This is a genomic window from Blochmannia endosymbiont of Camponotus sp. C-003, assembly GCF_023585685.1.
Lineage (GTDB): Bacteria > Pseudomonadota > Gammaproteobacteria > Enterobacterales > Enterobacteriaceae > Blochmanniella.
Genome location: NZ_CP097764.1, coordinates 403,700 through 461,370 on the forward strand (window position 1 = coordinate 403,700; position 57,671 = coordinate 461,370).

Annotated in this window: 41 protein-coding genes, 2 tRNA genes and 1 pseudogene (2 of these 44 running past the window's edge); 6 read left to right on the forward strand and 38 right to left on the reverse strand. The window is 29.3% G+C overall.

The features are described 5' to 3' along the window. The 4 genes from M9397_RS01745 to rluD all read right to left on the reverse strand — a co-directional run. Positions 1-835 carry the 5' portion of a biotin--[acetyl-CoA-carboxylase] ligase gene (locus M9397_RS01745; protein WP_250226684.1) on the reverse strand. The gene continues 11 nt to the left of window position 1, outside the view, so the window shows 835 of its 846 coding nt (coding positions 1-835); the start codon lies at positions 833-835; its stop codon lies off the left edge, out of view. A gap of 147 nt (positions 836-982) precedes the next feature. Beyond that, entirely contained in the window at positions 983-2,017 is a 1,035-nt protein-coding gene (gene murB, locus M9397_RS01750) for a UDP-N-acetylmuramate dehydrogenase (protein WP_250226685.1), read from the reverse strand. 322 nt (positions 2,018-2,339) lie between these two features. Then, the gene (gene clpB, locus M9397_RS01755) at positions 2,340-4,916 is read right to left on the reverse strand and encodes an ATP-dependent chaperone ClpB (protein ID WP_250259551.1); all 2,577 of its coding nucleotides are present in this window, start codon (positions 4,914-4,916) and stop codon (positions 2,340-2,342) included. 306 nt (positions 4,917-5,222) lie between these two features. Then, entirely contained in the window at positions 5,223-6,194 is a 972-nt protein-coding gene (rluD, locus tag M9397_RS01760) for a 23S rRNA pseudouridine(1911/1915/1917) synthase RluD (protein WP_250259553.1), read from the reverse strand. A gap of 154 nt (positions 6,195-6,348) precedes the next feature. Between rluD and bamD the strand changes: the two genes are divergently transcribed. Continuing rightward, on the forward strand, positions 6,349-7,068 hold the full coding sequence (gene bamD / locus M9397_RS01765; RefSeq protein WP_250259555.1) for an outer membrane protein assembly factor BamD: 720 nt from the start codon (positions 6,349-6,351) through the stop codon (positions 7,066-7,068). Between the two features lie 230 nt (positions 7,069-7,298). Then, positions 7,299-8,141 carry a prephenate dehydratase domain-containing protein gene (locus M9397_RS01770; protein WP_250259557.1) on the forward strand — a complete coding sequence of 281 codons (843 nt, stop codon included), beginning with the start codon at positions 7,299-7,301 and terminating at the stop codon, positions 8,139-8,141. Between the two features lie 288 nt (positions 8,142-8,429). On the opposite strand, the gene tyrA is transcribed toward M9397_RS01770, so the two are convergent. The 26 genes and pseudogenes from tyrA to mrcB form a co-directional block, all read right to left on the reverse strand. Further along, the gene (gene tyrA, locus M9397_RS01775) at positions 8,430-9,560 is read right to left on the reverse strand and encodes a bifunctional chorismate mutase/prephenate dehydrogenase (protein ID WP_250259559.1); all 1,131 of its coding nucleotides are present in this window, start codon (positions 9,558-9,560) and stop codon (positions 8,430-8,432) included. Continuing rightward, positions 9,557-10,642 (reverse strand): 3-deoxy-7-phosphoheptulonate synthase, encoded by a 1,086-nt coding sequence (locus tag M9397_RS01780; RefSeq protein WP_250226690.1) that lies wholly within the window; start codon positions 10,640-10,642, stop codon positions 9,557-9,559. The genes tyrA and M9397_RS01780 overlap by 4 nt, the downstream gene beginning before the upstream one ends. A gap of 513 nt (positions 10,643-11,155) precedes the next feature. Next, positions 11,156-11,506 carry a 50S ribosomal protein L19 gene (rplS, locus tag M9397_RS01785; RefSeq protein WP_250226691.1) on the reverse strand — a complete coding sequence of 117 codons (351 nt, stop codon included), beginning with the start codon at positions 11,504-11,506 and terminating at the stop codon, positions 11,156-11,158. Between the two features lie 23 nt (positions 11,507-11,529). Beyond that, on the reverse strand, positions 11,530-12,276 hold the full coding sequence (gene trmD / locus M9397_RS01790) for a tRNA (guanosine(37)-N1)-methyltransferase TrmD (RefSeq protein ID WP_250226692.1): 747 nt from the start codon (positions 12,274-12,276) through the stop codon (positions 11,530-11,532). Positions 12,277-12,305: 29 nt separating this feature from the next. Continuing rightward, a complete protein-coding gene (gene rimM / locus M9397_RS01795; RefSeq protein WP_250226693.1) occupies positions 12,306-12,875 on the reverse strand; it encodes a ribosome maturation factor RimM in 570 nt (189 codons plus the stop codon). Then, a complete protein-coding gene (rpsP, locus tag M9397_RS01800; protein WP_250259561.1) occupies positions 12,872-13,108 on the reverse strand; it encodes a 30S ribosomal protein S16 in 237 nt (78 codons plus the stop codon). The genes rimM and rpsP overlap by 4 nt, the downstream gene beginning before the upstream one ends. A gap of 94 nt (positions 13,109-13,202) precedes the next feature. Then, positions 13,203-14,570: a signal recognition particle protein gene (ffh, locus tag M9397_RS01805; protein ID WP_250259563.1), complete on the reverse strand. Its 1,368-nt coding sequence runs from the start codon at positions 14,568-14,570 to the stop codon at positions 13,203-13,205. Between the two features lie 174 nt (positions 14,571-14,744). Further along, positions 14,745-14,818: transfer RNA gene (locus tag M9397_RS01810), tRNA-Arg, on the reverse strand. A gap of 26 nt (positions 14,819-14,844) precedes the next feature. Beyond that, a tRNA-Ser gene (locus M9397_RS01815) sits at positions 14,845-14,936 on the reverse strand. A gap of 153 nt (positions 14,937-15,089) precedes the next feature. Continuing rightward, positions 15,090-15,275 (reverse strand): carbon storage regulator CsrA, encoded by a 186-nt coding sequence (gene csrA, locus M9397_RS01820; RefSeq protein ID WP_250226696.1) that lies wholly within the window; start codon positions 15,273-15,275, stop codon positions 15,090-15,092. Between the two features lie 192 nt (positions 15,276-15,467). After that, a complete protein-coding gene (alaS, locus tag M9397_RS01825) occupies positions 15,468-18,110 on the reverse strand; it encodes an alanine--tRNA ligase (RefSeq protein ID WP_250226697.1) in 2,643 nt (880 codons plus the stop codon). A 904-nt stretch (positions 18,111-19,014) separates the two neighbouring features. After that, a pseudogene (locus M9397_RS01830) lies at positions 19,015-19,728 on the reverse strand (peptidoglycan DD-metalloendopeptidase family protein); the annotation flags it as partial. 856 nt (positions 19,729-20,584) lie between these two features. After that, positions 20,585-21,058 carry a 2-C-methyl-D-erythritol 2,4-cyclodiphosphate synthase gene (gene ispF / locus M9397_RS01835; RefSeq protein WP_250226699.1) on the reverse strand — a complete coding sequence of 158 codons (474 nt, stop codon included), beginning with the start codon at positions 21,056-21,058 and terminating at the stop codon, positions 20,585-20,587. Between the two features lie 13 nt (positions 21,059-21,071). Further along, positions 21,072-21,782 carry a 2-C-methyl-D-erythritol 4-phosphate cytidylyltransferase gene (gene ispD, locus M9397_RS01840; protein ID WP_250226700.1) on the reverse strand — a complete coding sequence of 237 codons (711 nt, stop codon included), beginning with the start codon at positions 21,780-21,782 and terminating at the stop codon, positions 21,072-21,074. Between the two features lie 64 nt (positions 21,783-21,846). Next, a complete protein-coding gene (locus tag M9397_RS01845; protein ID WP_250226701.1) occupies positions 21,847-22,164 on the reverse strand; it encodes a septum formation initiator family protein in 318 nt (105 codons plus the stop codon). A gap of 328 nt (positions 22,165-22,492) precedes the next feature. Continuing rightward, complete coding sequence (gene cysC, locus M9397_RS01850) at positions 22,493-23,134, reverse strand: adenylyl-sulfate kinase (protein ID WP_250226702.1); 642 nt, start codon at positions 23,132-23,134, stop codon at positions 22,493-22,495. A 13-nt stretch (positions 23,135-23,147) separates the two neighbouring features. After that, the gene (gene cysN / locus M9397_RS01855; RefSeq protein ID WP_250259567.1) at positions 23,148-24,581 is read right to left on the reverse strand and encodes a sulfate adenylyltransferase subunit CysN; all 1,434 of its coding nucleotides are present in this window, start codon (positions 24,579-24,581) and stop codon (positions 23,148-23,150) included. A gap of 9 nt (positions 24,582-24,590) precedes the next feature. Continuing rightward, positions 24,591-25,505 carry a sulfate adenylyltransferase subunit CysD gene (gene cysD, locus M9397_RS01860; RefSeq protein WP_250226704.1) on the reverse strand — a complete coding sequence of 305 codons (915 nt, stop codon included), beginning with the start codon at positions 25,503-25,505 and terminating at the stop codon, positions 24,591-24,593. A gap of 16 nt (positions 25,506-25,521) precedes the next feature. After that, positions 25,522-26,955 carry a siroheme synthase CysG gene (gene cysG / locus M9397_RS01865; RefSeq protein ID WP_250227200.1) on the reverse strand — a complete coding sequence of 478 codons (1,434 nt, stop codon included), beginning with the start codon at positions 26,953-26,955 and terminating at the stop codon, positions 25,522-25,524. Positions 26,956-27,204: 249 nt separating this feature from the next. Continuing rightward, entirely contained in the window at positions 27,205-27,966 is a 762-nt protein-coding gene (locus M9397_RS01870; protein WP_250226705.1) for a phosphoadenylyl-sulfate reductase, read from the reverse strand. Beyond that, complete coding sequence (cysI, locus tag M9397_RS01875) at positions 27,959-29,689, reverse strand: assimilatory sulfite reductase (NADPH) hemoprotein subunit (protein WP_250226706.1); 1,731 nt, start codon at positions 29,687-29,689, stop codon at positions 27,959-27,961. The genes M9397_RS01870 and cysI overlap by 8 nt, the downstream gene beginning before the upstream one ends. After that, positions 29,689-31,509, reverse strand: coding sequence for an NADPH-dependent assimilatory sulfite reductase flavoprotein subunit (cysJ, locus tag M9397_RS01880; protein ID WP_250259569.1), 1,821 nt, complete (start codon positions 31,507-31,509; stop codon positions 29,689-29,691). The genes cysI and cysJ overlap by 1 nt, the downstream gene beginning before the upstream one ends. Positions 31,510-32,099: 590 nt before the next feature. Next, entirely contained in the window at positions 32,100-33,401 is a 1,302-nt protein-coding gene (gene eno, locus M9397_RS01885) for a phosphopyruvate hydratase (RefSeq protein WP_250226708.1), read from the reverse strand. 76 nt (positions 33,402-33,477) lie between these two features. After that, complete coding sequence (locus M9397_RS01890; protein WP_250226709.1) at positions 33,478-35,124, reverse strand: CTP synthase; 1,647 nt, start codon at positions 35,122-35,124, stop codon at positions 33,478-33,480. Positions 35,125-35,573: 449 nt separating this feature from the next. Then, entirely contained in the window at positions 35,574-35,927 is a 354-nt protein-coding gene (gene erpA, locus M9397_RS01895; protein ID WP_250226710.1) for an iron-sulfur cluster insertion protein ErpA, read from the reverse strand. A 362-nt stretch (positions 35,928-36,289) separates the two neighbouring features. Then, entirely contained in the window at positions 36,290-38,530 is a 2,241-nt protein-coding gene (gene mrcB, locus M9397_RS01900; RefSeq protein ID WP_250227201.1) for a bifunctional glycosyl transferase/transpeptidase, read from the reverse strand. A 2,122-nt stretch (positions 38,531-40,652) separates the two neighbouring features. Here mrcB and aceE point away from each other — a divergent pair. The 3 genes from aceE to lpdA all read left to right on the forward strand — a co-directional run bounded on the left by aceE (position 40,653) and on the right by lpdA (position 46,237). After that, positions 40,653-43,319: a pyruvate dehydrogenase (acetyl-transferring), homodimeric type gene (aceE, locus tag M9397_RS01905; protein WP_250259571.1), complete on the forward strand. Its 2,667-nt coding sequence runs from the start codon at positions 40,653-40,655 to the stop codon at positions 43,317-43,319. Positions 43,320-43,330: 11 nt separating this feature from the next. Beyond that, positions 43,331-44,608, forward strand: coding sequence for a dihydrolipoyllysine-residue acetyltransferase (gene aceF / locus M9397_RS01910; protein WP_420022199.1), 1,278 nt, complete (start codon positions 43,331-43,333; stop codon positions 44,606-44,608). 213 nt (positions 44,609-44,821) lie between these two features. Next, a complete protein-coding gene (gene lpdA / locus M9397_RS01915) occupies positions 44,822-46,237 on the forward strand; it encodes a dihydrolipoyl dehydrogenase (RefSeq protein WP_250259573.1) in 1,416 nt (471 codons plus the stop codon). Positions 46,238-46,969: 732 nt separating this feature from the next. On the opposite strand, the gene folK is transcribed toward lpdA, so the two are convergent. Both folK and dksA read right to left on the reverse strand, forming a co-directional pair. Then, positions 46,970-47,461, reverse strand: a complete 492-nt coding sequence (gene folK / locus M9397_RS01920; RefSeq protein ID WP_250226714.1) for a 2-amino-4-hydroxy-6-hydroxymethyldihydropteridine diphosphokinase — start codon at positions 47,459-47,461, stop codon at positions 46,970-46,972. A 251-nt stretch (positions 47,462-47,712) separates the two neighbouring features. Beyond that, complete coding sequence (dksA, locus tag M9397_RS01925) at positions 47,713-48,177, reverse strand: RNA polymerase-binding protein DksA (protein ID WP_250226715.1); 465 nt, start codon at positions 48,175-48,177, stop codon at positions 47,713-47,715. A 471-nt stretch (positions 48,178-48,648) separates the two neighbouring features. Between dksA and coaE the strand changes: the two genes are divergently transcribed. Next, a complete protein-coding gene (gene coaE / locus M9397_RS01930; protein ID WP_250226716.1) occupies positions 48,649-49,287 on the forward strand; it encodes a dephospho-CoA kinase in 639 nt (212 codons plus the stop codon). A gap of 279 nt (positions 49,288-49,566) precedes the next feature. Here the strand turns inward: coaE and secA are convergent, their stop codons facing one another. The 6 genes from secA to murC form a co-directional block, all read right to left on the reverse strand. After that, positions 49,567-52,299 carry a preprotein translocase subunit SecA gene (secA, locus tag M9397_RS01935; protein WP_250259575.1) on the reverse strand — a complete coding sequence of 911 codons (2,733 nt, stop codon included), beginning with the start codon at positions 52,297-52,299 and terminating at the stop codon, positions 49,567-49,569. 806 nt (positions 52,300-53,105) lie between these two features. After that, on the reverse strand, positions 53,106-53,999 hold the full coding sequence (gene lpxC / locus M9397_RS01940; RefSeq protein ID WP_250259577.1) for a UDP-3-O-acyl-N-acetylglucosamine deacetylase: 894 nt from the start codon (positions 53,997-53,999) through the stop codon (positions 53,106-53,108). A gap of 105 nt (positions 54,000-54,104) precedes the next feature. Then, positions 54,105-55,271, reverse strand: coding sequence for a cell division protein FtsZ (gene ftsZ / locus M9397_RS01945; RefSeq protein WP_250259579.1), 1,167 nt, complete (start codon positions 55,269-55,271; stop codon positions 54,105-54,107). A gap of 74 nt (positions 55,272-55,345) precedes the next feature. Beyond that, complete coding sequence (gene ftsA / locus M9397_RS01950; RefSeq protein WP_250259582.1) at positions 55,346-56,602, reverse strand: cell division protein FtsA; 1,257 nt, start codon at positions 56,600-56,602, stop codon at positions 55,346-55,348. A gap of 64 nt (positions 56,603-56,666) precedes the next feature. Next, positions 56,667-57,419, reverse strand: coding sequence for a cell division protein FtsQ/DivIB (locus M9397_RS01955; RefSeq protein ID WP_250259584.1), 753 nt, complete (start codon positions 57,417-57,419; stop codon positions 56,667-56,669). A gap of 157 nt (positions 57,420-57,576) precedes the next feature. Further along, on the reverse strand, positions 57,577-57,671 hold the 3' end of the coding sequence (gene murC, locus M9397_RS01960; RefSeq protein ID WP_250259586.1) for a UDP-N-acetylmuramate--L-alanine ligase. 1,348 nt of this gene lie beyond the right edge of the window; 95 of the gene's 1,443 nt are visible here — the last part of the coding sequence; its start codon lies off the right edge, out of view — the gene reads right to left on this strand; it ends in the stop codon at positions 57,577-57,579.

Below are 57,671 nucleotides of genomic sequence, written 5' to 3' on the forward strand. Positions count from 1 at the left end.
TATACTTTAAAGATGATGCATAAACAGAAATATTATTTCCCGAGTAACAACACACTGAACTTATTCGATCAACTATTAATGCTCCATGCATGTTTATTCCAAGCGCTGTACCACATATTGTGCGATCTCCCACTAATAATGTGATTGGTTTATTATATAAATAATCAAAAATCTTCCAATATGCAATAAATGGAGCGAACCCAAAAATTATAAAATCTTTTAATTTTTTGCGTAATACATTAATAAGCGTTGCCACTAAAATATTGCGATCAAGTACGATGCCAGTATCTATCAGATTAATCCAATTTTTACCAATTTTAGTATTTAATGTCGTATCCGTACGTATAGATAAATTAATACCGATACCTATTATTATATGGCTGATATAATCAGTTCTTGTTATAATTTCAATTAAAATTCCCGCTAATTTTTTTTCATGAACATATAAATCATTAGGCCATTTAATTTTAATTTGAGATACACCTAAATTCTTTAATATTTTTGCTACTACAATACTTATCATTAAACTAAATTCAATCATCGTCGGCAGAATTTTATTCCATTTCCAATACATAGATAAGCAAATACTTTCTCCAACAGGAGCTACCCAAATTTTACCACGTCTTCCTCTCCCTTGTGTTTGGTGTTCCGTGACACAAGCATCCCCTGATTTAAAATATGGAATGTTGTCTATTATATATTGATTAGTTGAGTGAACTTTATTTAACACAATTACCCTTCCCTCAGGTAATTGTGTTAAAATCTCAGATTCATTTAGGAAAAGACGAAATGTAGACAAATTGTGATCTTCATCGTATCTTAACAAGATTTTCACATCTCCAAAAAAAATCAATCAATATTTACATTGAATTTCATTAAATTTTACTATTCAAATATATTTACAATTCTATTGTAAAATGAAAGTATTATAAATAGATCTAATTACAAATTGTTAAAATAACATACATATATTGATTATTTACTACATGAATAATTTTTTTGGGTTTATTTCTCCATAATTACCAATTAATCTAACTTCCGGTTGTAAACAAATATTAAATTTATCTGCAACCTTATGATATATGTGAAGAGCTAGTGCTGCAATTTCAGTTCCGGTAGCTATTTGATTATTATTAATTAATATTAATGCCTGTTTAGAATATGTTGCTGCTTCTCCAAACACATAACCTTTTAATTGACACTGCTCTATTAACCATCCTGCCGATAATTTTATTTTACCATTGTTTTGAGAATAATACGGTATATTTGGATAAATTTGAAATAGATAACGTGCTGTTTTAATATCTACTATTGGATTTTTAAAAAAACTACCAGCATTTCCTACTAAAACAGGATCTGGTAGTTTCCTATGTCTAATCATGCAGATAAGATTAAAAACTTGACGAGGTGTAACATGTAATTTATTTAAGTAAGTTAATTCATGATAGTTTAATATAGGTTTCCACTTTTTACGTAATCTCAATCCTACAGACACAATAGCATATTGTTTTAAACGATCTCTAAAAATACTGTCTCTATATTTGAAATTACATTCAGCACAAGTGAAACGAATTTTTCTTCCACTATATAAGTCTATAACATCTACATATTCACATATTTGAGATAACTCAACGCCATAAGCTCCGATATTTTGAATTGGTGCAGCCCCTACATATCCTGGGATACATGCTAAATTTTCTAGACCTGGCATATTTTTATTGATAGTATGCACTACTAATTTATCCCATTTTTCTCCAGCTCCAACATGTAATTGCCATGCTATTTTATTTTCTGTAACAAAAATGCCTTTTATCCTATTTAATAATATTGTGCCAATATAATTTTCTAAGAATAAAATATTACTACCACCTCCTAAAATAAGAACAGGTTTGCCTTGGTTTTGAGCTTCTCTCCAAAATTTTAATAATGTATGTTCATGATATGCTGTTACAATACGTTTAGCGAATGCATTAATGGAAAAGGTATTTAGTGACTTTAATTGAAAATGATGCTTCATGCATTTATTTTTGTTTAAAAACAGATATTATTATCTGTTATTATTTGATAATGATTATTAAATTTTTTTTCATATCGAACGTAACTGCAACTACACTAAAAATATACTTATATTATTTTGTATTTTTCAGTTGTTGTATAAGATTGTATTTATGTTTTATGATTGTAAAACAATTAGTTTAGCTCATAATTTTTTAAAAAATACGAAATAAATACTTTTCCATGTATCACATGGAAAAGTATTTATTTTAACATATAATAATGATTACTGTGAAATTATTTTAATTATTTCAAATGATTTTTTTATTTATAAATTTTCAATTTCATTGAATAAAAACAATGGTATTATTTACAACATCTAAAGTAATTTGTTTACCTGACAACAATTCCCCAGATATTATCTTTTGAGACAATGCATTTTCAATGTGTTGTTGTATAGCGCGCTTTAATGGACGTGCACCGTATACTGGATCAAAACCAACTTTTGATAAAAATACTAGAACTGAATTAGTGATATTAGTATGAGGATATCCTTTTTCTTCCAAACGATCACATACACGCTGTAGTTGAATATTAGCAATTTCCATAAGATGTTCGGTACTAAGAGGATGAAATACTACTATTTCATCTATTCTATTAACAAATTCTGGACGAAAATGTTGATGGACTATGTTTAATACTGTAGCTTTAACTTCTTGATAATCTACGATTCCAAAACGTTTTTGAATTAAATTTGACCCTAAATTAGATGTCATAATAATGACAGTATTATTAAAATTCACCGTACGTCCATGTCCATCTGTTAATCGTCCATCATCTAAAACTTGCAACAATACGTTAAAAATTTCTGGATGCGCTTTTTCTATTTCATCTAGCAAAATAACAGAATATGGTCTACGACGTATTGATTCAGTCAAATATCCTCCTGATTCGTATCCAACATAACCAGGAGGCGCTCCTAATAATTTAGATACAGAATGTTTTTCCATAAATTCAGACATATCAATACGCACCATTGCATTATTAGTATTAAAAAGGAAAATAGATAATGCTTTACACAATTCAGTTTTACCTACTCCAGTAGGCCCTAAAAACATAAATGAACCAATTGGGCGTTTAGGATCAGATAATCCAGAACGATTTCGACGAATAGCATAAGATATTGCTTTTACTGCTTCATCTTGGCCAACAACTAATTGATGTAAAGTACGTTCCATATTTAATAATTTATCTTTTTCATTAGCTAACATGTGAGACATGGGGATACCAGTCCATCGAGATAATACTGCAGCAATTTCTATATCAGTAACGCAATTTCTTAAAAGACGTATTTTTTTATGATTAGATTGTAATATTATAGATAACTTTTTTTCTAATTCTGGGATCTTACCATATTGTAATTCAGACATACGGGCCAAATCACCAATGCGGCGTGATTGATCAATAGCAATTTTTGCTTGTTCTAAATCAGATTTAATACTTTGAGCCTTAGTTAAATCAACTTTTTCTTTTTTCCATTCTTTTTCAAGTTTAACATAATCTTGTTCTTTCTGGATGAGTTCAGCAGTCAATAGATCTAATCGTTTTATGCTAGCATCATCTGATTCTTTTTTTAACGCTTGTTGTTCCAATTTCAACTGTATGATACGCCGTTCTAATCTATCTAATTCTTCTGGTTTTGAATCTATTTGTATGCGAATGCTAGAAGCAGCTTCATCAATTAAATCAATGGCTTTATCAGGTAACTGACGATCAGAAATATATCGATGAGATAAAATTGCAGCAGCTACTATTGCCGGATCAGTAATATGAACATTATGATGTAGTTCATAACGTTCTTTTAATCCACGAAGAATAGCTATAGTATCTTCAACGCTAGGTTCGGCGACAAGTATTTTTTGAAAACGTCGTTCTAAAGCTGCATCCTTTTCAATATATTTTCTATATTCATCAAGTGTAGTTGCTCCAACGCAATGTAATTCACCTCTAGCAAGTCTTGGTTTAAGCATATTACTCGCATCCATTGCTCCATCAACTTTACCTGCTCCAACCATAGCATGCAATTCATCAATGAATAAAATAATATTGCTATCTTCTTTGGATACATCATTTAATACACTTTTTAAACGTTCCTCAAACTCTCCTCTATACTTTGCTCCTGCTAATAATCCTCCCATATCTAAAGCCAATATACGACTATGTTTCAGTCCCTCAGGAACTTCACCATTGATAATACGTTGCGCTAATCCTTCCACAATAGCAGTCTTTCCTACTCCGGGTTGTCCGATAAGAACAGGATTATTTTTGGTACGTCTTTGTAATACTTGAATAGTGCGACGAATCTCTTCATCTCGACCAATAACAGGATCGAGATTACCTTGTTCTGCGAATTTAGTTATATCGACAGTAAATTTTTGTAACGCTTGACGTTGAGATTCTGACCGTTGATTATCAACTGAATGATTATTACGTATATAATCTATTGATTTTTTTATGTTTTCTGGATTTATTCCAGATTTTTTTAATAAATCATTTAATGTTCCATGAGTTTCAATGGATGCTAAAACAAACATTTCTGATGCGATAAAAGTATCATTATGTTTTTGCGCTAATTTATCACATACATTTAATATTCTAATTAAATCATGAGAACATTGAATGTTTCCGTTAATACCTTCTACTTTTGGTAGACGATCGCATGTCTGTTCAACTAATGTAGTGAACTGAGATATATTAAGTCCAGCATGATCCAATATCTGATATACTGACCCATTTTTTTCTTTTAGAAAAGCAAGCATTACATGAATGGGCTCAACAAACTGATTATCTTTTCTAAGTGCTATGGATTGAGCATCAGAAATAGCTAATTGAAAATTATGAGTAAAATGATCTAACCGCATAATATTCATGTTCCTCTTACAATAGTATATAATATCAATTATGTATTACACACAGTACGCATCTATTCTGGATATGGAGATTAACTATTAAAATTCAAGCACCTAAACTACTGGAACAAAAGTATATTTTCATTCTCTTAAAAATTAGTTAATATAACTCATAAATTTTAAAAATATATGATATGGTACTAACTACAGTTTAGTTTAGGATATGATTTTTTGTACGAAAGATTATAAGTTTGCGGCTATATTTTCTAATAATTTGTATGTAATAAAAATCCCTATTATGAGCATAGATAATGTTATTTAATATTTTCTTTCATTTTTCCTTAATATATTGATTAATGTCATAATATCCCGTGGTAAAGGTATGTCCCATTTCATTTTTATTTTAGTAATAGGATGATATAATTGTAATGTCGCCGCATGTAATGCTTGACGATTTAGCATATGTAAACAGTCATTGATCTCATCAGATACACCTTTCATGAAATAAGTTGATTTTCCATATTTATGATCTCCTAATAACGGATGATTAATGTAGGCCATATGTACACGAATTTGATGAGTTCTTCCAGTTTCAAGACGTACACGAATTCTGGTATACATACTAAATGATTCTGTAATAAAATAATGAGTTACGGCTGATTTCCCCATAGGGTTAACTGTCATACAGGTACGATGAACAGCATGTCTTCGAATAGGTTGATTGATCGTTCCTTTATTATGTAAAAATTTCCCAAGAACTATCGCTTCATATTCCCTAGTAATTTTTTTTTCTTTGAACAATTGCAATAAATTATGATATGCAATAATATTTTTGGCAATAACCATTAAACCAGTAGTGTCCTTATCTAATCGTTGGACAATACCTGCTCGGGATACTTCTGTGATATATGGATACTTGTATAGCAAAGCATTTAGTATAGTACCTGAATAATTGCCAGCCCCAGGATGGACTACCATATTTTTTGTTTTGTTTATTACTACGATATCATTGTCTTCATATATAATCTCGAGAGGAATATCTTGAGGAATGATATTATTATCAATCTCAACAATATCTTTTATTTCAATGAATTCACCGCCTATCATTTTTTTTTTAGGTATAATAACTGTCTGATTATTAACGTTTACTTTTTTAGACAGGATCCAACATTTTATTTTAGAACGTGAATAAATTGGCAGTAATTCAGAGAGAACACAATCTAATCGTTTTCCAGATTGATATTTCTGCACAATCATAGGTTTTATAATATAAGATTTAGGTGTTATCATATTGATATACGATTAACGACTGAGTTTCAATGCAACCAAATTATTGTATAGTTACATTTGATTAAATAAATATAGATACATATTGTTGGCGAACATTTATATACTAATAGGGAGTATTAATAAAATTTTTATGAAATGTATTCAATACTGTATAATGATGATATTAATTATTAATATCATTATGATTTCTTATACCTCTGCTTCTGTTAATGTTTTAAATGACACTACTTATAATCTTTACAAGTCCGCTCAAAGAAAATTATATAACACTGATTATAAAGAAGCTACAGAGGACTTGATAAGTTTATTAAACTTATATTTATTAGACCCTTGCCCGCAGCAAATTTATTTAGATTTAATTTACGCTTATTACAAGTTAAACGATTTAAAATCCACAAATCATTACATAGAATATTTTTTAAAATCATATCCTAATCATAAACATTTTGATTATGTATTATACATGCGTGGCGTACTCAACATGTGCTTAGATGAAGATAATAAAAAATTAATAAAATATTTAAATATAAATTGGTTTGATCGTGATCCCATGTATGCATGCATAGCATTCCATACTTTTTCAAAACTTATACATCAATATCCAAATAGCCAATATTCTGCAGACGCTTATAAACGTTTAATTTTTTTAAAAAATAGAATAGCTGAACATGAACTTTCTATTGTAAAATTTTATGCTAAAAAATATGCTTACATATCAGTAATAGTTCGTGTAGAAAAAATGTTACATCAATTTCCAGATACTCAAGCAACTCGCAAAGCACTATATTATATGCAACAAGCTTATCGAAATATATATTTGCCGGATCAAGCTAACAAAGTAGCAAAAATTATTGCTACTAATCCAGTATATTAATTCAAATATACTTTTATAAATATAATGTCTATATCAGTGGATGTTATATGATTGAAACAATGTTTTTAATATTGTGTATATTGAAACATAATATAATATGTGTACAGAATTGAATATTGATTCGTATAAATATTAATTTATAATAATGATACTGCTGACATTCGAAAAACCTCAAATTATCTACAGATATTATATTTAAATATGAAAATATAACCATTAATGAGTTTTTTATGATTTACAAATCTATAGCGCATGTAGCATTTTTGGGTCCTAAAGGATCATATTCTCATATTGCCGCTACACAGTATGCTAGTCGTCATTTTGATCAAGTCATAGAGTATAGTTGTCAAAGATTTGATGATGTTTTTACTTTAGTAGAATGTGATCAGGCAGAATACGGTGTAATTCCCATAGAAAATTCTAGTTCTGGATTAATCGATGAAATAGGTGAATTATTACTAAACACCCGATTGTTGTTAGTAGACGAAATTACTATTCCTGTCAATCATTGTGTTTTGGTCAATAATCATACTGATATAAATCAAATTCAAATTATATACAGCCATCCTCAACCCGTTCAGCAATGTAGTAAATTTTTAAAATGTTTCTCAGAATGGAAGATTGTATTTTGTGAAAGCAGTGCAGTTGCCATGGAAACGATATCTAAATTAAATCAATCCAATTTGGCAGCTTTGGGCAGTATACAGGGAGGTAAATTTTATGGATTAAATTCATTATTGACATATAATCTTGCTAATTCTTACAAAAATACAACTAGATTTATTATTTTAAAAAATAAAAATGTTGTAGTTATTAATTGCTCTATAGCTAGAAAAACTGTTTTTATGGTCTCTATTGAAGGACAATCGGAGAAATTGTATGAAATATTAAATGTGTTACAATTTTATAATACTCACACAACTTATTTAAGAGCACGTCTCTTATCATATGAAAGATTAAAAAATATAGTTATTATTGAAATGATGGCGCATATAAATAATATATATACACAACAGATCTTTTCGGAATTACAAAAAATTGCCTATTCATTAAAAATATTAGGTTGTTATTAGGTGAATCTAATCACTGAGGTAGTTCAATACTGCAATAAATTTTATAATTTATATGTTATTCAACATATAAATTATAAAATTTATTGCAGAAAATAATGGATACTTGTAATCGTATATATGCTATTCAATTATTTTAAAAAATAAATATATATATATTTTTGTGCATGTAAAATAATTTTTAAATTTAAAAAATTATCTTATATAGCAAACTATTAGGCCTACACAAGTAGGCTTTAATTAAAAATTACCACCATATAATTAAAATAATTATTCGGATTATTATTTACGTTATACATTATCTTTATAATTATTAACGTGACGTAATATCTTACGACTTTCTTTAAAAAAAAGATCAGTATATGAGCCAAACCAATTTTGAATTTTTTTAAATTGATCAATCAATTCTTGTTTTTTATCCTGTTCTAATAATGTTACAATCCTACCTAATCTTCTATAATAACGTTTAATCAATATGAGATTGTTTTTGGAATTCATGATGATATCAGCATATAACTGAGGATCTTGATTAAATAATTTCCCTATTGTTATTAGTTTCAATCGAAATGTTGGTGAAGCCAGAAATAGCATTTTTTTTAAATTAATGTTTTCTTTTAAAAAATGATATCCAGTTACAAAAGTAATAAAATGACATAATCCTTGCATAATACTCATATATTGATCATGTTCTATTGTATTGCAGGAATGCAATCTTGCACCCCACAATTGTATTTGCTCTAATAACCATTGATACGCTTCTGGATAACGTCCTTCGCAGTAAATTACTACTTGTTTTACCATACTTCCATGGTCTGGATTAAACATAGGGTGTAATCCTAATACTGGACCAGTGTGCGCAGACAATATAGCATTGAAGGATATTTTTTTTACAGATGATAAATCTACTATAATGCAGTTTGGGGGGGGTAGATATGATAATTTTTCAACTACATTAGTAACTGAATGAATAGGAACGCTAATTACTATCATCCCGGCATCGGTTAACATTGATTTTGCATGCCCCCAGTTATCTTTATCCAAAATTCGCACTTTATATCCTGATAAAGTTAACATTTTATAAAAAAATTGCCCCATTTGTCCTTTTCCACCAATGATCACAATTGGCCCTAAGTTTGGATGCAACGTTTTAAATCCTTTTTCATTCTCATTATAATAAGATTCACTTATAATGCGACGCAATATATCTTCTACTAAATCTGGAGAAATACCTAATTCTAATGCTTCTTGTCTCCGACAGGAGATTATCATTTCTTCTCTATCTGGTGAATAAATAAATAATCCACAACGACTTTTTATTTCTCCTATTTTTGAAACTAAAAAAAGTCGTTGAGATAACAATCTTAATAAATTCTGATCTATTTTATCAATTTTATTGCGTAAAGTATTTAGTTCTGTTGTCATGCCATTTCAGCTCCCGATATGCGATTGATAAGCAATGGTTTGAGTTCTTTATGTAAATCATATAGTAAGTGTTTGGTTGTTTTCCAATCTATGCACGCATCGGTAACTGATATTCCGTATTGTGTTGTAGAAGATGATAAATTGATGGATTGATTACCAGAATGAATATAACTTTCTATCATCAATCCAATAATAGAACGGTTTCCGCATTTAATTTGGCGTAAAATGGATCGTGCTACATCAACCTGACGACGATAATCTTTGTTAGAATTACCATGACTGCAATCTACCATTAATGCTAAGGGTAATTTAGCTTCTATTATTTTTTGTTCACAATCAATAATATTTTCCGGATAATAATTAGGATTTTCTCCTCCCCTTAAAATTATATGAACATTAGGATTGCCTTTAGTATGTAGTAAACATACTTGACCTGATTGGTTGATGCTAATGTAACGATGAGGTAGCATTGCAGCATGTATTGCGTTAACTGCATTATAAAAATTTCCGTTGGTACTGTTTTTAAATCCTACAGGTGTATATAAGCCAGACGCTATTTCTCGATGTATTTGGGATTCTGTAGTACGTGCTCCAATAGATGACCAACTGAAGAGTTCTCCAATATATTGTGGAATATACGGATTTAATACTTCAGTAGCCAGTGGTAATCCAATTTTTATTAATTCTACCAGCATATGTCGAGCAATTTTTAAACCCAATTCAATGTCGTTGGAACCATTCATATGTGGATCGTTAATTAATCCTTTCCAACCAATGCTAGTACGAGGTTTTTCTAAATATACACGCATAACGATATATAATTGATCCTGCAACTCTGTTGATAAGGTTTTTAATTTATTAGCGTAATCAAAAGTAGCATTAACATCATGAATAGAACAAGGACCGCATATTACCAATAGACGCGGATCACGCCTATGAATAATATTCATAATTATATTTTGAGAATCTACAACGGTTTTCTGTTCAAAATATGTTACAGGAAATTGAGTCTTTAATTGTTTAGGAGTAATGATTGGGTATGTGTTATCGATATAGATATTATCGTGCTCATTTTTCTGCATATTATTATCCTTAATATAATTAGGCATTGTATAATAAATTTATAAAACTAAAATAATCATTAAAAATGATAACATATATCATATTATATATACACATATAAAACTAACGTAAATATAGTTATATATTATTATTTTTAATAAATTATTATAAATTGGTGAACTGAGTGACATTTAATGTTGAATCTCATGTAAGATTCTGTTCATACATAAGCTAAATCATATCTGTATGAATATGTATTATTATTTATATAATATATAATATGAAATATAGTTTTTAATTTTAATACATATTATGTCATATCAAATAGTTATATTGCATTAAATGATTTTTTTGAAAAATTTAAATATTACAATCTTTTAAATGAATTGATTATTTTATAAAAAACCAAATGTTTTGCATGATCCATGATCCCAATATCACTGGTTTACATAAACAATAATGATTAAAAATTTTAATAAACCAATACTGTGTATCAAACTCATATTAAATGTTTTTAATACAAATATATCACGTTATGAGTTCATACGTACTTTGATTCGTGCTGATTTTCCGCTAAGATTACGTAAATAATATAATTTAGCACGACGTACGATGCCAAATCGTTTAATTTTAATCTCTTCAATTACAGGAGAATGTGATTGAAATACTCGCTCTACACCTTCTCCACTAGAAATTTTCCTTACAGTAAACGAAGAATGTAATCCACGATTTTTAATAGAAATAACTATTCCTTCAAAAATTTGTAGGCGTTTTTTATTACCTTCAATAACCCATGTTTTCACCTCTATTGTATCACCTGGGTGTAAGTACGGTATATTTTTTTTCATTTGTTTTTCTTCAAAATTATTTATTGATTCATGCATATATATTATTCTCTAGTTTTTATTTAATGATTAAAGTATTCATTTTTAAATTCAGCAAGCAAATTTTTTTCTTCATCAGTTAATTGTGTATCATTAAGTAAATCTGGTCTTTTAATCCAGGTATAACCCAAAGCTTGTTTTTGTCTCCAACGATGGATGTTATAGTGATTTCCTGATAATAATACTGAGGGTACTTTCATGTCATTAAAAGTTTCAGGTCGCGTATAATGTGGACAATCTAATCTTCCTTTGAAAAAAGAATCTGATTTTTTTGAATCTTTATTTCCTAACACGTCAGGCAGAACTCTAGATATCGCATCTATTAACACCATAGCTGCTAACTCTCCTCCACTAATTATATAATCTCCTATAGACCACTCTTCATCGATTTCTGTTTGAATTAATCTTTCATCAATACCTTGATATCTACCACAAACTAAAATTAACTTCTGATGATCATATGCTAATTTATATACATATTTTTGATTCAACTTTCTTCCTTGAGGAGAGAGATAAATTACTTTAATGTTATTTCCTAATGCATTTTTTGCTTGATTGATTGCATTCCTAAGAGGTGCAATCATCATTACCATACCTGGTCCTCCTCCGTAGGGACGGTCATCTACTTTGTGGTATCGATCATCTGAAAACACGCGCGGATTCCACAATTTTAAGGAAAGAATACCCCTTCGAATTGATCGGCCTACTATTCCGTAACGAACAATAGACTGAAACATATCTGGGAATAAAGTAATTACACCTAACAACATATATTTTTATACTTTATTTTATAATAAAATTAAAAATTAGGATCCCAATCTACAGTAACAATATGCGTGATAAAATTAATATTTTTAATAACTCTTTTGATAAGAAAAGGAATAAGGCAATTTTTGATTCTATGAGGATTAGATTGATGCATTTTTACTACTAAAACATCATTTGCTGTGGTTTCTATTATACTGACAATATTCCCTAAAAGGACTCCCGGTACAGTAATCACTGCACATCCTATTAAATCTCTCCAATAATATTCATCGTTATTTATACGTGGAAATTGTGTGTCATCAATAATAATATTACAACGACTTAACAATTGAGCAGAATCTCTATTTGAAATTCCTCGTATTTTAACAATATAATGTTTCCCAATTAGTTTCCATTGATCTAAATAAATGGATTTCCATGTAGATTGGATGATAGTAAAATATGGGCTATAATGAAATATGTTATCATTTTGTTCAGTAAATGATATCACTCGTACCCACCCTAATATTCCATATGCGCCTACTATTCTTCCTATTACTACAGGGTGAGGGGGTGGCGCCGTAATGCCTTCTTTGTCTATTGGGTATTCATTATTTTTCATAAATTTTTTATTAATTTTAAAGCACGTTTAGACGGACTCGCTCCTCTCTGTAACCAATATTTTACACGTTTTGTATTTATATGTAATTCTTTTTGATTTCTAAATTTAATTGGGTTAAAAAATCCAACACATTCGATAAAACGACCATCCCGTGCATTTCTACTATCAGTAACAACTATGTGATAAAAAGGAGTTTTTTTATGACCTCCTCGCGATAATCTGATTCTTACCATAAGTATATGCCTTAAATTAGTAACCAAAAAAATCAATAAACTCACATTCAATAATATGAATATATATTTATCGATTTAATCAATAAAATATCTTTTAATTAATTGTAAATTTAGATGATATTTTATTTTTTAATGTGCGTATCATTCGAAATATTTCATTTTTGTTTATTTTTTGTATCGTAATACGTATACGATTAAATGTGTTTAGTAACTTAGTAACATCTTGCATATGTACTCCAGATCCGCTGGCAATACGTTTTTTTCTAGATCCCGTAATTATTTCTGGATGCATACGTTCTTTCAGAGTCATAGAGTTGATTATGGCTTCCATACGTATGAATGTATTGTCATGAGTATATGATTGAATACTATCTAAGTTCACTCCTCCTATATTAAGAGGTAATTTACTTATTATTTTATTAACCCCCCCCATACTTCGTATTTGTTTTATGTAACCTAAAAAATCATATAAATTAAAGTCTACACTATTTTTATTAATATATTTTTTTTCTTTAACCCATTCTGATTGATTATCAATATCTTCAATTAATGAAAGTATGTCGCCCATTCCAAGTATGCGTCCAGCTATTCTGTATGCATTGAAAGACTCTAATGCATCAATTTTTTCTCCTGTTCCTATGAATTTTATAGGTTTATTAGTAAGGTATTTGATGGATAAAGCTACCCCGCCGCGTGAATCTCCATCTAATTTAGTTAAAATAATTCCGGTTAACGGTAAGGTTTTATTGAACACGTTTATACTATTAATAGCTACTTGTCCGATCATAGAATCCACAATGAATAAAGTTTCTATTGGAGTAATAAATTCATGTATTTCAGATAGTTCCGCAAGCAAATAATCATCTGTATCTAAACAACCAGCGGTATCTATTAATAAAACATCATAAGATAATGATTTTGATACCATGGTTGCTGATTTTAGTATATCAATTGGTTTGTTTTTAATAATATTATAATCTTCAAAAAAACTTATATCTTCAGAATATATCAATGATTTTAATTGTTGTACACCCGCTGGTCTATACACGTCAGTTGATGCCACTAATACTTTTTTGTTTTTTTTAATTTTTAAAAATTTTGCAAGCTTTCCAACAGTAGTAGTTTTTCCAGAACCTTGCGCACCTACTATTAATATTATTGCTGGTATTTGAGTATTTAAATTTAAATCATTTGATCCTTCTCCTATAACTTTTACCAAAGACGTATGCATGATTTTAATAAATTCTTGACCTGGAGTTAAATGTTTGTTTATATCTTTTCCTATTATGCTGTTTTTAACTTTATTAATAAAACTGTGTACCACGGGTAACGCCACATCTCCTTCTAATAAAGCAATTTTAACTGTATTTAAAGTTTCTTTAATATTGTTTTCTGTTAAACGTCCAGAACCAACAATATTACGTATTGATTGTGATATTTTATTGGATAAGTTTTTAAACATTTCTATAGCTCAAAATCAAAAGCAAATACTCGAATAAACATATTATACAATTGCACTAAAATCATCGTAGACACAGTCCATCATAGATGGTGTCATTTCCGTTATAAATGAAATACAAATTTACTTGTATAATCAATTAAATTTTAATTATTTAATAATTTAAATAATATACAATACACCCGAGAGGATTCGAACCTCCGGTCGCTCGGTTCGTAGCCGAGTGCTCTATCCAATTGAGCTACGGGTGCATCGTCACTGCTAACAAAACAAAAAACAGTGAGGGAGGGATTTGAACCCTCGACACAGTGTTGAGCACCATATACTCCCTTAGCAGGGGAGTGCCTTCAGCCGCTCGGCCACCTCACTGAACATTTTATTATCTGCTCTGTTTATTGGTTTATTTTATTTGTTTATTATGATCAAAAATTCTCTGCTACATTACGTTGTTTTCATGTAATTTACAACTAAATTTTTTGTCATAAAACTACTATTTTATAAATTTATTAAAAAATAATAACTTTAGCACAAGTTCTGTTGTGATTTTTCAGCTTTAATACGTTGATAAATTTCTTCTCGGTGTATAGATATCTCCTTGGGAGCATTTACACCAATGCGGACTTGGTTCCCTTTAATACCTAATACAGTGACTGTAACCTCATCTCCAATGACGAGAGTTTCACCAACTCGTCGAGTCAGAATAAGCATTCTTTACTCCTTGAAAAATTCAAATAACCCAGACTGCTTAAATTTTACTGTTTTTAAAATTTATGAACAATATGAAATCAATATCTGTATATAACATTTATACTTTACTTTTCGAAAATTTTAGCGCACTACTTCACAATACATGAACAATTTTTTTATTTTAAAACAACTTTAATATAGTTGTGTAATTATTTACAATATCTTATGTAACAAAGAATCTACTGCAATAGATACTTTAGATGTAGTTGTGATATTGTTAATACCAGCTTGAGCAAAATCAGGTCTACCTCCACCCTTTCCACCAAGGGCATTTATAATACACCGAACCAAAGATAAAGCATCTATACGATTACGTTCTATTAAATCTTTAGTTACAGCTGTCACTAAATTAGTTTTGTTGTTTTCATTGATATTAATAAGAATAATCACTCCTGATTTTAATTGATGTTTAATGCAATCTATCATCTTAAGTAACGTTTTTGGAGTCAGATTAACCACTTGTTTGATTAAGACTGGTACATCTTTAATATAGTAGGTGTTCTTAATGAATGATAAACTTTGTTGTATATTTTGTTGGTTTCTTAAACAATCTATCTCTTTTTCTAATTTTTGATAACGGTATTTAAATTCATGTATTTTACTTAATATATTTTTATCATCACTTTGAGTTAATTGAAAAATATTTTTAAGCAACATCTTATGTTGATGTATTACAGATAACGCTACGTTACTAGTTACTGCTTCAATACGTTTAATACCAGAAGCAATACTAAAGTATTTGGTAATCACAAACACACCAATTTCTCCAGTACGCGCAGCATGAGTTCCCCCACATAATTCAATAGAAAAACTTCCTATTCTGAGAACACGAACTTTTTTATCGTATTTTTTATTGGTCAATATTACAGCTCCGTTATCTCTAGCTACTTCTATTGGCATAACGTCAACTGTAATAGGAGAATTCTTCCAAATTTGTTGATTTACAATATTTTCTACTGTATTTATTTGCATCGTTGTCATTTTTTCGTGATGATAAAAATCAAAACGTAAATATCGATCATTTACCAATGATCCTTTTTGCATCACATGAGATCCAATAACTTGAAACAAAGCAGCATGTAACAAGTGTGTGGCGGAGTGATTCAAAGAAATACATTTCCTTTTATGTTGATCTACTTGAGCAACTATTTCTTCTCCAACACTAATAGTTCCACCATTATTGACCATTCCTAGATGAGCTATTGTGTGCCCATATTTTTTTGTATTAGTAACTTGAAAAAATCCAGATTTAGTATTTAATTGACCACAATCTCCAATTTGCCCCCCAGATTCTCCATAAAAAGGAGTATTATTTAGAATGACTATTCCTTCTTCTTCTGTGTCAATTTTATTTATTGATTTATTTTTTTGAAACAGTGCTATTACCCGAGCTTTACAATTAAGCTTATCATGTCCAACAAATATACTTGATACATTATATAGTGATAATTTTTCATAAGTTATATCAAATTTGTTTGATTCTTTTGTACGTTTTTTTTGTGTTAACATGGCTTGATCAAATCCTATTTGATCTATGTGTATACCATGTTTTAAACAAACATCTTGAGTTAATTCTAATGGAAATCCATAAGTATCATATAAATGAAATGCTATTTCACCGTGTAAGCAATTTCCTTGTAATCGTATTAATTGTTTCTCTAATAATTCTAATCCTCTTTTTAAAGTATTTTTAAATAATTTTTCTTCACTAAGTAAAATTTTTTCTATAAAATCTTTTTTTTCATGTAATATATTAGCTATATGATGCATAGCTTTAATAAGAGGGGGGACTAATTTGTAAAAGAAAATATCATTTATACCCAGTTTTCTTCCATGAAGAATAGCCCTACGAATAATACGACGTAATACATAACCGCGACCTTCGTTAGAAGGAAGAATGCCATCTTGAATTAAAAATGAACATGTACGAATATGATCGGCGATTACATATACGGATCTATTCGCATGAATATCATTAATTTTCATGATTCGAGATATAGAAGATATCAATTTTTTGAATACATCAATAGAATAAGCACTATTTACTCCTTGTAATATTGAAGTAATACGTTCTAAACCCATCCCAGTATCTACTGATAACATAGGGAGCGACAAAAGATGACCGTTCTCTTGACGATTAAATTGTATAAATACTAAATTCCAAATTTCAACATATCTTTCTCCAAATGTTTCTACACTACCAGGAGGTCCCCCTGGAAACTGATCTCCACGATCATAAAATATTTCTGAACAAGGACCACAAGGTCCAATATTTCCCATTTTCCAAAAATTATCAGAATCACAAAAATCATTTGTATTGTTACCAATCCTAACAATATGTTCGTTAGGGATATCTATTTTTTTGGACCAAATATCATAGGATTCATCATCGCAAATATGCACTGTTACCCATAATTTATTTTTAGACAGATTAAACCAATTAACGTTAGTCAATAACTCCCAAGCCAACTGAATAGCTTCATGTTTAAAATAATCTCCAAAACTAAAATTACCTAACATCTCAAAAAATGTTAGGTGCCATTCAGTGTATCCAACATTATCTAAATCATTATGTTTACCTCCAGCACGTACACAACGTTGCGCGGTAGCAACACGCTTAAATAATGGATGATCAATGCCTAAAAATATGTTTTTAAATTGATTCATACCAGAATTAGTAAATAATAATGTTTGATCACTATTAGGCACTAAAGTACTGCTTGATACAATTTCATGTCCTCTTTTTTTAAAAAAACTAAGAAATTCTTGACGAATATCATCAATATTTTTGTACATACAAATTCCATCATGGAATAAAAAATTCCACACACATATATAAATTGCATAACTACACATTATAAACAATTTTCAAAAAGATAGAAATCAAAAACAATAGAATATTATTTATATTTAAGTCATATAGAAATTCATTTTTTTGAATAAATACTACCGATTATTATTAGTAATATTATAATTTATTCTATTACAAATTAAATTTTAAAAAATATAAAATCAAAAAATTCTTTATAATAATTTTTTCTATTCACCGATAATAGATGAATGGGCATTTAAGTAGTTTATATGATCTATTTTTATAGATAAAATTTTAAACATGGATGTAATATTTAGTTGATAATGTATGTTTGTGTAACATAATCTTTTCTGTAATAACATATATATAAATATATATTTCAATATTTATTTTTCAAAAAAAATTAGGATATATCAAATCAAAGTACATTGTCACTTATTTAATACAATACCTTCAAATGCCATAATCATTTACAACATTTTTACAATAGTAAAAATGCATAATAATATATATAATCTTTCACAGTTATTATGATTTATTTTCCTTTGCTCAATTAGTACTAAATTTTACTGTTTTGATTAATATTATAGGTGCATTAAAACGTTATTATGTAGTACATATATACCATATTTTATAGAATGAGATAAATATGACCTTTTTATGCTTAATATATATATCAATGGATATATCTTACTTCATACCTGAAAAATTAAAATTTAAAAATTATGTACTGTATTTTTAGATTAATAACTGACTAAAATTTTTAAATCAAAATATTTTAAATCAGTATTAAACCAGTGCAAACATAAAAAGTAGTATTTATTTATACAAATACAGCATTTTGTATATTTAATTCAAATAAAATATTAACTTATAGTCAATTTAAATTTACCTGTTCTGGAGATAATATAAAGGATCTACAGATTTTCCTTTATATCTGATTTCAAAATGTAATTTTACTTTATCAGTCCCGCTGTTACCCATAGTTGCAATTTTTTCACCCATTTTGACTGTCTGTTGTTCAGCAACCAATATCATATCGTTGTGTGCATAAGCACTAAGATAGTTATTATCATGTTTGAGGATAATCAAATTGCCATATCCTTTTAACGTATTTCCAATGTATACTACTTTTCCATTAGCGGTAGCCACAACAGGCTGACCTAAAGTGCCGGATATATCAATTCCTTTATTGCCTCTTTCAGCATCAGAAAAAGTATTAATAATTGTGCCATTTGTTGGCCAATACCAATCTTTGATTGCCACCAAATGTGATATTTTTGAACGAGTAATCATATTATAAGACATATCGAGATTAGAATAAGTATTATTATACGGTTTAGGATAAAACGATTGTTTTGCATCAAAAATCAATGTTTTTTTTAAAGCATTATTAGCTCTATCAAAGGAGATGAAAATCTCTCTCAATAATTTTTGAAAATACAACCATATTGTATTATGATGTACTTTTAAAACTTGATCTACTTTTAATACATTGATATCCTTAATATTATTTATTTTTGCTAAATTTAGACAATCATTTCCTGTAATCCAAGAAATATAAAATAAGGTATCGCCTGATTTTACTGTGTATGTAGATTTATGATAAGAACTATAATTTGCATTATTGTACTTATGTATGTTATTCGCAATAGGTGTGTTCTGAGGATATCGCAGATTTGTCTTTTTTTCTTGCGACATATAGATAGTAACATCAGAATTTGTGGATCGTGACGCGCGTTGATTATGGTATTTATGGATATTGTCACTAGAACATCCTTCCAGCAATACAAGAACCACTATTATATAAATTATCGATCTGCTATCTACCAGCATAATAGATGCGTTAAACTCCTCTGCTTCCTGCTTATTTTCTATTGATAATTTATTTATTTAAAAATCACACATTATATGAATAACACATATACATTTGGCATTAATATTAGATATATTTTAATAATCAAATAAATAACTCATATGTTTGTGACATACACTTATATGCTGCATATCAACAATTAGTAAAAAATACTTATTTATGTGTATACAACAATGGATTATTTTTTATAATTTTTAGGAATCGTTATAATATTTTTTTTAATATCTACATATTTTTGTTTCATAGATAAAAACCACTAGACTATATTTTTATGATTATTCAAAAATGAATAAGTATCTTATAAAATTTAAATAATTTCGTATGTTTTTATAAATCATTAGTATCCATAATATAATATGGATAATCAAACATAAATATTATGCAATAATATACATTGAGCTTTTATATTACACTTGATGATACTGATGTAATACTTTATCTAACAGATAATAGAACGAATCGCGCATCATAATGATACGCCATAATAATAAATAATAATCAAATACTTTTTTAATAAACGTATCGTACCTGATAGGTGCATATGTAACTGTAAAATATATATTGTACAGTTTGATCAATACTTTAACGTGTTAATAATACGACTGCTATACACGCAATACCTTCAGATCGTCCGATATATCCCAGTGTGTCAGTAGTGGTAGCTTTTATATTAATATTATCTACTGCACAATTTAAGTCTTGGGATAAATGATGTCTCATCTGATAAATATATGTATTTATTGTTGGGATTTGTAGAATTACAGTAATATCTATATTTTCTAACAAATACCCTTGTATAGTAATTTTATTCCAGGCAATTCGTAATAATTTTCGACTATCCATGTTATTATATTTAGGATCAGTATCCGGAAACATTGACCCAATGTCACCATGACAAGCGGCTCCTAATAAAGCATCTATCGAAGCATGCATCATCACATCGCCATCAGAATGTGCCTTAATTTTTTTCATATAGGGGATCTCCACTCCTCCAATAATAAGCGGTCGACATCCTCCAAACTGATGTACATCAAAACCATAACCAATGCGTAACATGTTTACAATCTCATTAAGTTTTTTTATATGATTTAGATAAATAAAAATTAGCCAATTTTAAATCATCTTGATGAGTAACTTTTATATTATCAGAGCGGCCTTGTATCAAAATGGATTTATATCCACAATATTCTATAGCTGATGCTTCATCAGTAACAGTCACTCTATTTTTTAAAGCTTTTTTAAGACAATATTTTAAAAGATCATAATTAAACAATTGTGGAGTTAAAGCATGCCATAAATTTTCACGATTTACAGTATATTTAATAAAATTAGTTCCATAGTAACTTCGTTTAATAGTATTAAAGATTGGTATTGCTAAAATCCCACCTACTTGAGAAAATTTTGTAATTTCAAAGAGCCTTATTAAATCTTCATGATGCAAACAAGGACGTACCGCATCATGCACAATAACCCAAACTGATTTTTTTTTTACATGCCGTAATCCAGCCATCACTGAATCAGCTCGTGTGTGCCCTCCAACAACTACACTAACTCTGGGGTCATAAGAAATAGATAATTGATGAAACCAACGATCCTGTGCATTAATTACTACAATACAATGGCGAATACATGATTGACATAGCAAGGCATTGATGGAATATTCAATTAAAGTTTTGTTACCTATGGTACAATATTGCTTTGGTAATAAACTATTCATGCGTTTTCCAGTGCCTGCTGCCGGAAGAATAGCAGTAATGTATGGAAATTTTTTTTTCAACATATTCAGATATAAACAAACAATTTATATATAATTAATTGGGATTAGATCGTTTTTTGACGTTAGTTTAGTTAACATTACTATACAATGTTGGTAAATAAAAAGTTTCACCGAGTTTAATCATGCCAAGATCATATCTTGATCGTTCCTCAATTGCTTCATATCCATGAAGTAAATCATAAATTTCATATAATAATTGATTATTACGAGCCCTCATTTGATCGATATTATTAATATTTTTATATAATATAATTGTATTATGAGTAGATATTAAATCATAGATACCATTTTTACCCAACCATAGTGAATACTGTAACCAAGCAAACAATGCCAATAACATACAATTTAATTTGTTCATTTGCGCCGCCAATTCATTATGTTTCATATTAATTAAACGATTATATTCATCGTACAATTAATTCTCTGTTACTAATAATGAATAAATATTTATTGGATAGATGATAATAATCATTAAATGCATAATTGTAGTTCATTGGTGTAAAATTTAGAATTGCAATGTTGTCATGATTGATTGAAAAATCTCATAAATTATTAAATTTTAATTATAAAAAGAATATTGCTTGTTTGAAAGATTTATTGTATTTTTAAAGGGCAACGGTTTTTGTTATAATCAATTAATTTTTAATAAAGACTGCTATCATAGATGATTAATTCACTTAAATTATTAATTATACAATATTTTGTTACATATCCTATCTATTATTAGATAGATCTATTGTAAACAAATATTCAATACATGATGATTGCAATATTTGGTCAATTAACTCTGTAATTGATTTTTGACCGTCTAAATATATATCTGGTTTTTTTGGTCTTTCATAAGCAGAACTTATACCAGTAAAACTTTCTATTTCACCAGATCTAGCTTTTTTATACAAACCTTTTGTATCACGTTGTTCACATATATGAAATGGTGTGTCGACAAATATTTCAACAAAATTATTGGTAGGAAACATACTGCGTACCATTTGACGATCACAAGCATAAGGAGAAATAAAAGTAGCTAATACCACTATGCCAGCATCAACCATCAATCGTGCTGTTTCTCCCGATCGACGTATGTTTTCATGTCGATCATGATCTCTAAATCTTAAATCCCGACATAATCCATATCGGACATTATCTCCATCCAACATATATGTGCTAACATTTCTGTAGTGTAATTTTTTTTCTAAAATATTAGCTAAAACTGATTTTCCAGCTCCTGATAGTCCTGTAAACCATAATAACATAGCATGATGTTTATGTAAAAATTCACGATCTTTTTGTGTTATATACCCAGTGTTCCAAAAAATATTTTTGTTGGATATGTGATGATTATTTTTGTGAGTCATAGTATGATTGTCGTCATGATAAATTTGGGATTTTCCAATGAGGAAAATGAAAACGAATAAATTCATGTAATGCCAATTCAAATTCATTATAATTTTTGTTGTTATACTTTAATTTATGGCACACGATAGGAGTACGTACCATTCCAGCTCCTACAGTTTCATTAGTTAATAAATCAATAAATATCATGCTACCAGTTATTGGATAATGAGAGTATTGATCTAATAGCAATGGTTCAGAAAATAACAATTTTATTAATCCAATTCCATTGAGTGGGATTATGTTTGTTTTTCGATATTGCAAGGTATCTACATCTATTTGGTATTCTATACTTTTTATCTGAGCTTTTACTGTTTTAGTAGTGATTTTAACATTAAAATATTGATTTTCTTTTAATGCTTCTTTTTTCATCCATACTACATCTACCAAAGCCTTTTGAACAGGTGTAATAGCGGCATGAGAATCAATTATCATATCTCCGCGACTAACGTCAAGATCATCTTCCAAAATTACAGCAATTGCCTCTCCAGCTTCAGCATGTGTTTGATCTGTGTTAAATTTAATAATACGTTTAATAATAGAAGTAGTATTCGAAGGAAAAATATTGATACATTGTCCAACATGCATATTACCAGAAGCAATAGTACCAATATAACCTCTAAAATCTAAATTATGACGAATTACATATTGTATTGGAAAACGTAATTCTTTTTTATCGAAATGCAAATCATCATCAATATGAATATCTTCTAAAATTTCTAATAATGTGGGTCCATTGTACCACTTCATATTTCTTGATAACGTTGTAACATTATCTCCGTCTAAAGCGGATATTGGGATAAATTTTGTATTTATTTCGGTAGGTAAATATTTTTTAGTGAATTCTAAATATTCTTCTATAATCTTTTGAAATATTTTTTGATTATAATTTATTAAATCCATTTTATTAACAGCTACTATAATATGCTGAATACCTAGAAGTACAGTGATAAACCAATGCCTTCTAGTTTGATTCTGTACGCCCTTACGAGCGTCAACTAATAAAATAGCTAAGTCGCTAGTAGAAGCGCCAGTAATCATATTTTTTGTATATTCTATATGTCCTGGAGTGTCAGCAATGATAAATTTACGTTTTTTAGTAAAAAAATAACGATAAGCAACATCTATGGTAATACCTTGAGCGCGTTCCGATTGTAATCCATCTACTAGCAAAGCCAAGTCTAATTTATTTTTTTGAGTACCAATTTTTTTACTATCCGTATGAAGAATAGATAATTGATCATCATAAATTTGATAAGAATCATGTAATAATCGGCCTATCAGGGTGCTTTTACCGTCGTCTACGCTACCACATGTAAGAAAGCGCAACAAAATTTTATGTTGTTGCGCATATAAATAATTTTCAATTCCTCCATGATCGATAATTTCCTGTTCTATGGTATTTATCATGATGTTCCTTTAGAAATAACCTTGGCGTTTTTTGTTTTCCATAGATCCGGATTGATCGAAATCAATAATTCGACCTTGACGTTCACTTTTATTAGACATTAACATTTCTTCAATTACTGCAGGTAATGTCTCTGCTTGAGATTCAATTGCTCCGGTTAATGGCCAACATCCTAATGTACGAAATCGTACCATACGAGTTTCTACGATTTCTTCAGATTTAAGATTAATTCGATTGTCGTCCACCATGATTAAATGGCCGTCTCTATGAATTACGGGGCGATTTTTAGCTAAATATAGTGATACTATATCAATTTTTTCAAAGAAAATATACTGCCAAATATCTAATTCTGTCCAATTGGATAAAGGAAATACACGAATACTTTCTCCTTTATTAATTCTTCCATTATAGTTGTACCATAACTCCGGGCGTTGTTTTCTAGGATTCCAACAATGAAATTTATCTCGAAATGAATAGATCCGTTCTTTAGATCTAGATTTTTCTTCATCACGGCGAGCACCTCCAAAAGCTGCATCAAATCCATATTGATATAATGCTTGTTTTAAACCTTCTGTTTTCATAATATCTGTATGCTTAGCGCTACCATGAATAAATGGGTTGATTCCCATAGATACCCCTTCTGGATTTTTATATACTAATAACTCTAAATTATGAGATTTAGCGGTATTATCTCGAAATACATACATTTCATGAAATTTCCAACCAGTATCTATATGTAATAAAGGAAAAGGTAATGGACTAGGATAAAATGCTTTTCGAGCTAAATGTAACATTACTGAAGAATCTTTACCAATAGAATACAACATGACTGGTTTTTGAAACTCAGCAACTACTTCACGAATAATATAGATACTTTCTGATTCTAATTTATGAAAATAAGTAATGTATTTTCTATTATAGATCATATATTACCCTTTTAATTTATATCAAATTAATAATTGAATTAATAGGATAGTAATTCAATGCTTTTTGACCAAACCAATTTATTTGATTATGCAATAAAACTACATCACCAACAATTAACAAGGCGGGGTTATCAGCCATTTGTGCTAATTTTTCTAATTCAATTAAGGTGCCAATTAAGATTTTTTGATCTTGATATGTTCCTTTACTAATTACAGCTATGGGAGTATGTATATTTCGTCCATGAATAATCAAATTGTTCCTAATATTTATAGCATTAAGTTTCCCCATATAAATCACTAATGTCTGCTTATTGTTTGACAAACTGTTCCAGTTAAATTGATCGTTGTGGTCATTTGTATTATGCCCTGTAATAAAAATAACGCTACGAGCAAATTTTCTATGAGTCAAGGGGATACCAGAATAAGCTGCAACACCTATTCCTGCTGTAATACCAGGAACTACTTGAAACTTAATACCTGCCTCTGATATTGCCTGTAATTCCTCTCCACCCCGTCCAAAAATAAATGGATCTCCCCCTTTGAGTCTAACGACTTTATTCCCCTTTTGAGCTAATTGCACCATAAATTGATTGAGTTCTTTTTGGGAAATTGAATGATTTCCAACATGTTTTCCAACACAAATTTTATCTGCATCGCGACGAGCTAAATCTAGAATATCTGAGTTTACTAAGTAATCATACAATATGATATCTGCTTGTTGCATGACTTGCAACCCTCTGATAGTTAATAATCCTATATCTCCGGGGCCTGCTCCTACTAATACAACATGACCTTTTTTATCACTTTTATTGTTTCTAGAATTATTAAGAGTATATTTTAACACTTTTTTAGCTTCTTTAGGGCGACCTTGTTCTATTAAGGCAGCAACCTGTCCATGATAAAATATTTTCTCCCAAAACTGACGTCTGAGCACTGTATCTACGATATGTTGCTTCACTCGATTACGCCATGCTCCAGCCAATTTTGCTAGAAATCCAAGAGACTTTGGTAATAACAATTCCAGTTTTTCACGTAAAATACGCACTAATATAGGTGCTTTCCCGAAAGAAGAAATGCCTATTAAAATGGGATCCCGATCCACAATAGCAGGGAAAATACATGAACATTTATTCTTGTCATCCACAGTATTAACTAATAGATGGCGTTTTTCAGCATTTTGGTATATTACAGTATTTAATTTAGAATTATTGGTTGCTACAATCACTAAAATTACTCGATCTAACATCATAGGGTGAAAATCTTTATTAATCCAATGGATTTTATGTGTAATTAAAGTGTTTTTTAGTTCCCTACACAGGGCGGGCGCTACTATTGTAATAGTAGCGCCCGCCCTGTGTAGCATTTTTATTTTACGTGCAGCAACACTACCTCCTCCAACTACTAACACTGGCCTATTTTTAAGATCAATGAATATTGGCAAATATTCCACAGAATTACGTTGACGCTGATGTTGAGGATACAAGCAACCTCAGGAACATTAATGTATATATAATATAATTATATAATTGTAAATTACAACTATAAGAATAGCTCATATCTTTCATTTTTAAAATTTTACTTTCTATCATCATAAACGTATGTACTAAGAATATCTTAATAATTATTAAAATACGAGAGATCATCCTTTCAACCAGAACACTGCTGACAACTCTTATATTTCGTGTAAATAATAATAAATTCAATCAATAATATGTAAACCACATTCACGTTGCAACCCAAAAAAACGTGTATCTTCTTCTCTCATACCAGGTTCCCATTTTCTGCTAGTATGTACATCTCCTATGGATACATAACCTTGTTGCTGCAATGGATGATATTCTAAAGAATGCTTTTGCATGTATTTATGGATCTGAAGAGAATTCCAATCAACGATAGGTAGGAATTTAAAAATTCCATTTTGAATAGTTATGATTGGTAATGTTTTACGACTATCTGATTGATTCCTCCTTAGTCCTGAGAACCATGTTTTTACTTTCAGAGTTCTTAAAGCACGATTCATAGGTTCAATTTTATTAATAGTGTTGTATTGTTTAATTCCTTTTATACCCTGCGTCCATAATTTACCATATCGTGCTTCTTGCCATGCTGCAGATTGATTAGGGGAAAATATATGTAAATTTAATTGCATTTTTTCTGTCAAACGGTCAATAAATCGATATGTTTCTGGAAATAAATAACCAGTATCAATTAAAATAATCGGAATATTAGGATAGTAATGAGTGACGAGATGTAAACTGACTGATGATTGAATACCAAAACTTGAAGACAATATCGCTTGATTCGGTAAATGTTCTATAGCCCATATCAATCTATCAGCTGTATTTAAAGATTCTAAATATTGATTTATTTTGATTAAAATCAATTTTTGTTCATTCATGTCTAGTGAATTAAGTTCTGTAAAAGTCCAACAATGATTAATAATATTTAATAGTTTATTCATAAAAATCTTTTTCAGAATTTACAACAGCATTAACTATTCCAGATCTTATTACATAATCTCCATAAGATTCTTGATTATTTCTCTCGCGCGCCCAACGATGAATAGTTATATCAAGGATATTTAAAATATCATTTTCTGTGATATTTTCTTTGTACAAACGAGGAATACGTGTACCAATTTTATCACCTCCTAAATAAAGATTATAACGTCCTATTGATCTTCCTGTTAGTCCAATTTCTGATAACATCGCTCGAGCGCAACTGTTTGGGCAACCTGTTACTCGTAAAATAATAGCATTTTTATCTAATCCATATTTTGACATGATATTTTCTATCTTAGTAACAAATTTCGGTAAAAATCGTTCTGCTTCTGCCATCGCTAATGGACAAGTAGGAAACGCTACGCATGCCATAGATGCTTTTCGTTGCGGTGTAATATCATCATTGATTACACCATATTTTCTTAATGTATTTTCAATTATCAATTTATTGTCCTTGGATACTCCAGAAACAATTAAATTTTGATTTGAAGTCAATCTAAAAGAACCTGAATGTATGTGAGCAACTTCTGCGATCCCACGTTTTAACAACTTATGGGGGTCATTATTTGAAATCCTCCCGTTTTCTATAAATAAAGTGAGATGCCAATAATCATCGATACCCTGTACCCATCCGAATCGATCTCCTCTGTCCGTGAATACATAAGGATGAATTGGATAAAATTTTACCCCAGAACGACGTTCAACTTCTGATTTAAATGTTGTTACTCCAACTCGAGTTAAAGTATACTTTGTTTTAGCATGTCTACGATCACATCTATTTCCCCAATCTCTTTGCGTTGTAACTACTGCTTCTGCAATTTTTAAAACATCTTTTTCAGCAATATATCCGAATTCACTAGCTTTACGAGGATATGTAGTAATATCTCCATAAGTCATCGCTAATCCCCCACCTACTAACACATTAAAACCAATTATTTGATCAGCTTTATCATTCTTGATAGCAATAAAACTCAGATCGTTGGCATGAACATCTACATCATTTATAGGTGGTATCGCAATTGCTATTTTAAATTTACGAGGCAAATAAGTGGCGCTTAAAATTGGTTCAGAATCTAGAGATTCTGTTTTTTTTGAATCTAACCAAATTTCTGCATATGCATTAGATTTCGGTAGTAAAAATGAAGAAATACTTTTCGCTAATTCCCAAACCTGATAATGTAATGTTGATTCCATTGGATTAGCTGTACATAATACATTACGATTTACATCTCCAGCAGTAGCTATGGAATCTAATCCCAATTTATTCAACAAATGATGCACACTTTTTAAATTAGGTTTTAGTAAACCATGGAGTTGAAAAGTTTGTCGACTAGTAAGACGTATCGTTCCATATAAAGTATATTTTTCTGAAAAATCGTTGATAGCCAACCATTGTGCCGGCGTGATTACACCACCTGGCAAACGACAACGTAACATCATATTAATTAATGGTTCTAACTTTTGGTGTACTCGTTCTACACGTACATCACGGTCATCCTGTTGATACATGCCGTGAAATCTAATTAATTGAGCATCTTCTGTATTAAATCCACCGGTTAAGTTATTGTCTAAATTTTGAGCAATAGTACCCCTTAAAAAGTTACTTGCTTCTTTAATGCGCTCATTATCGGATAATAACTCTATATTTTCATTATTATTATAATAATCATGTTTTTTGTTCATTAATAAATATCTCTCTGATAACGGTGTTGTATCCGCATTTTATTCCAAAATTCATGTGCTTTATCTAAGTCCATGCTCCCGTGTTTAGATGTTAACGTAACTAAAGCCTCATTGACATCTTGAGCCATGTGCTGAGCATCGCCACACACATAAACATGAGCTCCTTCTTGAATCCATGACCATAGTTCAACACTATTCTTTAACAATTTGTTTTGTACATAAATCTTATTATTTTGATCTCTGGACCAAGCTGTATCAATTTTTGTTAATAACCCATCTCTAAAATAACGTTGCCATTCAATTTGATAAAGAAAATCATCTATAAATCTTAAATTCCCAAAAAACAACCAATTTTTTCCTGACGCACCATCTGAAGATCTTTGTTGCATAAAAGCACGAAACGGAGCAATACCTGTCCCAGCTCCAATCATAATTACTGGAACATTAGGATTTTTTGGTAATCTAAAATTATTATTAGGTTCAACAAAAATGCGTATTTTTTCATTTTCCTTGATGCGATCTACTAAGTAACCGCTAGCACCACCTGTTCTGAAGCGTTCATTTGTCTTATATCGTACTACACTCACAGTAATATGTATTTCATCTCCCACTTCTGATTGAGCAGAAGAAATGGAATAAAATCGGGGTTGCATAGGACGTAATATTTTTAATAACTCTTGAGGAGTTATTGAAATTGATACACGATGCATCATTTCAATAATAGGTGTAGTTAAAATAAATTTATTTAATTTTTCTTGATTCCGGAATAAATCCAACAACATTTTATCCTGAGCAATAGTAGCTATATTTTTTACAACAATAGAAGTATTATGAGTTAATTCGTAATATTTTTGTAATGCTTCAAGAAGAGACATCGGCTCTTCTTTAACTAGTACTTGCTCAGTTCCTTTTAATCTTAATAATGTTAATAACTCATTAATAAGGTTAGGATCATTTTCATACCACACTCCTAACGCATCTCCTGGTTGATAATATAAATTAGAATCGGCAATATCTATCTCTAAATGGTGTACATCCTTAAGTGAATTGCGACTAGTAATTTTGTATCGGGTTGATAAACAAGCAAGCAATGGATACTCTTTGTTATATACAGTGTGATTTATTTGTTCAATACTACAAATATTATTATTTTTATTAAATATGGAAGTGGATATTATTTTATTTTTTAACAAAAGAACTATTTTTTTTCTCCATATATTCGCTTCTTCTTTAAAATCGATATCGACGTCGACTCGATCGCATAATCGATGCCCCCCAAGCTCTTCTAAGCGGTGATCAAAATCTTTTCCAGCTTTAGCAAAATATTCATATGACCGATCTCCAAAGCTAAATACTGCAAAATAGGTATTTATCATTTTAATTGCTTTATTGGAAAATAAATATCTGTATAACTCAATTGCTTCTTCTGGAGGCTCTCCCTCTCCATAGGTGGAAGTAATAATAATTAAAAATGTTTCTTTGAAGATTTGTTTGAATTTGTAATCTCCAGCATTAAATAACACAACATCCAAATTAATTGCATTAATATCATTGCGTAATTGTTCAGCTAATTGACGTGCATTTCCAGTTTGAGAAGCAGATATCAAAGTAATTTTTTTATTAAGGTGAACATCTTCTATTGTCGTGTTTTCAGAAATACCAGTTATTTTTTTAGATCCTGAAACGCTTGTCAATCCCCATAAATATCCAGATATCCAAATGAGTTGAGATCTAGACAAAGTATCTAAAAATGATCGAATGTAATCCAACTGTTCCGAAGTGAACGGTGTTATCGCGTTATGTGTTGTTTTTTTCATCATTAAATTAAACTGTTTAATTTTATTTTATAAAGAATTAATTTTATAAATTAGTAAAAGTGTATATCTTTACTAAAATATTGTTTTATTCATGCAATCCAATTTATCTGGGTGTTTAACAATACGAATGACTGACATATATAAATAAATTTAATTGAATAAAATTTTTTAGATTTTGTTAAACAAATATTTTTAAAACTACTTCTTATTATTTTAATAACAATATAAATTGTAAGAAAAATAAAATTCAAATATCAGTCATTGGACTGTTATTACAGTAGCAATACTGTATATGCAATATGAGTAATGATCAATTTTTAATTAATAAAAAAATAATTTATAGTATAATACAAAAAGATACATTGAAGATTAACCGTATTTATTTATTAACCATAAATATTTATTATTTATTTAATTTACAATAATAATTACTATACATATTTTTATATCAAAAAATGAAAAAAATGATTACTTTTAACTAACATTTTATTAGTTTTTATATAAAACACGCAGACCGTTTTATTTCTTAATTTTTCTATAAAATATTCGTTTGTCTAATTTTATGCACATTTTTAAATATTATAAATTACGCATTAATTATGAATAAGTTTATTTTTGAAGTTATAAAATACTCCCCTTTTTCCTAAAATTTCTTCTATACGAATTAGTTGATTGTATTTAGCTACCCGTTCAGAACAACGCACGGGTCCAGTTTTTATTTGACCTGAAGAGGTACCTACTGCTAGGTCAGCAATACTTGTATCTTCAGTTTCTCCAGAACGATGTGAAATAATTGTACCGTATCCTGCATTTTTAGCCATTTTAATAGTTTCTAGTGTCTCAGTTAATGACCCTATCTGATTACATTTAATTAAAATAGAATTTGCAATGTTGCGATCAATACCTATTTGTAACAAATTTACGTTAGTTACAAACAAATCATCTCCTATTAGTTGAATTTTATCACCAAGAACTTTAGTTTGATAAGCAAATCCATCCCAATCGTGCTCGCTTTGTCCGTCTTCAATAGAAACTATCGAGTATTTTTGCGCTAATGATGATAAATAATAAGTAAATTCTTCAGAGGTAAAAAATTTTTTTTCACTTTTTATGTGATACTTATTATTGGATACATCAAACAATTCAGATGCGGCACAATCTATTGCTAAGACAATGTCTTCTTCCAAAATATAACCGGACTGTTCTATGGATTCTTTTATTAATTCTAATGCGGTAGAGTGAGAATTAATGTTAGGAGCATATCCACCTTCGTCTCCTAGTTGTGGGGATATTCCTTTTTTATTTAATATTATTCTTAAATTATGTGATATTTCAGACCCCATCTGAATTGCTTTTTTGATGGTTTTTGCTCCCACCGGAATGATCATAAACTCCTGAATATCTAAATTGTTATCAGCATGTTTACCACCATTAATAATATTCATCATAGGGATCGGTATAATAAATGTATTTGAGGATGTATTGTATAAATCGGAAATATGCTGATATAATGGAATATTTTTAAATGCCGACGCTGCTTTTGCAACTGCTAAAGAAACACTTAAGATAGCATTAGCTCCAAATTTTGATTTATTATTGGTTCCATCCAAATCAATCATAATGCCATCAATAACACGTTGTTGCGTTACATCAATACCTATTAATGCCTTATGAATGGGTCCATTTACAGCACTAACCGCTTTTGTTACTCCTTTTCCAAAAAAACGACTTTTATTATTGTCTCTCAACTCTAAAGCTTCCTGAGAACCAATAGATGCTCCAGATGGAACAGATGCTAATCTAGAACCACCTTTAATATATACTTCAGATTCTACCGTTGGATTACCACGTGAATCAATAATTTCACGTCCAATAATATTCAAAATTTTAGGCATTTTTATTTCCTTTATAAATTAATTTTATTTTTATATACACCAAAAAAATGGTATCATAAATGTAGATGTATGTGTATTAAATTAATTTATTATAACGATGTTGATATTCTATCGCAGCTTTTATGAAACCTATGAACAAAGGATGACTTCTACGGGGTGTAGAATTAAATTCAGGATGGAACTGACTACCTATGAACCATGGATGATTTGAATATTCGATGACTTCTACTAAATTGTTCTTTTCGGAAAAACCAACACAACTTAATCCAGCATGTGTTATGTTTTTTAACAACATATTGTTTACTTCATAACGGTGTCGATGGCGTTCTAGTATAGTACTTTGACCATACATTTGATGCGTTAAACTCCCTTTCATTAAATAACACACTTGATTACCTAAACGCATAGTGCCACCTAAATTAGTGTTTTTATTGTGTGTTATAAACATACCATTCTCATCTTTACACTCAGTAATTAAAGCTATTACTGGATATTTACAATCAGTTACAAATTCTGTAGAATTTGCCTCAGGCATTCCAGCAACGTGACGAGCAAACTCGATCAATGCTACTTGCATCCCCAAACAAATTCCAAAATACGGTATATTGTTTTCTCGAGCATATTGTGCAGATAAAATTTTTCCTTCCACTCCGCGATAACCAAATCCTCCAGGCACCAAAATGGCATCTAAATCTTTCAGAGTTTTTTCGATGCCTAATTTTTCCACATCCTGGGAGTTAATAAGACGAATATTAACAACAAAACGATTTTTTATTCCAGCATGTTTTAATGCTTCTGTCACTGATTTGTAAGCATCTACTAATTCAATATATTTACCCACCATACCAATAGTCACTTCTCCTATCGGATGTTCTTGATAATAAATTACTTCCTCCCAATCTGATAAATTTGCCTCGGGACAATTTAAATCAAAGTGTTTACAAATGTAATCATCTAATCCTTGATCTTTAAGTAAAGCGGGTATTTTATAAATTGAATCTACATCTTTCAGAGAAATGATTGCCTGTTGAGGTACATTACAAAACAAAGAAATTTTTTTTCGTTCACTATTACATATAATTCGATCAGATCTACAAATTAAAATATCAGGTTGAATTCCAATGGAAAGCAATTCTTTTACTGAATGTTGTGTTGGTTTGGTTTTTAGTTCTCCAGATACTGTAATAAAAGGCACTAATGTCAGATGTATATATAAAATTTGTTCTCTATTTACTTCCATTACCATTTGTCTGATAGCTTCTAAAAAGGGTAATGATTCGATATCACCTACTGTTCCGCCTATTTCTACTAATAATACATCATAACCAGAACCACCTGCTATAAGCCATTTCTTTATAGTGTCAGTGACGTGAGGAATAATTTGTATCGTGGCTCCTAAATAATCGCCACGACGCTCTTTCTGTAAAACAGAAGCATAAACTTTACCGGCAGTAAAGTTATTATGATGCCTCATTTTAGTATGGATGAAACGTTCATAATGTCCTAAGTCTAAATCAGTTTCCGATCCATCCTCAGTAATAAACACTTCTCCATGTTGCACGGGACTAATTGTACCAGAATCCATATTAATATATGGATCTAATTTAATTATAGTTACGTTGAGCCCTCGAGCCTCTAAAACTGCAGCCAAAGACGCTGTGGTAATGCCCTTACCTAAAGATGATACCACTCCACCAGTTACAAAAATATAATTAACTCTCACATATTAACCCAAATTATACATTTATTTTTTCATTGTTTAAAAGTTCTCTCTATGACCATGGCGGATTATCAGTTATATAAGTAATAATTACATGTTTATCCTTATTTTATAATACAATTCTGATTATTTCTGGATGTTATTCAAACTTAAATAATTAATAAAATGAATTATCACAAATAAAATGCCTAGTTAAGGTATAACTTAGTTATTAAAAATAATCAATATAGCCTTCACATTTATTACAAAAATTTTATTTTAATTTTATCTTTTAAATACACACCATACCCACTATATAATGAGTAATCACAGTTAATAATTTTAATACTTGAATTTTATACTATATAAAACACGATGTATATATAATGCAAATTAATATACTAATATTTAATGAACATGATCACAGTAAACATAATATATTTGATGATTTATTATGTTATACATCAAAATATTTATACGCTGAAAGAAGAACCGCAGCTACAAGTATTCTTAGCATTTGGATTGATTACAACAAATCGGGATCCTTCCAATCCTTCATAATAATCTATAGTACCTCCAAATAAATATTGTAGACTCATAGGATCTATTACCAAAGAAGCACCATTATTTTCTATAATATAATCATCATTAGAAACTTTATCATCTAAAACAAAACCATATTGAAACCCGCTACAACCTCCTCCTATGATATATATACGTAATTTTAAACGTGAATTACTATTAATTATTTCATTTTCAATGAAAAACTTTACTTTTTTAGCTGCAAAATCAGTCAATTGTATAGGAATGTTTGCGTCATTATTCATAATTATCAACCTTTTATATCATATATAATGTTATATTATGTTTTGCAATAATTAATTGATCCATTTATAATGTGATCATATTCAATTATATTAAAATTAATTCCCTAAACAAAGATTTAGTAACATATACATATGCATATGCAATAATATTATCTATAAGTTATAAACATATATGTGTAAATAAATTTTATTTAATTAGAAAATATCAAATATTATATTGTTAATTAATGACATAAAAATAGAATGAACAAGATTAAAGTATCGTTGGATATTGTTTGTAGAAATCATATTTCTATTTTACCAAGAATTAACAATTATTTATAATAACAATTATCTATCTATTCATTTGTATCGTTAATGCTTTATTTTCCTACAGCATCTATCGGTGGTGGATTATATGATATTATTTTGGATTCTTTAAGTGATTGCAATAATAATTGCCAATCATTTACCCATGCTGGCAAAACTTGATAACCAGCGTTTTTGCTATCGTGTAATACAAAATTACCACAATCATCTACAGGTATATTCTTAATACCACTAGGCGGTTCTAAATGTAAAGGAGTAGGGTGTTTATGATCTAAATATAAATTGTATAAAGTTAATGCACCATTAGTGCCTGTTAACTTAGTTCTTCCGTTATTATCACGTCCTAGCCAAATCACAGTTACTTCTGTATCATCAATTCCAACAAACCAACTATCACGAAGATCATTGGTAGTGCCAGTTTTTGCAGCTAACTGAGAACAAGGAAATTTTAAAGATAAAATATAAGAAGTTCCTCTTGTTACCACTTGTTGCATTGCATATAACATTAAATAAGCTGCTTGAGGGAAAATAACACGCTCTGTTTTGTAAAAATGTTGATATAATACTGTATTTTCTTCATTCATAATATAACGAACAGATGATAAGGCAGAATACTGACCACCACTAGCAATAGTTTGAAACTTTTGAGCGACTTCTATAGGTGTCAAACTAATGGATCCTAAAAGGATTGATGGAAAAGAAGAAATAAAATTAGGAGAAATGCCCAACTTTTGTAAAATATCGGAAATAGCATCTAATCCCATTGTCATTCCTAAATTAACAGTAGGTATATTAAGGGATTTAATAAAAGCATCAATAAGTGTAACTTTTCCCCGAAATTTTCGATCATAATTTTTGGGAGACCAAATTACTCCATTTGGTTGTTGTAAATTAATAGGCTCATCAGCAATCCATGTGTTGAGGTGGTATTTATTAGGATTACTCAAAGCTGCTAAATAAATTGCTGGTTTTGCTAATGAACCTATAGAACGACGGGCATACATAGCGCGATTAAATCCATAAAAATGAGGATTAGAGCCTCCTACCATAGCTCGTACTTTCCCACTAAATCGATCTACTACAACTATGGCTCCTTCTAAATCTTCTATATTATAATAATGTCTTAGTTTATTAATGCCTAATTCCATTGCTTGTTCTGCCGCTTTTTGAGAGTTAGGATCTAACGTAGTGAATATTTTTATTCCAGAAAAATCATTAATTTGATTGATATTTTGTATTTCTTCATTCACCATTTGTGTAAAAGCGGGTTGTAGAATCACAGCCTCATCTTTCGGCTGTATTCCCAAAGGTCGTGTGCTAAGAATAGCACACATTTTTTTATCAATAAAATTTCTATGTTCTAACAATTTGAGTATTAAATTTCTACGTTCCAGTGTTATTTGTGGATTTTTCCAGGGATTATACAAAGACGCACCTTTTATCATCCCCACCAACATTGCTTGTTGATCTACACTTAATTCATTTACCGGTCTACCAAAATAATAAAAACTAGCTAAAGGAAACCCACGAATCTGATCATTTCCGTTTTGTCCAAAATATATTTCATTCAAGTATAATTCAAGAATACGGTCTTTACTATATCGATGATCCAAAATTAAAGCCATATAGGCTTCATTAAATTTACGCCAAAATGATCGTGTATTACTTAAAAATAAATTTTTTACTAATTGTTGTGTTAAAGTACTACCACCTTGTACAGTGCGACCAGAAAAAATATTTGCTAAAAAAGCTCGCCCAATAGAGGATATTTGAATACCATCATGCTGATAAAAATAACGATCTTCAACAGCTAACAACATCTCTATTAAGAGATCCGGAAACCCTGATCTTGGAATGAATAATCTTTGTTGCTTATTAGGAGCATATAAAATAGATATGATCTTTGGATCCAATCGAAATAAACCAAAATTATTTTTTGTATCTTGATTATAAATACGGAGTAATTTTTCTTGATCAAAAAAAAAGGACACATGCATTGCTCCTTCTTCTCCACTTGGGAAATGAAAAGATCTACGAAATAATTCAATGTCATTATTGTGTACAGTAAACTCTCCTGAATGGGCAATTTTGGAGACTTGACGATATTGTAACGATTTTAATAAATGAATTATATCATGTTTATTATACGACATATTAGGTTCAACATTAATTGTACGACTATACATAACAGTAGGTAGTCTCCAAACTTTTCCATTAATGCGGTTTCGAACCTTCTTATCTAAAAGTATTCCATACGCTACAATTAAAATTATAATAAATAAAAAACTGCACATTACAGCGTATAAAAAATATAAAGTGCGTTGTACAATGTCAGAATGATACTTATATGATAATGGATTCATAAAAATTATATTATTAATACGCGTTACTCTATTCAGTTAGAGATTAACAATCGGTTATAATTTATTCTCCTGTGTATTATATGTGATTGCAGTGCACATGGTAACTCACATAAATCCACAATAATTAATATCTATTTTAAATAAGTAATCTATATTTTTAGATGAAATATTATACCTGATGTTCAGTAATTCATTAAAAAAATAAGTACATAGATACATTGCGTATCCTTATAAACAAATTATATTAATTGGTAATTAATTATTAAATGAACAAAACGAAACAACACCATCAGACACGATTAATATGGGCATTTTTTTAAATTGATATCCGATTTTAAATAATCGGAATCATCACGATCATAACCTACGAATGCACAATAATATTCATACTCGTGTTGCTATAAACATAAATATGTTTATTTATACAATACTATTAATTTTTATTAAATCCATTCCAAATATAGTATTGAACTGTATCACTTATTTAAGTTAGATATCAATTTAAATAATTTCTATAATTTTTAACATAAATATAATCTATAGATATTCTTACACCTAGAAACATTGCAAGTAAAAATATCAAAGAATTTTTATTTTAATATACATCTGTTCTTTGTAGAGAAAATTTGTAATGAATATTCTATATATACCGAAATATCTATAATATTTGATGTGCAATCAAACGTACATAGTTTATTTATCGCAATAAACATTGAGAATTTTGAGTATTTTTAATATTTCATTTATTTAAATAAATATATTTTTTAAATGTATAAACATTATTAATATTATCTAACAGTATAGGCTTATTATGTGTATTTTCAAAAAATCTCAATATCCATTATATTAAAAAAATGAATAAAAATATAACTAAAACAAATTAATCATGCATAAAATTTCTAAAAATTGACGTTTTAATGATCAGTTTTAATATTTAAAATTTGAATTTTCATAATTATTACTTCATAAGTAAATGATACATTTATTGTGCTATATTGCATCAAATTAATACAGATGCTATAATCATATACTTTTTCTTATTGAAGTGAAAAATACCGTGGTGTTACAATATATATACATATTATTTTCATTAATATCAGAAATAATTTTAATTCATATATATCTACATCTATCTATAGATATAGATATATAGATGTAGAATATGTTTGACATCTTGCAATCAGATACAACCTAATCTACAACTAGATTTTACTATATAAATTCTTAAATGTACTTGCGCTGATATTGGTATTTTAATTATAAATAAAAAAATCCATCATATATACAACTATAAATTTTCATGCAGTATATTATTAAATATGATGTATTCTATTTCATTGAATAATAGATGTAATCCAATACAATTACTATTGTATCCATTATTACTGTAATACTACTTGAAAATTAGTTCATAACATACACATAACAAATCTTAATACTATCTCATTTATCGTTAGGAAATGTTATTTTTATTAGTTATATTTGAATATATAATTAAAATGTTGATACTGTATATTAAATTATACTACGATAAAAACACAATGAAACAAAAATTAGCTATATTTTTACATATATTATTGTAAACATCTGAAATATAATTCATTGTTCATGATGAAATATATGAATTGTCGACAAAAACAAAATTATTAATTTCAATTGTATAATTGAATACACAAAAGTGAATGATTGATTATAAAGATAAATCTCTTATGCATTTTATTACAATTATTTAAATAAATGATATTTTATAAAGATATTGGTAAAAAGTTATAAATAATATTTTTGGAATATTATATTTGAATTCTTCATTTCATTATTAATTTCTCTTAGAGAGAAGAGCGTAAAATGTCATAGAATCAATCATATATTCATAAATTGCTGAATGTTGTTTTTCTGTAATAAATATTTTTATTTTTACAAATAATGACACCAATATAGTTTTAAAATTATTTAATTTATTATAAATGCAAATTTGAATAAATATTTCATTACGACATTTACGAAATCAACATAAACATGAATTTAAATTTAAATACACTAAGGAAATGCTACAATGTTAGAACGTGTATCTGATGATGTAGATCCAGTAGAAACACAAGATTGGTTACAGTCTATTTCTTCAGTTATTCAAAAGGAAGGTGTCGATCGAGCTCAATTTTTGATAAATCAAATCATACATGAAGCCCGTAATAATGGTGTTATTATTTTTAATAATGAAATAAAAAATGATTATATCAATACTATTCCAGTCAAAGATGAACCAAAATATCCCGGAAATTTAGAAATAGAAGAGCATATATGTGCTGTTATACGTTGGAATGCCGTTATGATGGTATTAAATGCATCAAAAAAAAACTTGGATTTAGGAGGTCATATTGCCTCATTCCAATCTTCTGCTACGTTATATGAAGTATGTTTTAATCATTTTTTTCGTGCACGTAACGAGCATGATGGTGGTGACTTAATATATTTTCAAGGTCATATTTCGCCTGGTATATATGCTCGTGCTTTTCTTGAAGGACGATTATGTGAAGATCAAATAAATAATTTTCGTCAAGAAGTAAAAAATTTAGGACTTCCTTCCTATCCTCATCCAAAATTAATGCCAGAGTTTTGGCAATTTCCTACAGTTTCCATGGGTCTTACTTCAATTAGTGCAATTTATCAAGCAAAATTTTTGAAATATTTGAACAACAGAAATTTAAAGGATACCACGTTGCAAACAGTATACGCTTTTTTGGGGGATGGAGAAATGGACGAACCTGAATCTAAAGGAGCACTTAACATTGCTGCTAGAGAAAAATTGGATAATTTAATTTTTATTATTAATTGTAATTTACAACGATTAGATGGTCCAGTAACAGGAAATGGAAAAATCATTAATGATTTAGAAAATATATTTAAAGGATCAGGTTGGGAAGTGATTAAAGTTATTTGGGGAAGTAAATGGGATGCGCTGCTACATAAAGATACTAGTGGCAAGTTAATTCAACTTATGAATGAAACTGTTGATGGAGATTATCAAACGCTTAAATCTAAAGATGGTGCTTATGTACGTGAACACTTCTTTGGTAAATATCCAGAAACCAGCGCGTTGGTAGATAATATGAGTGACTCTGAAATTTGGGCGTTAGATCGTGGTGGGCATGATCCTAAAAAAATATTTGCTGCTTTAGAAAAAGCTAAAAATGGATCTGGAAAACCTGTTGTAATATTAGCACATACCGTTAAAGGTTATGGTATGGGTTCCAGCGCAGAAGGAATGAACGTTGCGCATCAAATAAAAAAAATTAACATCAACGGAATACGTTATTTTAGAGATAGATTTAATTTGAATCTTATCAAAGATGATCAAATTGCATCTTTACCTTATTTAACGCTTAAGGAAGATTCCCAAGAATACGTATACTTACATAATCGACGTAAAACATTATTTGGATATGTTCCAAATAGATTGCAGCATTCTACTGATTCTCTAGAACTACCAACATTAGAATATTTTTCTCCTTTATTGATACAACAAAATAAAGATATTTCTACTACTCTTGCATTTATACGTGTTCTTAATATATTACTAAAATACACACCAATTAAAGACAGACTAGTACCTATCATTGCAGATGAAGGCCGAACCTTTGGGATGGAAGGACTATTTCGTCAAATTGGTATTTATAACTCCATGGGACAACAATATACTCCTCAAGATCATGATTTACTTGCATATTATCGTGAAGATAAACAAGGTCAAATTTTACAAGAAGGAATTAGCGAATTAGGCGCTGCAGCATCGTGGTTAGCAGCTGCTACCTCATACAGTACTAACAATCTCCCTATGATACCATTTTATATATTTTATTCAATGTTTGGTTTTCAAAGAATCGGAGACTTTTTTTGGTCTGCTGCTGATCAACAAGCTCGAGGATTCTTGATCGGAGGGACATCTGGTCGAACTACTTTAAATGGGGAAGGATTACAACATGCCGATGGTCATAGTCACATTCAGTCGTTAACAATTCCTAATTGTATTTCTTATGATCCAGCATATGCATATGAAATCGCTGTTATCATACAAGATGGTCTTATACGTATGTATGGAAGTAATCCAGAAAATATATATTATTATATCACTACATTAAATGAAAAATATCATATGCCAGCTATGCCAATAGGCGTTGAAGAAGGTATTCGAAAAGGAATTTATAAGTTAGAATCTTTATCTGGAAAAAATGGAAAAATTCAATTAATGGGATCTGGCGCTATTTTACGTTTTGTTCGTGAAGCAGCTCAAATTTTGTCTCAAGAATATAATGTAAGTTCTGATGTATATAGTGTTACTTCTTTTACTGAATTAGCACGGAATGGACAAGACTGCGAACGATGGAATATGTTACATCCTATGGATATACCCAAAATACCATACATTACTACTGTATTAAATGATTTTCCCACTGTAGCTGCTACTGATTATATGAAATTATTTGCAGAACAAATCAGATGTTTTATTCCAGGACATCATTTTTTTGTATTAGGTACAGATGGATTTGGTCGTTCCGATAGTCGAAAAAATTTACGACATCATTTTGAAGTAAATACAGGTTATGTGGTTACTGCTGCATTAGCCCAATTGGTAAAAAAAGGCCATATTAGTGCCGATGTTGTTTTAAACGCTATCAGAATATTTAACATCGACCCTAACAAAATTAATCCGCGCCTAATATAAGAGGTAACACGATGACAATGAAAATTCATATACCAAATATTGGTGAGGATGAATTAGAAGTTACAGAAGTAATGGTAAAAATCGGAGATAATATTAATACTAATCAGCCACTTATTGTGATTGAAGGTGATAAATCATCTATGGAAATACCATCTTCTTCTGCTGGTATTGTTACTAAAATTTATGTCCATGTTGGAGATAAAGTACACACAGGATCTTTGATTTTACTACTTGATTCTCAAAACCATACTGATGACATACCTACTATTAACGATCAAAAAAATATTGTTCCTTCCTGTACTATATCAAGTGATGATAAAATAAATAGAACGACATCTAACGATGTTCATCATAATGCTGCGATATATGCTCATGCTACGCCATTAGTGCGTCATATGGCTCGTACATTTGGAATAGATTTATCAAAAATAAAAGGTAGTGGTCGTAAGGGACGTATATTAAAAGAAGATATTCAAAATTACATAAACGATATTTCAATGTACTACACAAATCGTATGTCATCTATTCAATATAATCAATTATTACCCATATTATCTTGGCCAAAGATAGATTTTAGTAAATTTGGTGATACTACAGCCGTTCTATTAAGCAAAATACAACAAACTTCCGGATTAAATTTACAAAGAAATTGGATTATGCTTCCTCATGTAACACAATTTGATGAAGTTGATATTACCGATTTAGAGAGTTTTAGAAAACAACAAAATATTGATATTGAAAAGAAACAAATAAATTGTAAAATTACGCTTTTAGTTTTTGTTATGAAAGCAGTTGCAAAAGCATTAGAAGAGTTACCACGATTCAATAGTTCTTTATCTCAAGACGGGCAAACACTAATTTTAAAAAAATATATTAATATCGGCATAGCAGTTGATACCCCTAAAGGTTTATTAGTGCCCGTTCTCCAGGATGTAAATACGAAAGGTATTATTTTATTATCACAAGAATTGTCAGAACTCTCAAAGAAAGCTCGTGCTGGAAATCAATTAACTCCCACTGATATGCAAGGAGGAAGTTTTACTATATCTAATTTGGGGGGTATAGGAGGTACAGCTTTTACTCCGATTATTAATGTTCCAGAAGTAGCTATTTTGGGAATGTCTAAATCCTTTATAAAACCAGTGTGGACTGGAAAAGATTTTACTCCACGTTTAATGTTGCCTTTATCATTATCATATGATCATCGTGTTATTGATGGAGCTGATGGTGCTCGATTTATGACACTTGTTAATAGAATAATTTCTGATACACGATTATTGTCTATGTGAATTGACTAATCACACAAGGATAAATTTGAAATTGAAAATTTCATTTTTTAAATTGATCTTCTGTTTTGTATAGTGAAAGATAATCTCATTTAAATTGATTATAATATGATATCATTGTATTACATATTAAATTCTGTACTATAGAAATACATATTTAACCAAATTAAATATTATACTCAAAAGTTTTTGATCAAAATCTGAGGGCAATATATTATGAATATAAAAACTCAAATTCTTATTTTAGGAGCAGGACCAGGAGGTTATTCTGCAGCTTTTCGTTGCGCTGATTTAGGAATGGATACTACAATAGTAGAACGTTATCCTAATTTAGGTGGGGTGTGCCTGAATGTTGGTTGTATCCCTTCTAAAACATTGTTATATATTGCTAAACTCATTGAAATAAAAAAGAAATTAAATAAATATGGTATTTTTGAAGGAGAAACACATATTGATCTTGATAAGACACGCTCTTGGAAGAATAAAATCATTGATCAATTGTCTAATAGCTTGAGTTCTATGGCAAAAAATCGGAACGTTAAAGTAATTGACGGGATTGGAAAATTTCTTGATAGTCATACTATTCAAGTTGAAAATAATAAAATGACTGTAAAAATAGCATTTGATTACGCTATTATAGCAGCGGGATCACGTGCTATGACATTACCATGCATTCCCAATGATCAACGTATTTGGAATTCAACTGATGCTTTATCTTTACAATCAATACCTGAACGTCTTCTAATTATAGGCTCAGGAGCTATAGGATTAGAAATGGCAACAATATATCATGCTTTTGGATCAGAAGTTGATATAGTAGAAATGTGTAATCAAGTTATGCCAATTTTAGATGAAGATATTACTAATATTTTTACTAAAATAATTAGTAAAAATATTAATTTAGTTTTAAACACTAAAATTAACATAGTAGAAGCGAAGAAAGATGGTATTTATGTTACTATGGAAAATCAACAAACTTTATTCAAAAATACTCAACGTTATGATGCATTATTAGTAGCAATTGGGCGCTCTCCAAATGGTAACATGTTGAATATCGAACGTGTGGGAGTAAATGTAGATAAATATGGTTTTATTTCTGTAGATCATCAGATGCGTACTAATGTACAACACATTTTTGCTATTGGAGATATTATCGGGTATCCAATGCTAGCCCATAAAAGTGTTCATGAAGGTCATGTAGCTGCAGAAGTTATTTCTGGTAAACCACGTTGTTTTGATCCAATAACAATCCCATCCATTGTATATACTGATCCAGAAATAGCATGGGTTGGGTATACTGAAAAAGATGCTAAAGAAAAAAATATAGATTATGAAGTTGCGGTTTTCCCTTGGATGGCTTCAAGTCGAGCAATTACTGAAGACTGCAAAGAAGGCGTAACCAAATTAATCTTCAATAAAAAAACGAACAGAATTATTGGAGGCTCAATTTTAGGAACACATGCTAGTGAAATATTAGGAGAAATCACTTTAGCTATTGAAATGGGATGTGATGTAGAAGATATTACTTTAACTATTCATGCTCACCCAACCTTATATGAATCAATATCATTAGCGGCATCTATTTATAATGGATCAGTTACTGATTTTCCTAATATAAAAAGACTAATATAATAAATTCCATATGATTTTTGAAAATTTTAAATAAATCAATTAGATTAAAGATAATACTTTATTGCTGTATAGTCCATCGCAACTGATAAGGTACATAACGAAGCTCATGTCTATAAAAAATAGATAATTACTATAATGTATCAGTTTTTAAATTATTAATTAATAACATTAGAATACATATTTTAATGCATGATTTATTTTACTAATTACTAATATCAATATATTTTTGTTATTATTATATAAATCATGTAAACAGTTATTCGCATGCATCAATAAAACAATGAATACTAGATATGTTAAGGATTAATAAAATTCATGAGCTGTAATGTATAATAACTAAACATCAAATATTTTTTGTAATTTGTAAAATATTTGGTAAAAATTTTTACAAATTACTTTGATCAAGTACAATAAAATATACTAAAGATATATAAATTTTCTGAAAATTAAAATGATTCTTAAATTTTTATTGACAGCAGCAGCATATTTTAATGTGATCTTTAAATTACAGTAATAAAAAACAATTAATAAAAATTTATTACTTAGTTGATCTTTTAACAGATATATCAAAATCTTTACCCATATTCAATAAATAACAAATATATATTGATACTATCAATTTCATTCGACCCTAATTGAATATATAGACTATTCGATTTATTTTTTGAAACAAAACAACATCAAACAAGCTTATGTTGTATATGTATAGTTAATGTGTATTTTAAAATTTTATTATTCCTTCCACAAATCTAAACCATGTGTAGGTACAGTTTTAACGATATCTGTTATAATTCTTCCGTTGGGAAAAACTAAACTATTATCTAATTGCATCAATGGATACAATATAAATTCTCGGTGAAGCATTCCATGATGCGGTATTGTTAATTCAGAACCATATGTAATATATTTTCCAAACAATAAAATATCTAAATCTAAAGTGCGTGGTTGCCATACAGGAGAATTATGTGATCGTATACGTCCTTGTTGTTGTTCTATATATTGAATGTGACTTAACAATGCTGTTGGAGATAGATTAGTATCCAATATTATTATTGCATTTAGAAAATCAGGCTGATTTTTATTTCCTAATGGTAAACTACGATAATAGGAGGAAAAAGTTATCAGCCTAGTCATTGGAAGATTAGAAAGAGACCATATGGCGCGATCTGCCTGTTGTTTTGGATTTAATAGATTACTACCAATTCCCACCCAAACCCGTTCCATTCTATTATGTATCTCCAATCAATTTTATTTTATAAATTGTCGTTCTTTTATTTTTATGAAACATTTAAATAATATAGAAATTATAAAATTACATAAGTTTTGAATAAATAGTTTTTATGATGCATAAATATATTAAAAAATAAAATTTAAATTGACAACTATAATTAATATTACTACATCATATACAGTATTCACAACTAATCTTTACGTACTCCATATAACACATATATGCATTTAATTTCACTAAAAATCTATCCAGTCATTTGTTTTTCTTTAATTTCTTCTAAAGTTTTACAATCAATACATAAATCAGCTGTTGGGCGAGCCTCTAATCTTCGGATACCGATTTCTACATCACATGAAGCACAAAATCCAAATTCATTTGTATCTATTTTTTTTAAGGTTTTTTCAATTTTTTCAATAAGTTTATGCTCTCTATCTCGATTACGTAATTTAATATTAAATTCTTCTTCTTGTACTGCTCTATCTACTGGATCTGGAAAATTAATTGATATCTGATCTTGTGCGCATAATTCAGAATATCCTAAATCTTTTTTCAGTTGATTTTTCCATGTTTTAAGGATACGTTTAAAATGTAAAAGTTGATGAGAACTCATATATTCTTCATTAGGTTTTTGTTGATATGGCGTAACTCCAGCAATTATTAATACATTCAAAGAAGAATGTCTACGATTGCTTGGTGATTTTTTTGACATATATTTGCTCCTGTTTATATAATATTAAAAGCAATTCATATCAATATTTTATTCACAATAATTATTTCTCATATAATTTTATAAATGTTATTAAATAAATGATGAATTATAATTATATTTTGAAAATGATCATTATATTATATACGATCTTATAATCAACTCTGATTAGTTTGTATAATTATTTATATATAGCAATTATATACATGTATACAAATACGTAAAAATTTATGCATAACTTTTACATTGTCATAAATGTTTTGATTAAAAAATCAGTTACTAGTGATAAAAATATTTTTATTTATATGATAAATTATCACATTAGTTTTAATTGATATTTTAAAATGTTAAAAACAACAACCATATTATTTAGACACTATACATAGTTTGTAAAACATTTTTAATGTTAATTTTCTAATTTTTATAAAAACATTTCACAAAACATTTTTATTATTTAATGATACACATAAAATTATGTCTTATATTGTTGCACTTACTGGTGGTATTTGTTCTGGAAAAAGTGTTGTTGCTCAAAAATTCTCTAATTTATCAAGAAAAGTATCCGTAGTAGATGCTGATGTGATTTCTAAAAAAGTCACTCAACCTGGAAGCATTGCTTTACATATGATAACTAAATATTTTGGGCCTCACATTCTGCTGTCTAATGGTTCATTGAATAGATCCATGTTAAAAAAAATAATTTTCTTTAATCCTAAAGACAAAGAATGGATTGAAAAATTGTTACACCCAATTATCAGACAAGAAATACAAAAAACAATAAATATATTATCTAATCGATCATCTTATATTTTATGGGTTGTTCCATTGTTAATAGAAAATAATTTACAAAAATATGCCGATCACATACTAACGATAGACGTAGATGTTGATGTTCAATTAAATCGGATTATTAATAGGGATAAAATAAATAAACAATATGCTAAAAACATTTTAGCATCTCAAATATCTCGCCAAAATAGATTATGTTATGCTGATAATGTTATTAAAAATAACAAAAATATTGATGGAATGACACGATATATCAATGATTTGCATCAATATTATCTTCAAGCAGCAAAAATAATTACTAAAAAACACTATTTTAGTAAATAAAACAAAAAATTGTACTTTATTTATATCACAATCAACAATATACAAAAAATTTTGTCATTTTATAACTTTCAAAAAACAGTGCTCATATTTATAACCGTTAAAATCATGCATATACTACAACTACAGTACATATTATATATATTTATGTTTTTGAAAACATCTAGTAACTTATAGTTAGCCAGTTAAACTAGATAGTTTAAAAAAATGCTGTAAACTTTATTATATAATATACGGTATAAATGACTAAAAATAATATTAAATTAAAATATTTGATGTATATTAATGACGTTTATTTGTGATTTTACCATGACATTCTTTAAATTTCTTATTGGATCCACAAGGGCAAGAATCATTGCGACCTACTATTTTATTATGAATTAATACATGTTGATTTAAAAAATGATCTATTGATTCTAATTGATTATTTACTACTTGCGTATTCATAAATTGAAAATTATTATATTTATTAGTTGAATTTACAACAGATTCTTTTTTGTTGAATAATTCTATTACTAACTTACTCAATTCGCTTATCACTTCATATTTTAAATTATCTAACATTTTAGTAAACATAGAGAATGATTCTCTTTTGTATTCCTGCTTCGGATCTTTTTGCGCGTACCCTCTTAAATGAAGTCCTTGACGTAAGTAATCCATTGACGCCAAATGTTCTTTCCACAGTACATCAAATGTTCTTAGCATAATGCCTTTTTCAAAAGAACACATAATATCTATTCCAATTATTTTCTTAGTATGCTCATACTGTTGAGTCATATTTTCTAGTATACGTCGACGTAATATTTCTTTTTCCTCATATAATCTAGGCTCTACTTCTATCCATTCTATAAGAGGTAACTTTAAACAAAAATCGTTTTTTAAACATTCTTCTAATTTTATTAGATCCTTTTTATTTTCTATAATTTCTAGAGGAATATAAATATTAAACAATTTATTAACAACATCGCAACGAATATTTCTAATAACATCACTGATATCTGATATATTTAATAATTTATCACGTTGTTCATAAATAACACGACGCTGATCATTAGCTACATCATTGTATTCCAGTAATTGTTTTCTAATATCAAAATTACGATTTTCTACTTTTTTTTGAGCATGAGCAATAGCTTTAGTAATCCATGGATGTTCAATTGATTCTCCTGATTTCATTCCTAATTTTTTCATCATTTTTACTAATTTATTAGAAGCAAAAATACGTATTAATGAATCCTCCATTGATAAATAAAATCTAGACGAACCTATATCTCCGTGTCGTCCAGATCGTCCACGCAATTGATTGTCAATACGACGAGATTCATGTCGTTCTGTCCCAATGACATGTAATCCTCCAGATTTTAATACTGCGTGATGACGTTTCTCCCAATCAGATTTAATTTTTAAAATTTTACATGCATCTGATTTGTGCAACGCAGCAATCTCTGCCCGCCAATTACCCCCTAATATAATGTCGGTTCCACGTCCAGCCATATTTGTAGCAATAGTTACCGCACCAGGATATCCTGCTTGCGCTATAATATCTGCTTCTGCAGCGTGAAACTTAGCATTTAAAACTTTATGAATAACTCCAATTTGATTTAAAGCATGCGAAATAATTTCAGATTTATCAATTGATATGGTTCCCACTAGTACTGGTTGGTTCCGATTAACACAATCTTTAATATCATTAACGATAGCTTCAATTTTTTCATGTTCCGTCATATAAATTACATCTGGAAAATCATTACGAATCATAGGACGATTAGTCGGTATAACTATAGTGTCTAATTTATAAATAGATTGAAATTCAAATGCTTCAGTATTAGCAGTGCCTGTCATGCCAGATAATTTTTCATATAAACGGAAATAATTTTGAAATGTGATTGAAGCCAATGTTTGATTTTCATTTTGAATCGTTACATGTTCCTTAGCTTCTATTGCTTGATGCAGTCCATCTGACCATCGACGACCAGGCATAACTCGTCCTGTATGTTCGTCAATGATAAGTATTTCATCATTTTTAACAAGATAATCCACCTCACACGCAAATAAAATGTGAGCACGAAATGCTGCGTTAACATGATGCATTAATATGATATTATCCGATGAATACAACGATTCACCTTGATTCATGATTCCAGATTGAATTAATAATTGTTCTATTAATACTAATCCATTCTCAGTCAGAATAACTTGTTTAGATTTTTCATCAACTGTGAAATATTCTTCTTGTTTTAAATTATCTATGTCTTTTTTATTTTTTTGAATGATACTAAAAACTAATTCGTTGATTTTTAAATATAATAAAGAAGTATCATCTGATGGCCCAGAAATAACTAATGGGGTACGAGCTTCATCAATCAAAATAGAATCTACTTCATCTATTAATGCATAATGTAACCCCCGTTGTACTCGTTCTTCTGGGGAAAACACCATATTATCACGTAAATAATCAAAACCATATTCATTGTTTGTTCCGTAGGTAATATCTGCTGCATACGCAGCACGTTTCATTGATCCTGATAACCCCGGCAAATTAATTCCAACAGTTAACCCTAAAAATTCAAATAATGCTTTATTATTTACTGCGTCTCTATGTGCTAAATAATTATTAACTGTAACGATATGTACCCCTTGACCGCTCAATGCATTTAAATAAGCAGGTAAAGTAGCAGTTAAAGTTTTTCCTTCTCCAGTTTTCATTTCCGCAATACACCGACCGTTAAGAACTATTCCTCCTAATAATTGAACATCAAAAAGACGTATATTAAATATTCTTTTAACAGCTTCGCGCACTACAGCAAATGCTTGCGGTAATAGATTTTCAAGATTTACGCCCGATTCAATAGATATACGAAATTCATTAGTTTTATAAGCAAGTTGACTATCACTTAATTTTGCTATATCTTTCTCTAGATGATTTATCACATCTACCAATTTTTTCATACGAAGTAACACGCGATCATTTCTATTTCTAAAAATTTTAGTAAATAATTTTAATGGTGTTATCATGACGATTTATATCTCATTACAATGAGAAGCACATTATTGAAAACATGCAACAATTTTACATATTTCCGTTCATAATACAGCGACTATAATAAAATTTATAATAAAAATTCTAAAATAATACTAATTTACAATTTATCAAAATAGACATTAATAGATTGGAATAAAATACATGATTAAATATAGTCATTATTTATGTAATAATCCATATGTATATCTTTCTGTAAGCATATTACAAATACGATACAATTATTAATTATTAACTAAAATATCTACTATAAGACTAAAATATATTATATAAATTTAAAAATTTTAAAAGTAATTACTAACTAATTGTAAAATTATTATGCTTCATATAAAAGTATAAAGATACGCTTGACATATTCAGAGAATATCTTAATACAATAATTCCAAATTCTATAAATACAAATGAGGGAAAATTACAATACCAAAATATTATTAATTTTCTGGTTTTATGATCAGCGTTACATACATATAACACTTATTATTATTGTAATAATACAGATATATATCACAATGATGAATAAACTTAACAGGATTAAAAATATAGTAGAATTTCAATTCTTAACTACAATATGCGTTATATATACATCTAATTAATTTTAATATTTTAGATTCAAAAACTATAAAAAACATATAAATTAACATATAGTTATATATATAATTTCCAAAAAAATTCGATTGTGATAGATCGATATCTACATATGAATTCGGTTAAATTTATATACTAAATTTAGAATGATTATTGTTGTCTTTTTATACATTGATCTAAATATATAATTTGGATTTTAAAATACTAAAGGTAAATCAGATGCATTAGAAAACGTAGCAAATTCCCATGCTTCTTGGCATGACAAAACAGTTTTTAATAACTTATTATTTAGAGTATGTCCAGATTTAAAAGCAATAAAAGAACCAATAAGATTATGTCCACACATGAACAAATCTCCAATAGCATCCAACATTTTATGCCGAACAAATTCATCATCAAAACGTAAACCATCTTCATTAAGCACACGATAATCATCGATTACTATAGCAGAATCAATACTTCCTCCCAAAGCAAATCCACGCGATTGTAAATTTTTTATATCACGTGTAAAACCAAAAGTACGTGCTCGACTAATATTATCAACAAAAGATGATGAAGAGAAATTAAAAAAACAATGTTGTCTATTCACATTAATAGCTGGATGATTAAAATCAATAGTAAAATCGATTGTAAAACCATCAAATGGTCTTAACTCAGCCCATTTTTCTCCATCTTCCACACGTACTGTTTGTTTTAACCGTAGAAATTTTTTTGCACTGTTGAGTTCTTCTATACCAGCATCTAATAATAAACATACGAAAGGACTGGCGCTACCATCCATTATTGGAACTTCAGGAGCATTAAGTTCTATAATAATATTATCAATACCCAATCCTGCTTGAGCAGCACTTAAATGTTCAACAGTAAAAATCTGAACACCATATTCATTAATCAAGCATGTACATAACACAGTGTTTCCTACTGATTTAACATTAACTTGCAAATCTACAGGAGGATGTAAGTCAGTACGACGATAAATGATCCCAGTATTTGCTGAAGTAGGGTGTAAAGTTAATGTAACTTTCTTGCCAGTGTGTAATCCTACACCAGTAGTTTGCACAACACGTTTCAATGTTCGTTGTTTTATCATTATATCGTCTCATGCAATTATTGTATTATTTGCCTTATTAGTGATTGCTATATGTATATTGATTGCATTTTATATAAAATATCTATGTATACTACTATTTTTAGTTTAGTCTGCTTGTTTTCTTAGAAAAGCAGGGATATCTAAATAATCCCCATCTTTATCAAGCGTTGTACTTCGATGATCCACCGTATTAGATGACGTATGTCTTGATTCTTTAAAAAATGTAGACACTCTTTGGGAAGCATGATTATTATAATGATTATCTTTTATTACTTTTTTTTCTTCTTTAGTGTTGGATAACATAATATCTGAACGTGTATCGACACCAATTCCTGTTGCTACTACCGTAACACGTAGTTCATTATTTATGTCTGGATCTAGAGCAGTTCCGATTACTACTGTAGCGTTGTCAGAAGCAAAAGAACGTATAGTATTACCCACAGTTTCAAATTCATCTAATCGTAGATCTAAACCAGAAGTGATATTTACCAAAACACCGCGAGCTCCAGATAAATCAATATCTTCTAACAAAGGGCTAGCAATAGCTAGCTCTGATGCTTCTTCCGCTCTATCATCGCCGCATCCTACTCCAGCCCCCATCATAGCATATCCCATTTCCGACATTACTGTACGCACATCTGCAAAATCTACATTCATTAGACCCGGTCGAGTAATTAATTCTGCAATACCTTGAACAGCGCCTTTTAATACGTCATTAGCAGCGCTAAAAGCATCTAGTAATGATACACCACGCCCTAAAACTTTTAATAATTTATCATTTGGAATTGTTATTAATGAATCTACATATTTAGATAATTCAGAAATTCCTTGTTCAGCAAATGTCATACGTTTTTTTCCTTCAAAATTAAAAGGTTTTGTAACTACAGCTACAGTCAAAATACCTAAGTCTTTAGCCACTTGCGCTATTATCGGGGCAGCACCTGTTCCAGTACCCCCACCCATACCTGCAGCAATAAATACCATATCTGCACCTTCTATAGTAGCCTTCAATACATCACGATCTTCTTCTGCAGAATTACGACCAATTTCAGGATTGGCACCTGCTCCTAGTCCTTTAGTGATAGAACTACCAATTTGGATAGTTTGACCTACTGTCATTTTTCTTAAAGCTTGGGCATCAGTATTAACAGCAAAAAAATCTACACCTTCAATACGTTCACGTAACATATGATCGACTGCATTACTACCGCCTCCGCCAATACCAACAACTTTAATTACTGCATCACTAGTTAATTCCATTGGTTCAAACATAGTTTTCTCCAGATTACTTCAGTTATTTTTAAAAATAATTTTAACGGATTCAATATATTTCATACTCATAAAAACTAAAATTCTTTTTTTAGCCAATTATTTACTTTTCTTATCCAACTTTTAATTGTTATTCTTTTTTCTATGTCTATCTCATTATTTAAATGAGATTCTTTTCCATAATGTAATAATCCAATAACAGTAGAATACTGAGGTCTTTTTATATCATCTGTTATTCCGTTTGTATTTATAGAAGATGCAATACGAACTTGTGTATGAAATACTTTTTGAGCGCAAGCGGACAATCCATCTATAAGAGATGCTCCTCCGGTTAATACAATTCCTGCTGCAAGATGATGTTTAATATTAAGTTGACGCAGTTGTGATTGTAACTGTAATATTTCTTTATTAACCAACATCATTAATTCAATGTATCGAGGTTCAATGATTTCTGCCAACATATGACGTTGCAAAATACGAGGTGGTCTGCCCCCGACACTTGGAACTTCGATATTTTCTCCTTTGCTGATTAAGGATTCTAAAGCACAGCCGTAACGAACTTTAAGTATTTCTGCGTCCGATAATGGAGTGCCGAAAGCATAGGCAATATCACTAGTAACTACATTTCCAGCATATGGGATGACTTTAGTATGGCGTAAAGCTCCAGCAGTATATATTGCTATGTCCATGATGCCACCACCCAGATCTACAACACAGACACCTAACTCACGTTCATCTTCTGTTAAGACAGCATGGCTTGAAGCTAATCCAGAAAATATCAATTGATCTACCTGTAATCCACATCGTTCTACTGCTTTGACGATATTTTTAGCCATATCATTATGACAAGTAATTAAATGGACTTTAGCTTGCATTCTAACTCCAGATAACCCAACTGGATTTTTAATGCCTTCTTGATAATCAATAGCGTAATCTTGTGGAATTACATGTAATATTCGATGTTCATCACGCACTCTAACTGATTTAGCTATGTGCACTACATTATCCACATCCGATTGTGTTACTTCTTCTTCTGAAATAGGTACCATACCTATTTCATTTTTACAACTAATATGTTTTCCAGATAAAGAAAGATAAACAGACGAAATTTGACAACCTGCCATCAGTTCTGATTGATTGATAGAATATTGTACGCATTTTATTACTGATTCTAAATTGTTCACTCCTCCTTTGTCCATACCACGTGACGGACAATGTCCTAATCCAATAATATTGACTATTCCATCAGGCAAAATTTCACCTATCATCGTAGCAACTTTAGCTGTGCCAATTTCTAATCCTACTAGTAATTTTTTATCTGAAGCCTTGATCATATTTTGTGATTGCCTTTATTTATTTTTTTCTTCTATTTATTACAAAGTATAAGGGTGATCGATTTTATCCCCATCTTACAGAAAATCCTGAACGATAACGTAAATCTATATAATCAATATACTTTTTATTGTCGTTCATTTTATGAATAAGAATAGGATAAATTTTAATGAAATAATATAATCGTTCGATCATATTATTTCTACCTAATTTTAGATGAATATCATCTTGTAAAATCAATTGCCATGAATAGCGTGTATCCATGTGTAGTGATTTTACTTGAAATTTAACAGATTTTAATATTTCATTGAACACATAATAATTAGCTAATACATTTTTTTCGCTGCCTTCTGGCCCATACAAAGATGGCATTGTTTTTTTATCATCATCTCGATATTCTTTAGGTACTCTAAATATAATTCCTGTTGTACTAATTGTTTGAAAATTGTTCCAGTATGCTAAAGGAACATATTCTACTATATGAATTTTTAACGTATCTGGCCATTGTTTCCTGACGCTAACTTGCTGAATCCATGACAAACTTTCAATTTGTTTTTGAATAACATTTACATCCTGTGTTATAAACGCACCTAATACTCTTAGCTTTACTATGAGTTGATTAATATCAATATCAGTAGTATAATGTCGTTTTCCGGTGAACATAATGTAAGATATAGGGCCACAATAAGAATTATGAATCCATGTTCTTACTTTGTGAGTACTCCAAGCAATACTAATGATAGCGATAGAGATTAGTATCCAATTTAATAATTGATGCTGATATCTATATTTCTGTTTTGAACCATATTTAATTATCACTCAATTTATGTACGTTCAACCCTGATTGAGGTGTATTAATAAATCCACTTTTATATATTATTTTGCTCATAAAAAAATTACTATTGTTCTATTTATTCTCACATTTCATTATTTGATACAATTAAGAATCATCTATGATCACATATTGATTATAATATTAATCATGTTTAACGATTAATCTACGCACAACTTCCCCTACTGTACCAGCTCCTTGAATTAAGAGCAAATCGTTATTTCTTAAGAATTGAACTA

What these genes read in the sequence shown, in the direction of transcription:
- cysD (WP_250226704.1), bottom strand. Translation starts at nt 25,505, where the DNA reads ATGATCTATAATAGAAAATACATTACTTATTTTCATAAATTAGAATCA.
- ffh (WP_250259563.1), bottom strand. Translation starts at nt 14,570, where the DNA reads ATGTTTAAAAACTTATCCAATAAAATATCACAATCAATACGTAATATT.
- rplS (WP_250226691.1), bottom strand. Translation starts at nt 11,506, where the DNA reads ATGCATGAATCAATAAATAATTTTGAAGAAAAACAAATGAAAAAAAAT.
- alaS (WP_250226697.1), bottom strand. Translation starts at nt 18,110, where the DNA reads ATGTACAAAAATATTGATGATATTCGTCAAGAATTTCTTAGTTTTTTT.
- folK (WP_250226714.1), bottom strand. Translation starts at nt 47,461, where the DNA reads ATGGAACGGGTTTGGGTGGGAATTGGTAGTAATCTATTAAATCCAAAA.
- eno (WP_250226708.1), bottom strand. Translation starts at nt 33,401, where the DNA reads ATGCCTAAAATTTTGAATATTATTGGACGTGAAATTATTGATTCACGT.
- M9397_RS01845 (WP_250226701.1), bottom strand. Translation starts at nt 22,164, where the DNA reads ATGAAACATAATGAATTGGCGGCGCAAATGAACAAATTAAATTGTATG.
- secA (WP_250259575.1), bottom strand. Translation starts at nt 52,299, where the DNA reads ATGATAACACCATTAAAATTATTTACTAAAATTTTTAGAAATAGAAAT.
- bamD (WP_250259555.1), top strand. Translation starts at nt 6,349, where the DNA reads ATGATGATATTAATTATTAATATCATTATGATTTCTTATACCTCTGCT.
- aceF (WP_420022199.1), top strand. Translation starts at nt 43,331, where the DNA reads ATGACAATGAAAATTCATATACCAAATATTGGTGAGGATGAATTAGAA.
- lpdA (WP_250259573.1), top strand. Translation starts at nt 44,822, where the DNA reads ATGAATATAAAAACTCAAATTCTTATTTTAGGAGCAGGACCAGGAGGT.
- M9397_RS01780 (WP_250226690.1), bottom strand. Translation starts at nt 10,642, where the DNA reads ATGCAGAAAAATGAGCACGATAATATCTATATCGATAACACATACCCA.
- clpB (WP_250259551.1), bottom strand. Translation starts at nt 4,916, where the DNA reads ATGCGGTTAGATCATTTTACTCATAATTTTCAATTAGCTATTTCTGAT.
- ftsZ (WP_250259579.1), bottom strand. Translation starts at nt 55,271, where the DNA reads ATGTTTGAACCAATGGAATTAACTAGTGATGCAGTAATTAAAGTTGTT.
- aceE (WP_250259571.1), top strand. Translation starts at nt 40,653, where the DNA reads ATGTTAGAACGTGTATCTGATGATGTAGATCCAGTAGAAACACAAGAT.
- coaE (WP_250226716.1), top strand. Translation starts at nt 48,649, where the DNA reads ATGTCTTATATTGTTGCACTTACTGGTGGTATTTGTTCTGGAAAAAGT.
- dksA (WP_250226715.1), bottom strand. Translation starts at nt 48,177, where the DNA reads ATGTCAAAAAAATCACCAAGCAATCGTAGACATTCTTCTTTGAATGTA.
- erpA (WP_250226710.1), bottom strand. Translation starts at nt 35,927, where the DNA reads ATGAATAATGACGCAAACATTCCTATACAATTGACTGATTTTGCAGCT.
- murB (WP_250226685.1), bottom strand. Translation starts at nt 2,017, where the DNA reads ATGAAGCATCATTTTCAATTAAAGTCACTAAATACCTTTTCCATTAAT.
- cysN (WP_250259567.1), bottom strand. Translation starts at nt 24,581, where the DNA reads ATGATAAATACCATAGAACAGGAAATTATCGATCATGGAGGAATTGAA.
- M9397_RS01770 (WP_250259557.1), top strand. Translation starts at nt 7,299, where the DNA reads ATGATTTACAAATCTATAGCGCATGTAGCATTTTTGGGTCCTAAAGGA.
- M9397_RS01870 (WP_250226705.1), bottom strand. Translation starts at nt 27,966, where the DNA reads ATGAATAAACTATTAAATATTATTAATCATTGTTGGACTTTTACAGAA.
- cysC (WP_250226702.1), bottom strand. Translation starts at nt 23,134, where the DNA reads ATGACTCACAAAAATAATCATCACATATCCAACAAAAATATTTTTTGG.
- ftsA (WP_250259582.1), bottom strand. Translation starts at nt 56,602, where the DNA reads ATGATCAAGGCTTCAGATAAAAAATTACTAGTAGGATTAGAAATTGGC.
- ispF (WP_250226699.1), bottom strand. Translation starts at nt 21,058, where the DNA reads ATGTTACGCATTGGTTATGGTTTTGATGTACATCAGTTTGGAGGATGT.
- ispD (WP_250226700.1), bottom strand. Translation starts at nt 21,782, where the DNA reads ATGTTGAAAAAAAAATTTCCATACATTACTGCTATTCTTCCGGCAGCA.
- cysI (WP_250226706.1), bottom strand. Translation starts at nt 29,689, where the DNA reads ATGAACAAAAAACATGATTATTATAATAATAATGAAAATATAGAGTTA.
- rluD (WP_250259553.1), bottom strand. Translation starts at nt 6,194, where the DNA reads ATGATAACACCTAAATCTTATATTATAAAACCTATGATTGTGCAGAAA.
- cysJ (WP_250259569.1), bottom strand. Translation starts at nt 31,509, where the DNA reads ATGATGAAAAAAACAACACATAACGCGATAACACCGTTCACTTCGGAA.
- rimM (WP_250226693.1), bottom strand. Translation starts at nt 12,875, where the DNA reads ATGAAAAATAATGAATACCCAATAGACAAAGAAGGCATTACGGCGCCA.
- tyrA (WP_250259559.1), bottom strand. Translation starts at nt 9,560, where the DNA reads ATGACAACAGAACTAAATACTTTACGCAATAAAATTGATAAAATAGAT.
- rpsP (WP_250259561.1), bottom strand. Translation starts at nt 13,108, where the DNA reads ATGGTAAGAATCAGATTATCGCGAGGAGGTCATAAAAAAACTCCTTTT.
- csrA (WP_250226696.1), bottom strand. Translation starts at nt 15,275, where the DNA reads ATGCTTATTCTGACTCGACGAGTTGGTGAAACTCTCGTCATTGGAGAT.
- lpxC (WP_250259577.1), bottom strand. Translation starts at nt 53,999, where the DNA reads ATGATAAAACAACGAACATTGAAACGTGTTGTGCAAACTACTGGTGTA.
- trmD (WP_250226692.1), bottom strand. Translation starts at nt 12,276, where the DNA reads ATGTTGTTAGGTGTAATTACTTTATTCCCAGATATGTTTCAGTCTATT.
- mrcB (WP_250227201.1), bottom strand. Translation starts at nt 38,530, where the DNA reads ATGTGCAGTTTTTTATTTATTATAATTTTAATTGTAGCGTATGGAATA.